The organism is Streptomyces sp. NPDC030893 (assembly GCF_055571535.1).
Genome location: NZ_JBVIFC010000018.1, coordinates 1 through 52,232 on the forward strand (window position 1 = coordinate 1; position 52,232 = coordinate 52,232).

Below are 52,232 nucleotides of genomic sequence, written 5' to 3' on the forward strand. Positions count from 1 at the left end.
CCGGAGTGCTTGGAGGCCCACATGCCGCCGTTCGCGGCGTAGCTCGCGGACAGCTTGTAGGACTTCACCGGGGAGACCCAGGACGCCTGCTTCTTCGCGGCGGCGGCCTTGGCGGCCTTCTTCGCCTTCGCGGCCTTCTCGGCCGCGGCCTTCTTCGCCTCGGCGGCCTTCTCGGCCTGGGCGGCCTGGGCCTTCGCGGCCTCGGCCTGGGCGGCGGCCTGCGCCTGCACCGCGTCGGCGGCACTCGATGCGGCCGTGGTGTCGGCGGCGACCGCGACCCCGGCTCCCAGTGCGACCGAGGCCCCCAGGCCGGCGGCCAGCACGGCCGCGCGGGTGCGGATCAGGGACGTACGGGAGGAACGGGACGTGACGCGCTGGGACATCTCAACCTCATCAGGAAGGGAACAGTGGAAAACCACCCGACGCACAGGGCCGCGCCGCGGTGGCCATTCAGTGGTAACCCTTCCGCCAGAAAAGCCGCAATAGTGTGATCTACGACGGAACGTCGTACTTCTGGCGTGAGATGCACGTCTCTTGACAGAGATCTTTTAACGGACAAAAGCCCCATTTCAAGCCGATCGATCAGCCGGCGATCCTGAATACCTGATGTGACTTCTGCCCGCTTCGCACTATTCCGGGTAGTACCGGACATTGCGCCTGTGCAGCATGTCACCGGGGTGCGGCATGTGCCGCTTCAGAAATGTGGCGCAGGCCTCTAGGCGCCTACCGTCCGGTAACCCTACGGTTCACCTCGCGTCACCCTCGCACACGAGCATGCTCACGACATGTTGGCCCGCGTCACGGACGTGAGAGGACCCCCACGACATGAGAAGCCGACGCTCCTGGTTGCGCCGCGTATCGGTGACCGCCGTCTCCGCGACCGCACTGGTGACCCTGGCCGCCCCCGCCGGGGCCGCGACCCCCGCCTCACCCGCCCCTGCCGCCGTGGCGGCGTCCGCCGCGGCGGACGTGGACTACGAGACCTGGCAGCGGGACTGCCGAGCGGTCATGGACCGGGCCCTGCCCTACCTGAAGCAGCGGATCGGGGACACGGAGCCGGGCGAGAAGCCGGCCATCGTGCTCGACATCGACAACACCGCACTGGAGACCGACTTCGGATTCAGCTTCCCGCAGCCCGCGAACGAGCCGGTCCTGGAGGTCGCCGAATACGCCCAGGAGCACGGGGTCGCGGTGTTCTTCGTGACCGCCCGCCCGAGCATCGTCCACTGGCCCACCGAGTACAACCTCGAGCAGGCCGGCTACGAGTCCGCCGGCCTCTACGTGCGCGGCTTCGTCGACCTGTTCCGGGACGTGGCCGAGTACAAGACGGCCCAGCGCGTCGACATCGAGTCGCGGGGCTACACGATCGTCGCCAACGTCGGCAACAGCCCCACCGACCTGTCCGGCGGTCACGCCGAGAAGACCTTCAAGCTGCCGGACTACGGGGGTCAGCTGTCCTGAACCGTCCGCGGGCAGGGGAAAGGGGTCTGCCCCGGGACGTGTGTCCCGGGGCAGACCCCTTTCCCGTACAGGCCGGGCGCCGCGGCTAGGCGTCCTTGCTCAGGTTCGGACCGGCTCCGCCGGCCGCCTGCTCGATCGGCGGGACGTCGGGCAGGGCCGACTTCTCCTCACCGCGGAAGGTGAAGGTCGCGGACTCGCCCTCGCCCTCGGTGTCCACCACCACGATGTGACCGGGACGCAGCTCGCCGAAGAGGATCTTCTCCGACAGCGAGTCCTCGATCTCCCGCTGGATGGTCCGGCGCAGCGGCCGGGCGCCCAGGACGGGGTCGTAGCCCCTCTTGGAGAGCAGCTCCTTGGCGGGCTGGGAGAGCTCGATGCCCATGTCCCGGTCCTTCAGGCGCTCGTCCACCTTGTCGATCATCAGGTCGACGATCTTCAGGATGTCGTCCTGGCTGAGCTGCGGGAAGACCACCACGTCGTCGACACGGTTGAGGAACTCGGGCCGGAAGTGCTGCTTGAGCTCGTCCTGGACCTTGTTCTTCATCCGGTCGTAGTTGGTCTTCGTGTCACCCGCGGCGGCGAAGCCCAGGTTGAAGCCCTTGGAGATGTCCCGGGTGCCGAGGTTGGTCGTCATGATGATGACCGTGTTCTTGAAGTCCACGACCCGGCCCTGGGAGTCGGTCAGGCGACCGTCCTCCAGGATCTGCAGCAGCGAGTTGAAGATGTCCGGGTGGGCCTTCTCGACCTCGTCGAAGAGGACGACCGAGAACGGCTTGCGGCGCACCTTCTCCGTCAGCTGGCCGCCCTCCTCGTAGCCCACGTAGCCGGGGGGCGAACCGAAGAGACGCGACACCGTGTGCTTCTCGCTGAACTCCGACATGTCGAGGGAGATCAGCGCGTCCTCGTCTCCGAAGAGGAACTCCGCGAGCGCCTTGGACAGCTCCGTCTTACCGACGCCGGACGGGCCGGCGAAGATGAACGAGCCACCCGGACGCTTCGGGTCCTTCAGACCCGCACGGGTACGGCGGATCGCCTTCGACAGCGCCTTCACGGCGTCGTTCTGGCCGATGACCCGCTTGTGCAGCTCGTCCTCCATGCGGAGCAGACGGCTGGACTCCTCCTCCGTGAGCTTGAAGACCGGGATGCCGGTGGCGGTCGCGAGGACCTCGGCGATCAGCTCGCCGTCGACCTCCGCGACGACGTCCATGTCGCCGGCCTTCCACTCCTTCTCCCGCTTCGCCTTGGCGGCCAGGAGCTGCTTCTCCTTGTCGCGCAGGGAGGCGGCCTTCTCGAAGTCCTGCGAGTCGATCGCGGACTCCTTGTCCCGGCGGACGCCGGCGATCTTCTCGTCGAACTCGCGCAGGTCCGGCGGCGCGGTCATCCGGCGGATGCGCATCCGGGAGCCGGCCTCGTCGATCAGGTCGATCGCCTTGTCCGGCAGGAAGCGGTCCGAGATGTAGCGGTCGGCCAGGGTGGCGGCCTGGACCAGGGCCTCGTCCGTGATGGAGACGCGGTGGTGCGCCTCGTAGCGGTCGCGCAGGCCCTTGAGGATCTCGATCGTGTGCGGCAGGGACGGCTCGGCGACCTGGATCGGCTGGAAGCGGCGCTCGAGGGCCGCGTCCTTCTCCAGGTGCTTGCGGTACTCGTCCAGCGTGGTCGCACCGATGGTCTGGAGCTCACCGCGGGCCAGCATCGGCTTCAGGATGGAGGCCGCGTCGATGGCGCCCTCGGCGGCACCCGCACCGACCAGCGTGTGCAGCTCGTCGATGAACAGGATGATGTCGCCGCGAGTGCGGATCTCCTTGAGCACCTTCTTCAGGCGCTCCTCGAAGTCACCGCGGTAGCGGGAGCCGGCGACCAGGGCACCGAGGTCCAGGGTGTAGAGGTGCTTGTCCTTGAGGGTCTCGGGCACCTCGCCCTTGACGATGGCCTGGGCGAGGCCCTCGACGACGGCGGTCTTGCCGACGCCGGGCTCACCGATCAGCACCGGGTTGTTCTTGGTACGGCGGGACAGCACCTGCATGACCCGCTCGATCTCCTTCTCGCGCCCGATGACCGGGTCGAGCTTGGACTCACGAGCGGCCTGGGTGAGGTTCCGGCCGAACTGGTCGAGGACCAGGGACGTGGAGGGGGTGCCCTCGGCAGGACCGCCGGCGGTGGCGGTCTCCTTGCCCTGGTAGCCGGAGAGCAGCTGGATGACCTGCTGCCGCACCCGGTTGAGATCGGCGCCCAGCTTGACCAGGACCTGGGCGGCGACGCCCTCGCCCTCACGGATCAGGCCGAGCAGGATGTGCTCCGTGCCGATGTAGTTGTGACCCAGCTGAAGGGCCTCGCGGAGCGACAGCTCCAGGACCTTCTTGGCACGGGGGGTGAAGGGGATGTGACCCGACGGGGCCTGCTGGCCCTGCCCGATGATCTCCTCCACCTGCTGGCGGACCGCCTCGAGCGAAATCCCGAGGCTCTCAAGGGCCTTGGCGGCGACACCCTCACCCTCGTGGATCAGGCCCAGGAGGATGTGCTCGGTGCCGATGTAGTTGTGGTTGAGCATCCGGGCTTCTTCCTGAGCCAGGACGACAACCCGCCGCGCGCGGTCGGTGAACCTCTCGAACATCGTTAATCGCTCCTCAGAGCGGTCAGGCAGTGGGGGGAACTTCCCCTCCCTGTCCTTCCGCAGCTTAGTCCCGCAAGCGGGGACCGCTCATTCCAACTGCCGACACCGTCGATGGCCTCCTGACCCCGCTCACGCCGACATCTGCTCCAACCCGATGGTGCGAGACGATGTTCCCGCAGGCCAGGCAGTTACCCCCATCGCCAGTACGCCCATGGCGAACGGCAGAGGTGCCGCCCTGCGTGTCGCCCCCTCTCACTAGGGATGTCTTACCCGCTGCTACCGACAGTCCATGCCGGGTGCACGGGTTCCCTCCGCTACGGGCGAACAACCTTGCGCCCCTCCGCACCCCCGCACGCCCCCTTGTTCGACACTCTGTGCACACGACACCGCACCCACCGTAACCCGGAGGGCTTTCGGCTGGTTGCGCGGGGCATGGCCGGCATCCCCTCGGCCGGCGTGCCCCCGCCCCGCCGGCCGCTCACACCGAGTGACGACGAGATCGGGCTCTGGTACGAGAACGTGCTGGGCTGGCCCACGGTGCCCGGGGCTCCGCCGCGGCTGGCGGTGGGGGTGCGCTTCGACGTCCTCGACGTGCCCGCCGAGGCCGGGAGCGCGGCGCTGGGGCGCCTGGGACGCCACGGACGGGGTTTCCCGGTGGCGCTGGCCGGCGACCGGATGCGGCTGCTGGTGGCCGCGGGCAGCGCGGAGGAGCTGCCGGGGCTGCTGGAGTGGCTGGACTGGGGCCCGCCGCTGGAACTGGACCTGGTGGCGATCGGGGCGGGGGGACTCATGGAGGCGCCCCGGCCCTTCGGCCGCGGCACGGACGACGCCGTGGGCGGGCCGTGGCCCGGCGGTACCCGCGCGGCTGCGACCGCGGGGGACGGTTCGCAGGGGGCCGCCGTATGGCTGCGGCCCCCCGGGCCGGAACTCGAGGCCGAGGCCTCGCTGCCGACGCTGTCGGCGATGGGCACGAGGGACGCCGGGGCGACCGGAGTCGGCCCCCCGGATCTCGTACGGCTGGTGAATACCGTGGCAACACAGATCCACCGGGTTCGGCTGCGGCGCGCGTGTGCGGCCACCGCCGTAAAGACCGACGGTCAGCCGTTGGCCTTTTCGTAGGCCTCGCGGATGGACGCGGGAACACGGCCGCGGTCGTTGACCTCGTATCCGTTCTCCTTCGCCCAGGCGCGGATGGCCGCGGTGTCCTGGCCGCCACCGGAAGCAGCACGCGCCTTTCCACGCCCGCCCGAAGCACGGCCTCCGGTACGACGACCGCCCTTGACGTAAGGCTCGAGAAGGCCACGGAGCTTGTCCGCATTGGCGGTGGTGAGATCGATCTCGTACGTCTTGCCGTCCAACGCGAACGTCACGGTCTCGTCCGCCTCGCCGCCGTCGAGGTCGTCGACAAGAAGGACCTGAACCTTCTGTGCCACCGGATTTCCTTTCATCGATAACTTGAGGGCCCGGAGTGTGTCGGCGTCCGCCGTATCGCCGTCCCTTGTTATATGCAGTACTGCAGTACTCCGGAAAGCAAACCGCTTTTGCCGTAAAAACACAAACCCCTGACGGCGCCCCACTGCCCGCAGCGGGTCCGGAAACATGCGCGTTTCGGACATAGGGGCACCCCGCCAAGGGGTGCTGTGCGGAATCGCCCGGCGATCACAGATGCAGAAGCATCCGGCTGTTGCCCAAGGTGTTCGGTTTCACGCGTTCGAGACCGAGGAACTCCGCGACGCCCTCGTCATAGGAACGCAGCAGCTCCGCGTACACATCGGTGTCGACCGGTGTCTCCCCGATCTCCACGAAGCCGTGCTTGCCGAAGAAGTCCACTTCGAAGGTCAGGCAGAATACGCGTCGAACACCGAGCCAGCGGGCCGTCTCCAGCAACTTCTCCAGCACCCGGTGTCCGACGCCGGCGCCCTTCAGACCGGGCTTCACGGCGAGAGTACGGACTTCCGCGAGGTCTTCCCACATCACGTGCAGGGCGCCGCAGCCGACCACCTCCGCGTTGTCGTCCCGTTCCGCGACCCAGAACTCCTGGATGTCCTCGTAAAGCGTCACGGTCGCTTTGTCGAGCAGGATGCCCCCGCGGACGTAGGCGTCAAGGAGACGGCGTACGGCCTGTACGTCGCCGGTGCGGGCCCGCCGGACCGTGACGGCATTTGCGGTGACTTCGGGGCTGTCTGCTGACATGAGCGGACGCTATCGTCCGCCGCGGTCCTCGGCCGAGCCGGGGTTCTCGCCGGCGGTTTCCGGGACCTGCACGATCCGTACCGCGTCGGTGAGAGCCTGCCGCTGTTCCTCGCTCATCATGCCGAAGAAGGCGACGAGAGCGGCCGCGGCGTTGTCGCTCTGCGACCACGCCTCGTTCATCAGCGCCGCGGCGTAGGCGGCGCGAGTGGAGACCGCCTCATATCGATAGGCCCGGCCTTCGGCTTCCCGGCGCACCCAGCCCTTCTGATGGAGATTGTCCAGGACGGTCATCACCGTGGTGTACGCGATGGACCGCTCCTGCTGGAGGTCTTCCAGGACTTCCCGAACGGTCACCGGGCGGTTCCACTTCCACACCCGCGTCATGACCGCGTCTTCGAGTTCTCCCAAGGGGCGAGGCACAACTCAGACAATAGTGGGAGATACGTTCCATGGCGTGCCGGACGGGCACCACTCTCGGCGAACGCGTACAAAAAGGGCGTACGAGTGGAAGTCGTACGCCCTGGGGGTGGTGTGGGGGGCGGCGGCGGGGGTCGGGGGTGTTCAGGCCTCGGTCCTGGGGGAAGGGGCCGCGCCCTCCACCTTCGCGAGGGCCGCGTCGACGGCGGCGTCCTCCTTCGCCTTGTTGGCGCCGCCCTGAGTCTTCACGATCACTCGGATGACCGCGATGAAGAGGATGGCCATGACCGTCGGGGGGAGGAGCGCGGAGACGTAGTCCATGACTCAAGGGTAGCCAGGGGAAGCCGTCAGCCCGCGGCCAGGTGCCGGCCGCCCTGCGCGGGCGGGGCGGGCTTGCGGCGGGGGAAGACCTCGCCGGGGGTGGGGACGGGGCGGCGCGTGGGCTTGGGGGTGCCGGGGGTCGGGGCCGGCGTGGGAGCGGGTGCGGGGTTCGGGGCGGGATGGGGCGTGGACGGCCTCTCCTCGGGCTCGCTCCGCTCCTGGTCCTCGGCGGCCCCGGCGGCGCTCGCCCGGCCTCCGGGGAGGGCCGTGAGGCGGGTGCGGTCGCAGTGGCGCAGGAGGGCGGCGGCGGTGGGGTTGCCGCGCAGGGCGCGCAGGGCGGCCAGGTCGTCGGGCCGGGGGCGGTATCCGGCGCCCAGCGCCTCCTCCAGGAGCGTGAGGTATCCGGCGGCGGTGCCGGGGAGGGCGGCGCGGTAGCGGCCGAGGTCGGCCAGCAGGAAGGCGCGCAGCCGGGCACTCTCCCGCGCGGCCTCGTCGAGGGAGTCGGCGAGGTGGAGGCAGTCCTGGACGTCGTCGGCCGAGGCGGGGCTGGGGTGCAGGGCGAGGGCGAGGGCGCGGCGGAGCACGCGCAGCTCCTCCGCGCCGAACGCCATGCCGCCGCGGGATCCGTAGGGCGTGGGCATGCTGCGACGATACGCGCTAATCAGACAAACAGCGCGTATGGGGCCGTGGTGTGGCGCCGGTGCCACCCGCGTGGGCGGAACGGACCGCGCGGCTACATGCGCGACACGTTCCGCTCGTACACCAGGCGGAGCCCGATCAGCGTCAGCCACGGCTCGTGCTCGTCGATCACCGCGCTCTCCCCCAGCACCATCGGCGCCAGCCCGCCCGTGGCGATCACCGTCACGTCGTCGGGGTCGTCGGCCAGCTCGCGCGCCATGCGGTTGGCGACCCCGTCCACCTGCCCGGCGAAGCCGTACACGATGCCCGACTGCATCGCCGCGACGGTGTTCTTGCCGATCACGTTCCGGGGCCGGGCCACCTCGATCTTCCGCAGCTGAGCCGCCTTGACCCCGAGTGCCTCCACCGAGATCTCGATCCCGGGGGCGATGACCCCGCCGACGTACTCCCCCCGCGCGGAGACCGCGTCGAACGTCGTCGCCGTGCCGAAGTCGACGACGATCGCCGGGCCGCCGTACAGCTCGTTGGCCGCGACGGCGTTGATGATCCGGTCGGCGCCGACCTCCTTCGGGTTGTCGAACTGGATCGGGACGCCGGTCTTCACGCCCGGTTCGACGAGGATCGCCGGCACGTCCCCGTAGTAGCGGCGGGTGACCTCGCGCAGTTCGTGCAGGACGGACGGGACCGTCGCGCAGATCGCGATGCCGTCGATGCCGTCGCCCAGCTCGTCGCCGAGGAGCGGGTGCATGCCCATGAGGCCCTGGAGGAGGACCGCGAGCTCGTCCGCCGTGCGGCGCGCGTCCGTGGAGATGCGCCAGTGTTCGACGATGTCCTCGCCGTCGAACAGACCCAGGACGGTGTGTGTGTTGCCCACGTCGATCGTCAGCAGCATGACCGTTCCTACTCCGCCGCGCGCAGGTCGAGGCCGATGTCGAGGATGGGCGAGGAGTGGGTGAGGGCGCCCACGGCCAGGTAGTCGACGCCGGTGTCGGCGTAGGCCTTGGCGTTGGTGAGCGTGAGGCGGCCGGAGGCCTCCAGGGCGGCGCGGCCGTCGACGAGGGCGACCGCCTCCTCGCACTCGCCCGGCGTGAAGTTGTCCAGCAGGATCAGGTCGGCACCGGCGTCCAGGACCTCGCGGAGCTGGTGCAGGGTGTCGACCTCCACCTCGATCGGGACGTCGGGGAAGCGCTCGCGGACCGCGTCGAAGGCCTCGGTGACGCCGCCGGCCGCGACCACGTGGTTGTCCTTCACCAGGGCCGCGTCCGACAGGGACATGCGGTGGTTGACCCCGCCGCCGCAGCGCACGGCGAACTTCTCCAGGCTGCGCAGGCCCGGAGTGGTCTTGCGGGTGTCGCGGACCTTCGCGCGGGTGCCCTCCAGGGTGTCCGCCCACGCGCGCGTGGCGGTGGCGACGCCCGACAGGCGGCACAGGAGGTTCAGTGCGCTGCGCTCCCCGGTGAGGATGTCGCGCGTGCGGGTGGTGATCGACAGGAGCACCTGGCCCGCCTCCACCCGGTCGCCGTCCTCCACGTGGCGTTCGACCTCGAACTCCTCCGTGCAGACGATCGACATGACCGCCTCGGCGACCCTCAGGCCCGCCACGGTGCCCGCCTCCCGCGCGGTGAAGTCCGCGGTGGCGACGGCGTCCTCCGGGATGGTCGCGACCGTCGTCACGTCCACTCCGTGGGCCAGGTCCTCCTGGAGGGCCACGTTGGCGATGTCCTCGACCTCGACGGGGTCGAGGCCCGCGGCGGCGAGGAGCTCGGCGAGTGCGGGGTCGAGGCCGCACTCCAGGTAGGTCTCCTCGTCGGCGCCGCAGCCACAGCCGTCGCCACAGCCGCCGGAGGAAACGAGGGGAAGGTCGGGAGTGGTCACTGCTGTCACTGCTCCTGGTGCCGGGGGAGGGTCGGGGGGAAGTCTGTGGTGTCGGTGGTGCGCACCGCCAGCGAGCGGTCCGGATTCAGCCGTACGACGATGTGGCGGCGCCACGCCGTGTCGTCCCGCTCGGGGCGGTCCTCGCGCCAGTGGCAGCCGCGGGTCTCCTCGCGCCGCTGCGCGGCGGCCACCAGGACGCGGGCCACGCACAGGAGGTTGGTGGCCTCCCACGTGTCGACGCCGGGCTCGGCCGTCTTGCCGTTCTCGTCGAGGGCCTCGCGCGCCTCGGCGTGCAGGCGGTGGAGGCGGTCGGCGGCCTCGGCGAGGGACGCCCCCGAGCGCAGTACGCCGGCTCCCCGGGTCATGGCCCGCTGGATCGTGAAGCGGGCCTCCGGGGCGAGGAGGGGGTGGGCGGGGCGCTCGGTGGTGGGGAGCGGCTGCGGCACGCGCGGGTGGAGGGCTCCGGTGCGGGCGATGTCGGCGGCGATGCGCTCGGCGTAGACCAGGCCTTCGAGGAGGGAGTTGGAGGCCAGACGGTTGGCGCCGTGCACGCCGGTGCAGGCGACCTCGCCGCACGCGTACAGGCCGGGCACGGTGGTGCGGCCGTGGGAGTCGGTGCGGACGCCGCCGGACGCGTAGTGGGCGGCCGGGGCGACGGGGACGGGCTCGGTGACCGGGTCGATGCCGTGGGCGCGGCAGGCGGCCAGGATCGTGGGGAACCGGTGCTCCCACATCCCGGCGCCGAAGTGGCGGGCGTCGAGGTACATGTGCTCGGCGTCCTGCTCCCGCATGCGGCGCATGATGCCCTTGGCGACGATGTCGCGCGGGGCGAGTTCGGCGAGCTCGTGCCGCCCCTGCATGAAGCGCACGCCGTCGGCGTCCACCAGGTGGGCGCCCTCCCCGCGCACCGCCTCGGAGACCAGGGGCTGCTGGCCTTCCGCGTCCGCGCCGAGGAAGAGCACCGTGGGGTGGAACTGGACGAACTCCAGGTCGCTGACCTCGGCGCCCGCGCGGAGGGCGAGGGCCACGCCGTCGCCCGTGGAGACGGAGGGGTTCGTGGTCGCCGAGAAGACCTGGCCCATGCCGCCGGTGGCGAGGACCACGGCGGGGGCGTGGACGGCCCCCACGCCGTCGTGCTGGCCCTCGCCCATGACGTGCAGGGTCACGCCGGCGGTGCGGCCCTCGGCGTCGGTGAGGAGGTCGAGGACGAGCGCGTTCTCGATGGTGCGCATCCCGCGCGCGCGGACCGCCTCGACGAGGGCGCGGGAGATCTCCGCGCCGGTGGCGTCGCCGCCCGCGTGGGCGATGCGGCGGCGGTGGTGACCGCCCTCGCGGGTGAGTTCCAGACCACCGTCGGTCGACTCGTCGAAGTGCGCGCCGGTCGCGATGAGGCGGCGTACGGCGTCGGGGCCCTCGGTGACCAGGATGCGCACCGCTTCCTCGTCGCACAGACCGGCGCCGGCGACCAGGGTGTCGTCCAGGTGCTGTTGCGGGGTGTCGCCCTCGCCGAGGGCCGCGGCGATACCGCCCTGGGCCCAGCGGGTGGAGCCGTCGTCGAGGCGGGCCTTGGTGACGACCACCGTGGTCAGGCCCGCGGCCTCGCAGCGCAGGGCGGCGGTGAGGCCGGCGACGCCGGAGCCGACGACCACGACGTCCGCGTCGATGGACCAACCGGGGGCAGGCGCATGCAGACGGAGGCGAGCGCGAAGCGCTCTCGATTGAGGGTGGTGGGCGACGGGCGGGCGTATGCCTGTGCTGGTCACGAGGCGGCTCCGAAGGTTCCGAAGGTCAGGGGGAGGTTGTCGATCAGGCGGGTGCGGCCCACCCGGGCGGCCACGGCGAGGACGGCCTCGCCGGTGAAGTCGTCGCCGATCTCGGTGAAGTCGGACGGGTCGACCAGGGCCAGGTAGTCCAGGGCGAGGGGCGGGTCGAGGCGGGCGGCCTCGTCGAGGACCAGCCGCGCGGCGGCGCGGATGGCCGCGGGGCCGCCGGCGGTGGTGGCCACCGCGTGCGCGTCGGCCGCCGCGCGGGACTCGCCGATGGCGCTGAGCGCCTCGGCACGCGCGCGCGTGGCGGGCACTTCCCGGGCCCGCGCGCGCAGCGCCTGCTGGGCCGCGTGCCGGTCGCGGCCGGCGAACAGGGCCTGGGACAGGGCGAGGGCGGTGCGCCGCTCGGCGGCCGACAGGTAGCGGTTGCGGCTGGACAGGGCGAGCCCGTCCTCCTCGCGGACGGTGGGGACGGCGGCGATCTCCACGCCGAAGTTCAGGTCCCGCACCATGCGGCGGATCAGGGCGAGCTGCTGGGCGTCCTTCTGGCCGTACAGGGCGACGTCCGGGCGGGTGAGGTGGAGCAGCTTGGCGACGACGGTGAGCATGCCGTCGAAGTGGCCGGGGCGGGCGGCACCCTCCAGGCGCTCGCCCATGGGGCCGGCGGCGACGCGGACCTGTGGTGCGCCGCCCGGGTAGACCTCGTCCACGGCGGGGGCGAACACGGCGTCGGCGCCCGCCCGGCCGGCGAGTTCGAGGTCGGCGTCCAGGGTGCGCGGGTAGCGGTCCAGGTCCTCGCCCGCGCCGAACTGCAGCGGGTTGACGAACACGGTCACCACGACCTCGCCGTCGGCGCCGGCGGCCTTCCGCGCGGTGCGGATCAGTGTGGCGTGGCCCTCGTGCAGCGCGCCCATGGTCATCACGACGGCCCGGCGGCCGGTGCGCGCGCGTGCGTGCAGTTCGGCGGCGGTGCGCAGCAGGGTGGCGGTCATCGGGCGGCTCCGTTCCGGGACGCGCGCGTCGTCGTACGGCTGGGGCGGGCGGTGGGGCGGGGCGTGCCGCTCATCGGGGGTCCCCCGGGGTGTTTCCGGTGCCGTCGGGTCCGCCGGTGCCGCTCGGCCCGCCGGGTCCGTCCGCTCCGCCGGATCGGCCTGCGCCGCCTGTGCCGCCTGCGCCGCCTGCTTCGTCGGCGAGTACCCCGAGGAGGTCCTCGGCGAGTTCCGGCTTCAGCAGACCGTGGGCGAGGGCTCGGTCGGCGGTCGCGCGGGCCATCGCGAGGTAGCCGGCGACGGTCCCCGGGGCGTGCCGGCGCAGCTCGGTGACATGCGCGGCGACCGTACCCGCGTCGCCCCGCGCGACCGGGCCGGTGAGCGCCGCGTCGCCGGAGCGCAGGGCGTTGTCCAGGGCGGCGCCGAGCAGCGGGCCGAGCATCCTGTCGGGCGCTCCGACGCCGGCGGCGCGCAGCAGTTCCAGGGACTGGGCGACGAGGGTGACCAGGTGGTTGGCGCCCAGGGCGAGCGCCGCGTGGTAGAGCGGGCGGTTCTCCTCGGCGATCCACTCCGGTTCGCCGCCCATCTCGATGACGAGGGCCTCGGCGGCCAGCCGCAGCTCCTCGGGGGCGGTGACGCCGAAGGAGCAGCCGGCGAGGCGCTGCACGTCGACGGGGGTGCCGGTGAAGGTCATCGCCGGGTGCAGGGCGAGCGGCAGCGCGCCCGCGCGCAGGGCGGGGTCGAGGACCCTGGCGCCGTACCGGCCCGAGGTGTGCACCAGCAGCTGGCCCGGCCGGACGGCGCCGGTGTCGGCGAGTCCGGCGACCAGTTCGGGCAGGGCGTCGTCCGGGACGGTCAGCAGCACCAGTTCGGACCGCTGCAGTACGTCGGCGGGCGGTACCACCGGCACGTCCGGGAGCATCTGCTCGGCGCGCCTGCGCGAGGCGTCGGAGACGGCGGAGACGGCCACCGGGCGGTGCCCGGCGAGCTGGAGGGACGCGGCCAGGGCGGGGCCCACGCGTCCGGCGCCTACGACGCCGACGGTGAGCCGCGCCGGGCGGTCCCGGGGATCGGGCTGTGGGGGTGTGTTCACGCGGCGGGGCCTTCCCGTTCCAGTCCGCTCGGGGTACCGGACGATTTCTCGTCATGTTAACGCGATCGGTTCCGGGGACGGTCGGTTGTCCACAGGCTGTGGGTTTCCGTGCGTCGCCGTGGCACACGCGCGTGCGGAAATGGGGGTGCCCGCGCGGGTCGGCGCCCGGCATGATCGCGGGCATGAGTGATGCGGCGGACGACAGGAACGGTACGGCGGCGGCCGGCGAACACGGGACCCGCCCCGGGGAGGACGAGACACCACGGCCGACGCTGCGCGAACGGCGGATCGCCGCCTGGCGCGGTGCTCCGCGCGTGCTCGCGCGCCTCGGCTTCCTGGCCCCTCTCTCGGAGCGGCTGGCCCTGCTGGAAGCGGCGGGGAGCGTGTACGACCTCGGCGAGACGTCCGACATCTACGGCAACGGTGTCGTCGAAGCGCTGGAGAAGCGGGTCGCCGGACTGCTCGGCACCGAGGCCGCCGCGTTCTTCCCGACCGGCACCATGGCCCAGCAGGTGGCCCTGCGCTGCTGGGCCGGCCGCACCGGCGACCCGGCGGTCGCCCTGCATCCGCTCAGCCACCCCGAGGTGTATGAGCGCAACGCGTTCAGCCAGGTCAGCGGGTTGCGGCCGGTGCGCATGAGCAACGAGCCCCGGTTGCCCACCGCCGAGGAGGTACGCGACTTCGAGGAGCCCTTCGGGGCGCTGATGCTGGAGCTGCCGCTCCGGGACGCCGGTTTCGTGCTGCCCACGTGGGAGGAGCTCACCGAGGTGGTGGACGCCGCGCGGGAACGCGAGGCGGTCGTGCACTTCGACGGGGCACGGCTGTGGGAGTGCACCGAGCACTTCGGGCGGCCGCTGGAGGAGATCGCGGGCCTCGCGGACAGCGTCTACGTGTCGTTCTACAAGTCCCTCGACGCCTACGGCGGCGCCGCCCTCGCCGGTCCCGCGAGCCTGATCGAGGAGGCGCGGGCCTGGCGGCACCGGTACGGGGGCAATGTCTTCCAGCAGTTCCCGACCGCGCTGTCGGCGTTGATCGGTCTGGAGCGGGAGCTGCCGCGGCTGCCGGAGTACGCCCGGCACGCGCGCGTGGTGGCCGCCGCGTTGCGGGAGGGGCTGGAAGCAGGGGGGCTGCCCTGGTTCCGCGTCCACCCCGAGGTGCCGCACACCCATGACTTCCAGGTGTGGCTGCCGTACGACGCGGATGTGGTCGCCGAGGTGGCGATCCGGGTGGCCGAGGAGACGGGAACCGTGCTTTTCGCCAACCACTGGGATCCGAAGGGGCCGGGGTTGTCCTTCACGGAGGTGTACGTGCGTTCCGCGGGCCTGGAGTGGAGCGCCGGGGACGTGCGGGAGGCGGCGGAGGGGTTCGCGCGGCGGCTGCTTCGGGCCTGAGGGTTTCTTCGCCCCCTGCATCATGTGGGCATGAGCGTGGACATAGACATCGCGGGGCTGCGGCCGGAGAGGGTCGCCGTCGTGCCCTCGCCCCTGGCCGAACTCGGCATGGCACTGCACGCGCTGTCCGAGCCGGGACACCACCCGGGACTCCAGGGCTGGGTGACGGGCGTGACCGCACGGCTGGACCCGCATCTCGCGGACCGGATGTGCGAGGCCGACTTCCTGTGGCGCACCACGTTCTCGGACCTGTTCCTGCCGAGCGCCGGCATACCGGGCCGCGCGACGCTCCCGGGCGGGACCCTCGCCGAGGAACTGGACCTGCTGGACAAGCTGTCCGACGAGCAGTTCGTTGGCGCCGCCCTGGAGTTCACCTGCGCGCTCCCCTACGGCGCTCCGGGCGCGGGCCCGCTCACCGACGGAGACCTGCGGCGCCGCTCGCTGGAGCTGGCCGCCGCGCGGGGGCCGCGCCAGACGGAGTTCACCGAGCGGCTGCTCGCCGACCCGCCGCGGATCAGGGACTGGCTGCGGCAGTTTCTGCGGGACTGCGACGAGGCGTTCTTCGCCGAGACGTGGTCCCGGCTGCGGCATCAGCTCGCCGCGGACACCCGTCACAAGACCGACCTGCTCCGGCACAAGGGACTGGCCGAGGCGCTGGCGGCGGTGTCGCCCGCGGTGACGCTCGACGAGACCGCCGGGCGGATCAGCGTCGACAAGCTGGGCGAGGGGCGTACGGCCACGGGCGACGGCGGGCTGCTGCTGATCCCGACCAGTCTCGGCCGGCCGCACCTGATGGTGCTGCACCGGTACGGCTGGCAGCCGGTGCTGCACTACCCGGTCGGCTCCGCCGAGCCGGCCGCCCCGCCGACGGTCGAGCAGCTCGCCCTGCGGATGACCGCACTGTCCCACCCGGTCCGCATGCGCATGTGCCGCCACCTCGCCCGCAGCGCGTACACCACCGGCGAGCTGGTCCAGGTGCACCGCATGACGGCGCCGGAGATATCCCGGCACCTGAGCGTGCTGAAGAAGGCCGGCCTGGTCACCACCCGCCGCCGTGGGCGGTACGTGCTGCACCAGCTGGACGTGGCGGTGGTGGCCCGGCTCGGCAGCGACTTCCTGGAGGGGATCCTGCGCTGACGGCGCGTACGGCGTATGGCGTATGGCGCCCGTCAGTCGAAGCGGATGTGGCGGATGCCCACGCCCGCCTGCCGCAGCCGGGTCCGTAGCCGGCCCTCGTGGTTGGGGAGCAGGGTCAGCCCGGCCAGGACGGCGACGCGGTCCGCCGTCTTCGGCACCGTGGTGTGGTCCGTCCACAGGTGCTCGGCGAACTCCGGCTCGCTCAGCCGCTCCAGGCAGTGGTCGAGCCGCCGCACCGCCCAGCTCTCCCCGCGCGGCCCGTCCTTCGCCCTCAGCGCGCGGGCGTCCGTTCAGCCGTGTCCGCCGGCCCGTACCAGGCCCGTTTCGTAGGCGAGGACGACGACCTGCACCCGGTCCCGCAGGCCCAGCTTGGTGAGGATGCGGCCCACGTGTGTCTTCACGGTCGCCTCGGAGAGCACCAGCCGGGCCGCGATCTCGCCGTTGGACAGGCCCTGGGCGACGAGCACCATGACCTCCCGTTCGCGCTCGGTGAGCCGTTCCAGCTCCTTGTGCTGGGGCCGGCTGCCGCCACTGGGCAGCATCGGCGCGAAGCGGTCCAGCAGCCGGCGGGTGGTGGACGGGGCGACCACGGCGTCGCCGCTGTGCACCGCGCGGATCGCGGCGAGCAGTTCGCCCGGCGGCACGTCCTTGAGCATGAAGCCGGAGGCGCCCGCCTTCAGCCCGGAGAAGGCGTACTCGTCGAGGTCGAAGGTGGTGAGGATGAGCACCTTGGGCGGGTCGGTGTCCGCGCAGATCCTGCGGGTGGTCTCCACGCCGTCGAGCTTGGGCATGCGGACGTCCATCAGCACCACGTCGACGGCGGTGGAGCGCAGCACCTGGAGGGCCTCGACGCCGTCGCCCGCCTCCGCCACGACCTCCATGTCCGGCTGGGCGGCGAGCACCATCCGGAACCCGGTGCGCAGCAGCACCTGGTCGTCGACGAGCATCACGCGGATCGTCATCGGGCCTCTTCCGTTCGTTCGTGGGGTCGTCGGTCTTCAGGTCGTCACAGGGGGCGTGACAGGTGTCAACAGGGGGCGTGCGCGGACGTCAATGCGCGGGTTTGAGCGGCAGCAGCACACTGATGCGGAATCCTCCGCCCGGACGCGGTCCCGCGTCCAGGGTCCCGCCGACCATGCCGACCCGTTCACGCATGCCGATCAGGCCGTGGCCCTGGCCGTCGAAGCCGCCCTCCTCGTACAGCTCGTGCGGAGCGCCCTTGCCGTCGTCCTCCACGAGCAGGCCCAGCCCGTCGTCGAAGTACACCAGGCGGACGCTGGCGCCCGCGTGGGGGCCGCCGTGCTTGCGGGTGTTGGTGAGCGCCTCCTGCACGATGCGGTAGGCGGTGAGTTCGACACCGCTCGGGAGGGGGCGCGGGGTGCCCTCGACCTTGAAGTCCACGGGCAGTCCGGACTCGCGGCACTGCTCCACGAGGTCCTCGATCTGCCGCACGTCGGGCTGCGGCACGTACTCCCCGGCCTCCTGGTGCTCGCCGGTGCGCAGCACGCCCAGCAGGCGGCGCATCTCGGCGAGGGCCTGGCGGCCGGTGGAGGAGATCGTCTCCAGCGCCTTCTTCGCCTGGTCGGGGGCGGCGTCGAGGACGTAGGCGGCACCGTCGGCCTGCACCACCATCACCGACACGTTGTGGGCGACGACGTCGTGCAGTTCGCGGGCTATCCGGGCGCGTTCGGCGGCGACGGCGACCTTGGCCTGCGCGGCGCGCTCCTTCTCCAGGCGGGCGGCCCGCTCCTCCAGCTGCGCGAAGTACGCGCGGCGGGTGCGGATGGAGTCGCCGAGCACCCACGCGAGGGCGAAGGGAACGGTCTGGAAGATCATGACGGCGAGGTTGGTCGCCATGCCCGCGTCCTCGGTGGGCCAGCGCAGCTGCGCGAGCGGGGCCGCGCACAGGCCGGCGGTGAGCGCGAGGCGGGACGCCCAGCGCGCGCCGACCGCCGCGACGGTGTAGACGATCACCAGCAGGGCGAAGTCGGCGGGCACCGTCGCCACGTCCGCGATCAGCTGCCCCACGCCCACGACGAGGGCGAGGATCAGCATCCGCTCCGGCATGAGGCGGCGCAGCGCGACGACCAGGGAGAGCAGCAGCACGACCGGCACGGTGAGGGCCGGCAGCTCCGTCCCCCGGGACTGCTCCACGGTCGCCCCACCGACGACCGAAAGCCCGAACAGGACCACGGCCCAGAAGCCGTCGACCCAGGTCGGGTGTCTGCGGAGGAAGTCGTAGAGGCGCTGCACGTAACCCAGCGTAGGGAAGCGAAATGCGTGCAGGGGTCAACCGGAGGGCCGATCCCCGGTCGGTACGTGTACTCCGCAAGGTGGAGGCCGCACACGTCCGCGCGCTTAACCTGGGCCGGTGACGACGGCGAGGGCGGGTGCGTGGAACCGGTGACGGCAGAGGCCGGCGAGGGCGGTGAGCGGGGCTGGCGGGCGGCCACCGAGGACGCCCTGTACGGGCCCGGGGGCTTCTACCGCCGCCCCGGCGCGGGGCCGGCCGGGCACTTCCGTACGTCGGTGCACGCCTCGCCGTTGTTCGCCGGGGCCGTGGCGCGGCTGCTGTGCCGGGTCGACGAGGCGCTGGGGCGTCCGGCGGAGCTCGGCTTCGTGGACATGGCGGCCGGGCGGGGCGAACTGGTCACCGGGGTGCTGGCCGCGCTGCCCGCCGATGTGGCGGCACGCACGCGTGCGTACGCGGTGGAGCTGGCCGGGCGGCCCGACGGGCTCGATCAGCGCGTCAAGTGGCGGGCGCGGCCCCCGGAGGAGGTCACGGGGCTGCTCTTCGCCAACGAGTGGCTGGACAACGTACCCGTGGACGTCGCCGAGGTGGACGCGGCGGGCACAGCGCGGCTGGTGCTGGTGCAGGAGGACGGGACCGAGCGGCTCGGGGAGCCGGTCGCCGGTGCGCAGGCCGCGTGGCTGGCGCGCTGGTGGCCCCTGGGGAGCGAACGGGGGCTCCGCGCGGAGATCGGACTGCCCCGGGACCTGGCCTGGGCCGCGGCGGTCCGTGCGGTCGCGCGGGGGCTCGCCGTCGCGGTGGACTACGCGCACACCGCCGCCGCGCGGCCGCCGTTCGGCACGCTGACGGCCTTCCGGGAGGGGCGCGGGACGGCGCCCGTGCCGGACGGGTCGTGCGACATCACCGCCCATGTCGCCCTGGACGCGTGCGCCGCGGCCTGCGCGCTCCCCGGTGCCCGCCTGCTGTCGCAGCGGGACGCCCTGCACGCCCTGGGGGTGAGCGGCGCACGCCCCCCGCTGGCGCTGGCGTCCACCGATCCGGCCGGGTACGTACGCGCCCTCGCGCGCGCCGGTGAGGCGGCCGAGCTCACCGCGCCGGGCGGGCTCGGGGACTTCGGGTGGCTGGTGCAGCCGGCCGGTATCGCGGACGTGCTCGGCGGCTGACGCCCGCCCGGGTCACTTGTCGATGTCGCCCACCACGAAGAACATCGACCCGAGGATCGCCACCATGTCCGCGACCAGCGTCCCCGGCAGCAGCTCGGTGAGCGCCTGGATGTTGTTGTACGACGCCGAGCGCAGCTTCAGCCGGTACGGCGTCTTCTCGCCCTTGCTGACCAGGTAGTAGCCGTTGATGCCGAGCGGGTTCTCGGTCCACGCGTACGTGTGTCCCTCGGGGGCCTTGAGGACCTTCGGGAGCCGCTGGTTGACGGGGCCCGGCGGCAGCTCGGCGAGCCGGTCGAGGCAGGCGTCGGCGAGGTCGAGGGCGTTGTGGGTCTGGGCCAGCAGACACTCGAAGCGGGCCAGGCAGTCGCCCTCCTCGCGGGTCACCACCTTCAGCACGTCACCCAGCTCGCCGTAGGCGAGGTACGGCTCGTCGCGGCGCAGGTCGAAGTCGACGCCCGAGGCGCGTCCGATCGGCCCGCTCACCCCGTACGCGTGCACCGCCTCCGGGGACAGCACGCCGACACCGCGCGTGCGGCCCCGGAAGATCTCGTTGCCCAGCACCAGGTCGTCGAAGCGGTCCATGCGGGAGCGCACGTCGGCGACGGCGCCGCGCGCGCGTGCGGTCCATCCGGCGGGCAGGTCCTCCTTGAGGCCGCCCACGCGGTTGAACATGTAGTGCATGCGCCCACCGGAGACCTCCTCCATGACGTGCTGGAGTTCCTCGCGCTCGGTGAAGGCGTAGAAGATCGGGGTGATGCCGCCGAGTTCCAGCGGATAGGAGCCGAGGAACATCAGGTGGTTGAGCACCCGGTTCAGCTCCGCGAGGAGCGTGCGCAGCCACACGGCGCGCTCGGGGACCTCCATGCCGAGCATCCGCTCCACGGCGAGGACCACACCCAGCTCGTTGGAGAAGGCCGACAGCCAGTCGTGGCGGTTGGCCAGCACGATGATCTGACGGTAGTCGCGGGCCTCGAACAGTTTCTCCGCGCCCCGGTGCATGTAGCCGATCACGGGCTCCGCGCGGACGATGCGTTCGCCGTCCAGGACGAGCTTCAGCCGAAGCACCCCGTGCGTGGACGGATGCTGCGGTCCGATGTTGAGCACCATGTCGGTGCTCTCCGCCGCGCCGCCGATGCCGACCATGGTCTCCGTCGTGGGAGTCATGAACACAGTCTCCCCTACGTACGCTTGCCCCATGGAGACGGGGAGCCCGCGGGACACGGGGCAGGCGGCGACGGGCGGCACGGCGGCGGAGCCGGCGGGCGCGGGGGACGAGCCGGTGTGGATCGCGCTGCCGCCCGGACTGCTGAGGATGCGACGGCTGCTGCTGGTGGTGTGGCTGGGGCTGCTGACCCTGGCCACCGGACTGGTGCCGGGGCTGCTGGCCGGACCGGGCTGGGCCGTCTTCGCCGCACTGCCGCTGGCCGTACTGGTCTGGGGGTGGGTGATGCTGGAGCGGAACTGGCGTTCCTGGCGGTACGCGGAGCGCGCCGACGACCTCCTGATCAGCCGGGGCGTCCTGTGGCGCGAGGAGACGGTCGTGCCGTACGGGCGGATGCAGCTGGTCGAGGTCACCTCCGGACCCGCCGAACGGCACTTCGGGCTGGCCAGCGTGCAGCTGCACACGGCGGCCGCGGCGACCGACGCGACCATCCCGGGTCTCGAGCCGGCCGAGGCGGAACGGCTGCGCGACCGGCTCACGGAGCTCGGCGAGGCCCGATCGGCGGGGCTGTGACGGCCCCTGACGTCCACGAGGACGTACGCGACCGGCCGCCCCTGACCGAGAGGCGGCTGCACCCGGTCACGCCCTTCAGGCGGGCGTGGGCGCCCGTCGCCGTGCTGATCGGGTGGGCCGTGCACGACCCCGACCAGGCGCAGCGCCAGCTGACCCGGCTGACGACCACCACCCTGCTGATCGGCCTCGCCGTCCTCATCCCGGCCGCCGCCCTCTACGGCTTCCTGAGCTGGTGGTTCACCCGCTTCGCGGTGACCGAGAGCGAGCTGCGCATCCGCACCGGGCTGCTGTTCCGGCGCACCGCGCACATCCGGCTGGAGCGGATCCAGGCCATCGACGTCACCCAGCCGCTGCTCGCACGGGTGGCGGGCGTGGCGAAACTCAAACTCGACGTCATAGGCACCGACAAGAAGGACGAACTGGCCTTCCTCGGCGCCGGCGAGGCACGTGCGCTGCGCGCCGAACTCCTCGCGCGGGCGGCGGGTTTCGCCCCGGAGACGGCGCACGAGGTCGGCGAGGCGCCGTCCCGGCAGATGCTGCGGGTGCCGCCGGGTGTGCTCGCCGTCTCGCTGCTGCTGACCGGCGCGACCTGGGGGTGGTTCATCGTCGCGGCCGTCGCGCTGCCGCTGCTGTGGGCGGCCACCCACAGCCTGTGGACCGTGCTCGCCGCGGCCGTGCCGATGCTGGGCGCGGCGGGCGCGAGCAGCGTGGGACGGTTCGTCACCGAGTACGACTGGACGCTGGGCGAGTCGCCCGACGGGCTGCGCATCGACCACGGGCTGCTGGACCGGGCGCACGAGACGGTGCCGCCGGGGCGGGTGCAGACCGTACGGGTCGTCGAGCCGCTGCTGTGGCGGCGGCGCGGCTGGGTGCGCGTGGAGCTGGACGTGGCGGGGTCCTCGAACTCCCTGCTGCTGCCGGTCGCCCCGCGCGAGCTGGCCGAGTCGGTCGTCGCGCGGGTGCTGCCCGGGGTGAGCGTGCCCCCGCGCGAGGCGCTCGTCCGGCCGCCGCGCCGCGCGCGGTGGTGCGTGCCGCTGTGGTGGCGCGGTTACGGGCTGACCGTCACCGACGCGGTGTTCGCCGCGCGGCACGGGCTGCTGCGCCGCAGCCTGGCCCTGGTGCCGCACGCCAAGGTGCAGAGCGTGCGGCTGGTCCAGGGGCCCTGGCAGCGGGCGCGCGGAGTGGCCGACGTCGTGGTGGACACCGGCGCCAACAAGTCGGTCACGGCGCACCTGCGCGACGCCGCGGAGGCGGCGGCCCTGCTGCGGTCCCAGGCGGAACGATCCCGCACCGGCCGCAGGGACGCCCGCCCGGACCGCTGGATGGCCTGACCACCCCACACCGTGCGCCCTTCCGGACCCGATGACCCGACAGACCCACGGCACCGAGGCACGCGCCCCTACGCCCCCTGGACGGCCGCCCGCCTGCCGACCGGGGTGGGCGGGCTGCCCACCCCCGCCCCGTGGCAGGACATACGCCGCCCGCGCGCGGCGAAACGGAGAGCCGCCGTGCCCCGGCGACGGCTGACACGACGGCCGCGGACGACGCGCCCGCACCCGCCCACCCCCCGACCCGGGCAGGAGCGGCCCACCCGCCCCGTGGGAGGACGTACGCCGCCCGCGCGTGGCGGGACGGAGAGCCGCCGTGCCCCGACGACGAGGGCGCGTCGGTCGAGGGCGCGGTACGGGCGCAGGAGGGCCGGAACGGCGACGGGGCCCCGCGCGTGGTGTGCGGGGCCCCGTCGGTGGTCGGTGGTTCAGGATGCGGCGCTGCGCAGGCCCTGGACGTCGATGTGTTCCGTCTCGTCGTGCTCGGTCAGGTCGATGACCTGGCCGGCCCGGCGGGCGTCCTCGTCGGCCGGCTTGTACCCCGACTCGGCCTCGGCCTTGTGCAGCGCGAGTGCCTCCTGGCCGACGACATCGGCGAGGTCCTCGTTCTGCACGGCGTCCAGGGCGGAGCCGTCCGTCTCCTTCTTCGTGCCGAAGAAGTCGAAACCGTCCCCGGACACGGGACGTCGTACCGGCGCCGTCGGCGGGACGACCGCCACCGCGGTCGGCACGGTGAAGTGTCCGGAGGGCTGCCGTGCGGGCCGGTCGGGAGAGGCGGCCGGGGTGGTGGAGGCGGCGGCGTGCTCATGGTCGCCGGCCGCCTCGGGCCGACCCTCGGCGTCGTCCTCCTGCGCCTGCTCGGGCCCGGGGTTCCGGGTGGGCTCGGGGCCGTCGTCCTCGGGGGTCCGGTCACCCTTCGGGGAATCGTCCCTGCGCTCCGGGGCCGCTTCGTCCTGCGGCGTGTCACCGGCGGGGCTGCCGGTGACGTCAGGGGCGTCCGCGCGGTTCGCTGCGGAGTCGGCCTCCCCGGCGGCGTCGGCGTCGGCGTCGGCCTCGCCCTCGGCCTGGTCGGTGTCCTCACCGTCGGCGTCCGCGGCGAACCGTCGCAGGGCCGCGTCGGCGCGCAGGAAGAGCTTGGAGCCCTCGGGCGAGAAGACCGCGGGAGTCCTCGTCTCCTCCCCGGTGTCCGTCCCGTCCTCCGCCGGCGTCTCGGCCACCGCCTCCGTGGACGTCTCGGCGGGCTCCGGTCCGGCGGATGCCGCCGACGGACCGGCCGGCAGCGCGCGGGCCGGGACCGTGGCCTCTATCTCGAGCACCCGGCGCTCCTCCAGGACGCTCGCCCGGTCGACCTCCGCCGCCGCGTACCGCCGCAGCAGCGACGCGTGCTCGTTGCGCAGCCCGGCCAGTTCCGCACGCTTGGCGCGCAGCCGCTGATCGAGTTTCATACGCAGCTCACGCGACTCCTCGAGGTCCGACTCGAGTTCGGCGACCCGTTCCTCGAAACGCCACTCGTCGCTCGCACGCGCGCGCGTGAGATCGGCGACGCGTTTACCCGCCTGGGCGTCCCAGTGCCGCATCACGACGGCGCCGACAACCGCGGTGACCGCGGCGACCGCGGCCAGGACACGCAGCACCATCGGTTGCGTGAACACCCAGGGCCCCAGGGCGCAGACGACGGAGACGCCTGCGATCGCCGACGGGGGCAGCATCCTGTGCAGGGGCGGGGAATGACGGTGACGTCCACGTGGCATGGCCAGAAACTTACCGCGCGTAGGCGAATCATGGTGCCCCGGCCCGCAAAAACAAAGCCACGCCGAGGGTTTCACAGGGCATCAGGGAACTCGACGTGAACGTGAATAGACACATCACCCGAATTAATCAAGATCATTTATTGCCCGGAGGCTCACCGGAAGGCGGTGAAGTCACCCCCGTCGCATCGCACTTCACACAGGACCGCACCGCCGCCCACACCCCGGGCCCCGTCCGAACATCCGCTCGCGCGGAGTGAACCTCTCCCTCCGACCCGCCGTCCTAGAGGGCGCAATGTCGCCGGATGCCCGAATCGGCACCGGATCCACGGTCTCTCGCAGAACTACGGGACGCGATGTCTGTCAGGACAGGTGAGGAAATGTCGGGCGGGACGCCGGAACCCACGGGCGGACGACAACCCGAGGGCGGGCACCAACCCGGGGACGGACAGCGGAACTCCGGGGCCGCACGGGGCGTACGCCGACTGCTGCGCGGCCCGCGGCCCGAAGCAGTCCCCGTCCTCGCCGGACGCGCGTGTGCCCTGGTGGGGCTCCTGGACATCGCCGCGGGCGTCTTCCCCCGCTTCCGGCACAGCCGTATGCACGCGCTCGCCGAGGTGCTGCCCGGCGCCCTCGGCCCCTTCGCGGCCGCCCTCTCGCTCAGCGTCGGCGTGCTGTTGCTGCTGCTCGCGCACGGGCTCAAGCGGGGCAAGCGGCGGGCCTGGCGGGCCGCCGTCACCCTGCTGCCGGCCGGCGCCGTCGCCCAGTTCACCTACCGCCACTCCCTCCTCGGCGTGCTGCTCACCCTCGCGCTGCTCGCGCCCCTGCTGCGCCACCGCGACCAGTTCACCGCGCTGCCCGACCCGCGCAGCCGGTGGCGGGCGCTGGCCAACTTCGTTCTGATGGGCGCCGGTTCGCTGCTCCTGGGCCTGGTCGTCGTCAACGCCCACCCCGGACCGCTGGTCGACGACCCGAGCCTCGCCGACCGCCTCACCCACGTGCTGTACGGCCTCTTCGGCTTCGAGGGCCCGGTCGACTACCGGGGCGACGCCTCCTGGACGGTCGCCTTCTGCCTCGGCGCACTCGGTCTGCTCACCGCCGTCACCACCATCTACCTGGCCTTCCGCCCCGAACACCCGGCCGCGCGGCTCACCGAGGACGACGAGGCGCGGCTGCGCGACCTGCTCGCCCGGCACGGTTCCCGTGACTCCCTCGGCCACTTCGCGCTGCGCCGCGACAAGGCCGTCGTCTTCTCCCCCAGCGGCAAGGCAGCGGTGACCTACCGCGTGGTCTCCGGGGTGATGCTCGCCAGCGGTGACCCGATCGGTGACGTCGAGGCCTGGCCCGGTGCCATCGAGCGCTTCATGGACGAGGCCAGAGCCCACTCCTGGACCCCCGCCGTCATGGGCTGCTCGGAGACCGGCGGTGAGGTGTGGACCCGCGAGACCGGGCTCGACGCCCTCGAGCTGGGCGACGAGGCGGTGGTGGACGTCGCGGATTTCTCCCTCGCCGGCCGCGCGATGCGCAACGTGCGCCAGATGGTCAAGCGCATCGAGCGGGCCGGTTACGAGACCCGGGTACGACGGGTGAGTGACCTCGGGGAGGCCGAGCTGGAGCGGATCCGGCGCGCCGCCGCCGACTGGCGCGGCACGGACACCGAGCGCGGCTTCTCCATGGCACTGGGCCGGGTCGGCGACCCCGCCGACGGCGACTGCCTGGTCGCCACGGCGCACAAGAACGGCGCCCGGACGGAGGAGTACGGGGATCTCAAGGCGATCCTGCACTTCGTCCCGTGGGGCACGGAGGGCGTCTCACTGGACCTGATGCGCCGTGACCGCTCGGCCGACCCGGGGATGAACGAACTGCTGATCGTGGCCGCGCTCCAGTCCGCCCCGCGGTTCGGCATCGCGCGGGTCTCCCTCAACTTCGCCATGTTCCGCTCGGCGCTGGCGCGCGGCGAGAAGCTCGGCGCGGGACCGGTGCTGCGGGCCTGGCGCGGGCTGCTGCTCTTTCTCTCCCGCTGGTTCCAGATCGAATCCCTGTACAAGTTCAACGCCAAGTTCCGGCCGCGATGGGAACCGCGCTTCGTCGTCTACCGCGCGTCGGCCGATCTGCCGCGCATCGGCTTCGCGGCCATGCAGGCGGAAGGTTTCCTCGATCTCGCCCTCCCCCTGCCCCGGTTCCTGCGCCGCCGCCCCTCCCCACCACGCCCCTGCGCCCACCGGCCGGCGGCGGACCCCGCCCGCCCCCGAACGGAAAACACCGCCCGCGCGGCGTGACCCGTGCCCGGCGGAACGTACATCCCCCGCGATGCGACTCACCCTCCGCCGGTCCCTCCGCCGGTCCCTCCGCCGGTCCCTCCGTCGGTGAAACGCGCCCTCCGCGCGGCGTGACCCCTCCCGGGCCGCGGCACACCCCGGCCGCCCCCTGGGCCTACGCTGAACATATGAGCAATCACAGCGGACGCCACCAGGTCGCGGGCCTTCCTCACTGGGACCGGTGCGCGGTCATGGGAGTCGTGAACGTCACCCCCGACTCCTTCTCCGACGGCGGCCGCTGGTTCGACACGACGACCGCCGTCAAGCACGGCCTCGACCTGGTCGCCCAGGGCGCCGACCTGATCGACGTCGGCGGCGAGTCCACCCGGCCAGGCGCCACCCGGGTCGACGAGGCCGAGGAGCTCAGGCGCGTCATACCGGTGGTGCGCGGTCTCGCCGCCGAAGGGGTGACCGTCTCCGTCGACACCATGCGCGCGTCCGTCGCCGAACAGTCCCTCGCGGCCGGCGCCGCCCTCGTCAACGACGTCAGCGGCGGCCTCGCCGACCCGGCCATGATCCCCGTCGTGGCCGACGCCGGAGCCCCCTTCGTCGTCATGCACTGGCGCGGCTTCCTGGAAGGCGTCAACGTCAAAGGCGTGTACGCCGACGTCGTCACCGAGGTCACGGACGAGCTGCACGCGCGCGTGGCGGCCGTCCTGGAGGGCGGCATCGCCGCCGACCGTGTGATCGTCGACCCTGGCCTCGGTTTCTCCAAGGACGCCGGCCACGACCTGGCCCTGCTCGCCCACCTCGACCGCCTCCTGGGCCTGGGCCACCCCGTCCTCGTCGCCGCCTCCCGCAAACGGTTCCTCGGCCGCGTCCTGGCCGGCCCGGACGCCCCGCCCCCGCCCGCCCGCGAACGCGACGCGGCCACCGCCGCCGTCTCCGCCCTCGCCGCGCACGCCGGCGCCTGGGCGGTCCGCGTGCACGAGGTCCGCGCGACCGCGGACGCCGTACGGGTCTCCCGCGCGATGGAGCAGGCGCGTACGGCCCATCCCACACCCTCCGATTCCGGCGCGCACGGCGCAGAAGGAGCCCGGTGACCGCACCCCACACCGATGTCGAGCAGGTGGAAGCCGCCAACACCGCCTTCTACGAGGCAGTGGAGCGCGGCGACTTCGAAGAGGTCGCCGCACACTGGCTCAGCCCGGCCGACCTCGGCGTCGACGAGACGTACCACGACCCCGCGGACAGCGGGGTGGTCTCCTGCGTCCACCCCGGCTGGCCGGTGCTCACCGGCCGCGGGGAGGTCCTCAGGTCGTACGCCCTGATCATGGCGAACACCGACTACATCCAGTTCTTCCTCACCGATGTGCACGTCTCCGTCACCGGCGACACGGCCCTGGTGGCCTGCACCGAGAACATCCTCAGCGGAGGTCCCGCCCCCGAGGCCGGGGAGGAGCTGGGGCCGCTGGTCGGGCAGCTCGTCGTCGCCACCAACGTGTTCCGGCGCACCCCGTCCGGCTGGAAGCTCTGGTCGCACCACGCCTCCCCGGTGCTCGCCGAGGAGGACGAGACCGACGACGACGACACACCCGGCCCGGGCCTCCCGGACTGAGCCCCGGACCCGGAACGTGGCCGGGATCACGGCACGGGGCCCGAAGACCGCCGACAGCCGGTGAGCACCCGCCCTCCGCAGGGCAAACGGATGGTGAAGCCTCCGGACACCGGCCCGCGGCGGCACCCCGGGGCACCGGCGCCGTCGGTGCCCGCGGGTAGATTCGAGGCAGGCCGGTGTGCCCTCCGCACAGGGCACCGGCCGGCCGGACCGACGACTGCAGGAGTGATTCGCGTGGATCGTGTCGCGCTGCGCGGCCTGAAGGCCCGCGGGCACCACGGTGTGTTCCCGAAGGAACGCGAGGAGGGCCAGACCTTCATCGTGGACCTCGTTCTCGGCCTGGACATCCGGCCGGCCGCGGCCGACGACGACCTGACGAAGACGGTGCACTACGGCATCGTGGCGGAGGAGGTCGTGGCCGTCGTCCAGGGCGAGCCCGTCAATCTGATCGAGACGCTCGCCGAGCACATCGCCCAGGTCTGTCTGAAGCACGACGTGGTGCGAGAGGTCGAGGTGTGCGTCCACAAACCGGACGCGCCGATCACCGTGCCCTTCGACGACGTGACCGTCACCATCACCCGGAGCCGCGTATGACCAGGCCGTCCACCACGGGCCACACCGACCCGACCGTCCAGCCCGTCCCCGCCTCCGTGGTCGAGCGGGTCGACGCCGCGGACAGCACCCTGCAGAACCCGAAGCGGGCCGTGGTCTCCCTCGGCGCCAACCTGGGCAACCGTCTGGAGACCCTCCAGGGGGCCGTGGACGCGCTGGAGGACACTCCGGGCGTCCGGGTCAAGGCCGTCTCTCCCGTCTACGAGACGGAGCCGTGGGGCGTCGAGCCGGGCAGCCAGCCCTCGTACTTCAACGCGGTCGCGGTGCTGAAGACCACCCTGCCCCCGTCCTCCCTGCTGGAGCGGGCACAGGCCGTGGAGGAGGCCTTCCACCGGGTCCGGGACGAGCGCTGGGGCCCGCGCACCCTGGACGTGGACATCGTCGCCTACGCCGACCTCCACTCCGACGACCCCCTGCTCACCCTCCCCCACCCGCGCGCCCACGAGCGGGCCTTCGTGCTCGCTCCCTGGTACGACGTCGACCCCGAGGCGGAGCTCCCCGGCCGCGGCCCGGTCGCCGATCTCCTCGGATCGGTCACCCGGGAGGGCGTGACGCCCCGCGCGGACCTGGAACTCCGGCTGCCCGAGTAGCCGTTAAGGTCGAGACGACCACTTTCCGGGGCACCGGTCCGGGGGAACGCGAAGGGACACCGTGAAAGAGCTGCGCATCAGGGTCCTGGCCGGCGTCTTCGCCGTCGCCGGGATCCTGTCCTGGGCCGGCGCCCGCCTGTGGAACTCCTTCGGGACCCTGCCGAGCGTGCCCGTGGCCGCGCCCATCGTCCTCGCCCTGATCGCGGTGGTCCTCGCGGCCACCGCGCTGTCCCTGCGGGCCCGCCTCAGGGCACAGCGCGAGCGGCAGCACGACGCCAAGGGGGTCGACCCGCTGATGGCGGCCCGCGCGGTCGTGTTCGGGCAGGCCAGCGCCCTGGTCGCGGCCCTGGTCGCCGGCATGTACGGCGGCACGGGGGTCTTCCTGCTGGAATCCCTGGACATCCCCGCCCGCCGCGACCAGGCCATCTACGCCGGCTTCTCGGTCCTCGCGGGCATCGGCGTCATAGCGGCGGCCATCTTCCTGGAGCGCGTCTGCAAACTCCCGGAGGACGACGACGACAACGGCGGCCCGGGCGCGGCACCGGCGGCCTGAAGCGACGCCCGAGCCCAGGCGAGAGCCGCGGCGAGCGGCGCGCGGTCGTCCGGACGGCGCCCCGCGGTGTGCCGCGCGTCAGCGCGCCATGATCAGGCTCATCGCCTCGTTGCGCGTCGTGGCGTCCCGCAGCTGACCGCGCACGGCCGAGGTGAGGGTCTTCGCACCGGGCTTGCGGATGCCCCGCATCGACATGCACATGTGCTCGCACTCCACGACCACGATCACCCCGCGCGGCTCCAGGATGTCCATCAGCGAGTCCGCGATCTGCGTGGTGAGCCGCTCCTGCACCTGCGGGCGCCGGGCGTACACGTCGACGAGCCGGGCCAGCTTGGACAGTCCCGTGATCTTCCCGCTGGTGGCCGGGATGTACCCGACGTGCGCCACGCCCCGGAACGGCACCAGGTGGTGCTCACAGGTCGAGTACACCTCGATGTCCTTGACGAGCACCATCTCGTCGTGACCGAGGTCGAACGTGGTCGTCAGCACGTCCTCCGGCTTCTGCCACAGTCCGGCGAAGATCTCCCGGTACGCCCGCGCCACCCGTGCCGGAGTCTCCAGCAGGCCCTCCCGGTCCGGGTCCTCGCCGACCGCGATCAGGAGTTCCCGTACGGCGTTCTGCGCCCGCTTCTCGTCGAACTCGCCGATGGGGGCTATGCCGTCCAGCGTCACGGGGTCGGTCATGAGATGCCTCGTTCCTGTGCCTTCACGCGTGCCGGGCACGCGTCTCAACTGCGGGTACGCAAAAACGCCGCGTCCCCCAGGCTAGAACCAGGGGGACACGGCATCCATTCCGGGCCCGACGGGCGCCGATGAGCCTCGGATCAGCTCTCGGGGCGCTCCTCCGGGGTCCGCTCCGGCGCCGGGGCGGGCTCCGCCGCGGTGCTCTTGGCGGTGGTGATGGCCGGCGTCGCGCCGTTCGCCCCGTTCGTCAGGGCCAGCTCCTTGGGGGAGAGGACCGGCGGACGGGTGGACGGCGTACGGCGCGAGGAACCGGTCCAGGCGGGCCTGGGCGGGCGCTTGACGATCGGCGCGAAGATCTCGGCGATCTCCTCCTTGCCCAGCGTCTCCCGCTCCAGGAGGGCCAGGACCAGGTTGTCGAGGACGTCGCGGTTCTCGACCAGGATCTCCCACGCCTCGTTGTGCGCGGTCTCGATGAGCTTCTTGACCTCTTCGTCGACCAGCGCGGCGACCTCTTCCGAGTAGTCCCGCTGGTGAGCCATCTCACGGCCGAGGAACGGCTCGGTGTTGTCACCGCCGAACTTGATCGCGCCGAGCCGCTCGGTCATGCCGTACTGCGTGACCATCGCGCGGGCCAGGCCGGTGGCCTTCTCGATGTCGTTGGCAGCACCGGTGGTCGGGTCGTGGAAGACGAGCTCCTCCGCCGCGCGGCCGCCCAGCATGTACGCCAGCTGGTCCAGCATCTCGTTGCGCGTGGTGGAGTACTTGTCCTCGTCCGGCAGGACCATGGTGTAGCCGAGGGCGCGGCCTCTGGACAGGATGGTGATCTTGTGGACCGGGTCGGAGTTCGGTGAGGCCGCCGCGACCAGGGCGTGACCGCCCTCGTGGTACGCGGTGATCTTCTTCTCCTTGTCCGACATGATCCGGGTCCGCTTCTGCGGCCCCGCCACCACACGGTCGATCGCCTCGTCCAGCATGTGGTTGTCGATCAGCTTCTGATCGCTGCGCGCGGTCAGCAGCGCGGCCTCGTTCAGCACGTTGGCCAGGTCGGCACCGGTCATGCCGGGGGTGCGGCGGGCGACGGCCGACAGGTCGACGTCCGGGGCGACCGGCTTGCCCTTCTGGTGCACCTTGAGGATCTCCAGCCGGCCCTGCATGTCCGGGCGGTCGACCGCGATCTGGCGGTCGAAGCGGCCGGGCCGCAGAAGGGCCGGGTCGAGGATGTCGGGCCGGTTCGTCGCGGCGATGAGGATCACGCCGCCCTTGACGTCGAAGCCGTCCATCTCGACGAGGAGCTGGTTCAGGGTCTGCTCACGCTCGTCGTGGCCACCGCCGAGGCCGGCGCCGCGGTGACGGCCGACCGCGTCGATCTCGTCGACGAAGACGATCGCGGGAGCGTTGGCCTTGGCCTGCTCGAACAGGTCACGGACCCGGGAGGCGCCGACGCCGACGAACATCTCGACGAAGTCGGAACCGGAGATCGAGTAGAACGGCACACCGGCCTCGCCCGCGACGGCACGCGCGAGCAGGGTCTTACCGGTTCCGGGCGGGCCGTAGAGCAGCACACCCTTGGGGATCTTGGCGCCGACGGCCTGGAACTTCGCCGGCTCCTGCAGGAACTCCTTGATCTCGTGGAGTTCCTCCACAGCCTCCTCGGAGCCCGCGACGTCGGCGAACGTCGTCTTCGGGGTGTCCTTGGTGATGAGTTTCGCCTTGGACTTGCCGAAGTTCATGACGCGGGAGCCGCCGCCCTGCATCTGATTCATCAGGAACAGGAAGACGACCACGATCAGGACGAACGGCAGCAGCGACAGCAGAATGCTCACGAACGGGTTCTGCTTCGACGGCGAGACCGTGTAGCCGTCCGGGATCTGCTCGTTCTGGAACTTGTCCTGCAGCGTATTGGCGATGGTGACGCCCTGGTCACCGATGTAGCTCGCCTGAATCTTCGAGCTGCCCTCGATCTTCTGATCGTCCTTGAGCTGGACCTTGATGATCTGCTCGTCGCCGGTGGTCAGCTTGGCCTGTTCGACCTTGTTCTCATTGATCGCCTGGACGACCTGGCCCGTGTCCACCGTCTTGTAGCCGCCGGACGAGCCGACGACCTGCATCAACACGACCACGGCAAGGACGGCCAGCACGATCCACATGACCGGCCCACGGAAGTATCGCTTCACGTCCATCCATACGGAGCGGTGCCGCCCCGTCCCTCCTGCCATAGTGAGTTTGATAAAGACTGTTCTTCGGACGGTACCCCAGCATTGCCCCCCGAAGCTGCGGGGGACAGCCGGCATTCGCGTCCACGCATGCTCCAACGCCGCGGAGCCCGCCGGGGTTCCCGATCACCGTACGGCGGGCAGGACCCCGGCGTTCAGCCGCCGTAGACGTGAGGGGCGAGCGTACCGACGAACGGAAGGTTGCGGTACTTCTCGGCGTAATCGAGGCCGTAACCCACGACGAACTCGTTGGGAATGTCGAAGCCCGCCCATTCCACGTCGATGGCGACCTTGGCCGCCTCCGGCTTGCGCAGCAGCGTGCACACCTTGAGGGAGGCGGGCTCGCGCGAGCCGAGGTTGGAGATCAGCCAGGACAGGGTCAGCCCGGAGTCGATGATGTCCTCGACGATCAGGACGTGCCGGCCCTTGATGTCGGTGTCGAGGTCCTTGAGGATCCGCACCACACCGGAGGACTGGGTGCCCGCCCCGTACGACGAGACGGCCATCCAGTCCATGGTGACGGGGGTGGACAGCGCCCGCGCGAGGTCGGCCATGACCATCACCGCGCCCTTGAGCACGCCGACGATCAGCAGGTCCTTGCCCGCGTACTCCGCGTCGATCTTCGCGGCCAGCTCCGCCAGCTTCGCGTCGATCTCTTCCTTCGTGATGAGCACCTTCTCGAGGTCGGCACCCATGTCTTTCGCGTCCACCCGCATCACTTTCGTCGTCCCAGCGGCCGGTCCGGTCCGCCCCGCGACTGGTACGGGTCGGTGGGGTCCGGATTCAGCCCTGCCGAATCACCAGTCTGCCACCCTGCCGGCGGACGACGACCCGGCCGGGGAGATTGATGGCCCCCTGGCCGCGCCAGCCGGTGATCAGCCGGTCGACCTCCTCGATGTGGCGGGCGAACAGCGAACCGGCCGGGGCGCCGGCCTCGATGGCGGCGCGGCGCAGCACACGGCGGCGCACGGCGGGCGGCAGGGCGTGCAGCGCGGCGCACTCCAGGCGGCCGTCGGCGTCCCGCACGCCGGCCTCGGCCCGGCCGGCCCACGCGTCCAGGGCGTCGGCGTCGTCGCGGGAGAGCTGGGCCGTACGGGCGAGGGCCTCGACGACGCCCTTGCCGAGGGCCTTCTCCAGGGCGGGCAGGCCCTCGTGGCGGAGCCGGGAGCGGGTGTAGGCGGGGTCGGCGTTGTGCGGGTCGTCCCAGACCGGGAGGGACTGCACCATGCAGGCCGTGCGGGCGGTCTGCCGGTCGAGCTGGAGGAAGGGGCGCCGGTAACGGCCGCCGGCCCCCGAGACCGCGGCCATTCCGGACAGGGAGCGGATGCCGGAGCCGCGGGCGAGGCCGAGCAGGACGGTCTCGGCCTGGTCGTCGCGGGTGTGGCCGAGCAGGACGGCGGCGGCGCCGTGCCGGTCGGCGACCGTGTCCAGGGCGGCGTAGCGGGCGTCCCGGGCGGCTGCCTCCGGCCCGCCCGCCCGTCTCCCTCCACCGCCCCGGTACGAGGCGCCGTGCGCCACCCTCGTCTCGCTGCCGACGGTGACGGCGACGGACTCGACGGGGTCCAGGCCGAGTTCGCGCAGGCGCGCGGCGACTTCGGCGGCGCGCAGGTCGGAGCCGGCCTGGAGGCCGTGGTCGACGGTGACGCCGCCGGCGCGCAGGCCGGCACGGGGGGCTTCGAAGGCGAGGGCGGAGGCGAGCGCCATGGAGTCGGCGCCGCCGGAGCAGGCCACGAGCACGAGTGGGGAGGAGGACCGCTCGTGCGAGAGCCGGCCGGGCGTTCGGCCGTGGTCGTCGAGGATGTCGGTCAGGACGCGGCGGACCGCCAGGCGTATCGCCGCGACCGCAGGATGGGGACCCATGTCCGGTTCCCTTCATGAAGTTTTCGGGGGGTGAGCCCGAGGTTCGGTCACTCAGAGTGTGTAGATGGTGACAGAACCGGGCCGTTCCCCGAGCATTGCACGCCTGCCCGGGACCCACGGTCCCTCGGACGGGTGATTGGAGGGGCGCCCGTCTGCCATCGGCCGGATACGTCGCATGACCGGGGGCGCGGGGCTCATGCTTCCGGTTTGCGGTGCACCCGGGTGACCCAGTCCGCCGGTTTGGCGATCTCCGCCTTGGTGGGGAGCGTGTTGGGCGAGGTCCACACCCGGTTGAAACCGTCCATGCCCACCTCGTCGACGACGGCGCGCACGAAGCGTTCGCCATCGCGGTACTGCCGGAGCTTGGCGTCCAGTCCGAGCAGTTTGCGCAGGGCCATGTCCAGGCGGGAGGCGCCCTTGGCGCGGCGCTGCTGGAACTTCTCGCGGATCTCGGCGACGCTCGGCACGACCTCCGGTCCGACGCCGTCCATCACGAAGTCGGCGTGGCCCTCCAGCAGCGACATCACGGCGGTGAGCCGGCCGAGGATCTCGCGCTGCGCGGGCGTCTGCACGACCTCGACGAGGGAGCGCCCGTCGTCGCCCTCCTCGCCCTCGGGCCGCCCGCCGACGAGCGACTGCGCGGCCTCGCGGACGCGTTCGAGGAGGGTCATGGGATCGACGTCGGTCTCCTCCAGGAACGACTGGATCTCGCCCTCCAGGTGGTCCCGCAGCCAGGGCACGGCGGTGAACTGGGTGCGGTGGGTCTCCTCGTGGAGGGTCACCCACAGGCGGAAGTCGTGGGGATCGACGTCGAGTTCGCGTTCGACGTGGACGATGTTGGGGGCGACGAGGAGCAGCCTGCCGCCGCCGTTCGCACCGGCCGGGAGGTCGCGGGTGGCGGGGGCGAAGGTCTCGTACTGGCCGAGGACGCGGGAGGCGAGGAACGACAGCAGCATGCCCAGTTCCACGCCGGTGACCTTGCCGCCGACGGCGCCGAGGACCGCGGTGCCGCGGCGTTCCTGCATCTTGTCGAGGAGCGGTTTGAGCAGTTCGCGGAAGCCGGCGACGTTGGCCCGGACCCAGCCGGGGCGGTCGACGACGAGGAGCGGGGTGTCGTGGGTCTCCTCGGTGCCCAGGCCGGTGTAGCCGCGGACGTGTTCCTCCGAGGCCTTCGCGTGCCGGCGCAGTTCCGCGACGACGGCCCGGGCCTCGTCGCGGCTCACGTCGGGGCCCGGCCGCATGAGCCGGGTCGCGGTCGCGACCGCGAGATTCCAGTCGACCATCCCGGAAGAGGCAGCACCACCGATGCTCGTCATGGGTCAACGGTACGTGAGCGCTGCCGCTGGGGGCAGGGCGGCGAGGTGGCGGGGGTGAGGCGGGGGCGGGGAGCGGGGGTGGCGCGCCTTCGGGTTTCGCCCCCGCCGCCCCTTCCCGTCCCGTCTCCGGGGGCTTCGCCCCGGACCCCTTGCGCAGTTCCCCGCGCCCCTTCTCAGCGGCAGCCGCAGGTCGCCAAGGCTGTTGCCGCCTTGTCCAGGGCTGTCTGGGCTGCTTGGGGGGCCGGTGTGTCGTTGGCCAGGAAGGCGAAGGCCAGCAGGCGGCCGTCCTGGTCGACGACGGTGCCCGCAAGGGTGTTCACACCGGTGAGCGTGCCGGTCTTGGCGCGGACGACGCCGGCCGCGCCGTCGCCGTAGCGGCCGGCGAGGGTGCCGGTGAAGCCGGCGACGGGCAGGCCGGTGAGGGCGGGGCGCAGCTCGGGGTGGGCGGGGTCGCCGGCCTTGACGAGCAGGGCGGTGAGCAGGTCGGCGGTGAGCCTGTCGCGCCGGTCGAGGCCGCTGCCGTCCTTGACGTCGGCGCCCTTCACGGGGATGCCGAGCTGCCGCAGACGGGCGGTGATCGCCGCCCCGCCGCCGGCGAAGTCGGCGGGTTTGCCGGTGGCGAGGGCGGTGTGCCGCGCGAGGGCCTCGGCGAGGTCGTTGTCGCTGTGGGTCAGCATCCGCTCGACGAGGGAGGCGAGCGGGGGCGAGGAGACCGTGGCGAGGGTGGTGGCCCGGGTGGTGGACTTCGACGGGCCGGGCGGCGTCGCCTTGATGCCGTGCCCCTTCAGGAGGTCGCCGAACTTCCGCGCGGCGTCGGCGGCCGGGTCCGGGACCCTCGGCGCGGGGCCGCTGGTGGAGTCGTCGGTGCGGGCCTCGTCGACCATCAGGGGGGTGACGGCGGCGAGGTTCGGGTTGACGCCGATCGGGTGCACCGTGGTGCCCGTGTAGAGGGTGGTGTCGTACGACAGGGTCACCTCGCGCACACCCCGTTTGGCCAGGGCCGCCGCGCTCCGTTCGGCGAGCTCGCGGAGGCTGGCGAGTCCCCGGGCGTCCTTCCGCGCGGTGAGCGTGGGGTCGCCGCCGCCGACCAGGACGACCTCCTTGGTGTCGGGTTCGTACACCGCGCGGGTGGTGAGGCGGTGGTCGGCGCCCATGGCGGAGAGCGCGGCGACAGCGGTGGCGATCTTCGTGGTGGAGGCGGGGGTCACCGCGTCCCCCGAACCGGTGCCGTACAGCCGTTCGCCGGTGGCCACGTCGACCACGGCGGCGGAGCGGCGGCCGAGCGCCGGGGACGTCAGCAGCGGGTCGAGGATGCCGGTGAGGGTCTTGGCGGCGGGCGCCGACCGCGCGGCGGTGGCGGTGCCGCCGAGGCCGGTGAGCACGGAGGCGGCCGGCGGGGCGGCTCCCGGCCCGCGGGGCGGCGTCCCGGCGTGGGCGCGGCCGCCGCCGTGATCTGTGCCACGCGAGGCTTCGAGGGCCACGGCGCGGTCGCGCTCGGCCGTACGCTGACCCGAGGAGTCCCAGGGACCGGCGGCGGTCACCACACCCGCGGCCAGCGCCAGACCGGCGGTGGCGGCGGTCGCGGTGAACTGCCAGGTCTTCGGCCGCGCGACCCGCGGGGCCTGCGGTGATCCCGGCCGCTCCGGCCGCGCGAACCGCGGCCCGGCGGCCGCGGCGACGCGCGCCAGGCGTGGCCGTACGGTCTCCGCGGCCCGGGCGAGACGCGGCCGTACGGCGCCCGCGATCCGCGCGACATGCGGTCTCGCGGCCCGCCACGGCCTCAGCTCTGGCACGACCACCAGCCCCTTTCGCGATCACACACCTGCGTGAGGGACACTTAATCACCAGAACTATGTGCTGATCATGGAGGAGCGTCCGGTGGAGTTCGACGTCACGATCGAGATCCCGAAGGGTTCGCGGAACAAGTACGAGGTGGACCACGAGACGGGTCGGATCCGCTTGGACCGTCGGCTCTTCACTTCGACCGCCTACCCGACCGACTACGGCTTCGTCGAGAACACCCTCGGCGAGGACGGCGACCCGCTGGACGCGCTGGTCATCCTGGACGAGCCGACGTTCCCGGGCTGCCTGATCCGCTGCCGCGCGATCGGCATGTTCCGCATGACGGACGAGGCGGGCGGCGACGACAAGCTGCTGTGCGTCCCGTCGACGGACCCGCGCGTGGAGCACCTGCGCGACATCCACCACGTGTCGGAGTTCGACCGCCTGGAGATCCAGCACTTCTTCGAGGTCTACAAGGACCTGGAGCCGGGCAAGTCGGTCGAGGGCGCCAACTGGGTGGGCCGGGTGGACGCCGAGGCCGAGATCGAGCGGTCCTACAAGCGTTTCAAGGAGACCGGCGGCCACTGAGCCCCTTCTCCGCCGCACACACAGCAGAACGGGCCGCACTCACGTGTGCGGCCCGTTCTGCTGTGTGTGCGCATACTGAGGCCGTACGGGGCAGGCTTAGGAACGATCTCTCGGACGGTGTCGTACAAGGAGCGCAGGGCACGTGACGGACGCGGAGGACCGCAAGCCGCAGTCGGACGAGGCGAGGAGCGCCTTCCTTCCTCCCACCGGTCTCGCGGCGACCGCGGAGGCCGACTCGTCGACGACGTCCGAGTTCGCCGTCCCCGAGGGGCTGGCCGTCTCCAGGACCGGTACGGAGTCGGAGACGACCTCCGAGTTCGCCGTGCCGGACGGCCTGGACGTGACGCCGCCGCATCCGGCCGAGGCGGAGGGTTCGGCGTTCAACCGGCCCAGCACCTACAGCGCGAAGCAGCCGCCGCCGGCGTTCACCCCGCCGAGCGGCGTACCGGCCGTCAGCCTCACCCGGGACGTGCCGTGGCAGGACCGGATGCGCACGATGCTGCGGATGCCGGTGACCGAGCGGCCGGCGCCGGAGCCGGTGCACCGGCACGACGAGTCGGGGCCCGCCGTGCCGCGCGTGCTCGACCTGACCCTGCGCATCGGGGAGCTGCTGCTGGCCGGCGGTGAGGGCGCCGAGGACGTGGAGGCGGCGATGTTCGCCGTGTGCCGCTCCTACGGCCTGGACCGCTGCGAGCCCAACGTCACCTTCACCCTGCTGGCGATCTCCTACCAGCCGTCGCTGGTCGACGACCCCGTGACCGCGTCCCGTACCGTGCGCCGCCGCAGCCCCGACTACACCCGGCTGGCGGCCGTCTACCAGCTGGTGGACGACCTCAGCGACGACGAGACCCATGTCTCCCTGGAGGAGTCCTACCGGCGGCTGGCGGAGATCCGCCGCAACCGGCATCCGTACTCCGGCTGGACGCTGACCGCGGCGAGCGGGCTGCTCGCGGGCGCGGCCTCGGTGCTGGTCGGCGGTGGCCTCCTGGTGTTCGTGGCCGCCGCGATCGGCGCGATGCTCGGCGACCGGCTGGCCTGGCTCTGCGCGGGGCGCGGGCTGCCGGAGTTCTACCAGTTCACGGTGGCCGCCACACCGCCGGCCGCGATCGGGGTGGCGCTCACCGTGGCGCACGTGGACGTGAAGGCGTCGGCGGTGATCACCGGTGGGCTGTTCGCGCTGCTGCCCGGGCGGGCGCTGGTGGCGGGCGTGCAGGACGGCCTGACCGGCTTCTACATCACGGCGTCCGCGCGCCTGCTGGAGGTCCTGTACTTCTTCGTGGGCATCGTGGCCGGGGTGCTGACGGTGCTGTACTTCGGCGTGCAGCTGGGCGCCAAACTGAACCCGGACGCGGCGCTGGGCGGCGATCCGCGGCCGGCGCTGCAGATCGCCGCGTCGATGGCGCTGTCCCTGGCCTTCGCGGTGCTGCTCCAGCAGGAACGGTCCACCGTGCTGATGGCGACCCTGAACGGCGGGGTCGCCTGGGTGGTGTACGGGGCGATGCACGTCACGGGCGGCATCTCACCGGTGGCGTCCACGGCCGTGGCGGCCGGTGTGGTGGGCCTGTTCGGGCAGCTGCTGGCCCGCTACCGGTTCGCGTCCGCGCTGCCGTACACCACGGCGGCAATCGGGCCGCTGCTGCCCGGTTCCGCGACGTACTTCGGTCTGCTGAACATCGCCCAGAACGAGGTCACCTCGGGTCTCGCGTCCCTCACCAAGGCCGTGGCCCTGGCCATGGCCATCGCGATCGGGGTGAACTTCGGTTCGGAGATCTCCCGCATCTTCCTGCGGATCGGCTCCCCGGAGAAGCGCCGGGCGGCGAAGCGGACGCGCGGGTTCTGAGCCGTGCGGACGCCGTCCGGCGGTGGGACGGACGGCGTCCGGCTCGCGGAGCCCCGGACGCCGTGTGCCGACACGGGCCCCGAGCCCCTCGGGGTGCCTCAGTAGCCGCCGTTGTAGGGCTGCTGCTGGTCGTTCCCGTACGGCTGCGGGTGCTGCTGCGGGTAGCCGCCCTGGTTGCCGTACGGCTGCTGCGGGTGCTGCTGCGGGTAACCGCCCTGGTTCCCGTACGGCTGCTGCGGGTAGCCCTGCTGGGGGTGGCCCTGGTTGCCGTAGTGCTGCTGCCGGGGCTGCTGCGGGGCGGCCGGGGGGATGCGGCGCAGCTGGGTCGTGGCGTCGTCCATGACCGGGACCACCGGGGCCTGCGGGTACTCGGGAGCGGCGGCGGCCGGGGCCTCGGCGGCGGCGCGCTTCTTCTTCCCGCGCTCGCGCACGTACTCGATGATGATCGGCACCACGGAGAGGATGACGATCAGTACGATGATCGCCTCGATGTTGGTCTTGATGAACGCGATCTGACCGAGCCAGTAACCCGCCACGGTGACACCGCAGCCCCAGGCGACACCGCCGATGATGTTGTACGTGAGGAACGTGCGGTACTTCATGCGGCCGGCGCCGGCCGTGATGGGGGCGAACGTACGCACGATCGGGACGAAGCGGGCCAGGACGATCGCCTTGGGGCCGTACTTCTCCATGAACTCGTGGGCCTTCTCCAGGTTCTCCTGTTTGAAGAGCTTGGAGTTGGGCCGGCTGAACAGCTTCGGTCCGAGGAACTTGCCGATCATGTAACCGACTTGGTCGCCGATCACGGCAGCTATCACGATCAGGGTGCACACCAGCCACAGTGGCTGACTGATGTAGTTGCCCTCGGCCACGAAGAGACCCGCCGTGAACAGCAGGGAGTCACCGGGCAGGAACGCGAAGAGTCCGGACTCCGCGAAGACGATCAGCAGGATGCCGGGAAGGCTGAAGGTCTCGATCAGGTAGTCCGGGCTCAGCCACTCAGGGCCGAGCGCAAGCGTGGTCACGGTGATGTGGCTCCTGCAGCTGGGGGGTACGGGCTGGGATGGCTGCCTGAATTATGAACGCAGCCGTCGGGACCCAGGTTCCGCGGGGGTACCCAGAATGCCCTGTGCCCGGCCCCTGAGAAAGCCGTGATCCGCCACCGGGGGCGATCACCGCTGGTCGTGGCCCGGAAGTGACCCGGGCCACGACGCTCAGGAGGTGTGCCGCGCGGCGTTCGCGACGATCGCGTCGCGCATGTAGGCGGCGAGACCGGGCTTGGCCTGGTCGATGTTCCGCGTGAAACGTTCGTCGCTGACGTACATCTCACCCAGGCAGGTGTGCATCTCGTGTCCGCAGTCGTAGTGATTGCGGGAGATCCCCTGGCGGTGGGCCTCGGCGGCGTCCATCGCGGCCTCGGAGCCCGCCGGCTCCCCCGCCTCCATCAGCCCGACGAAACGCCGGGTGAGCTCGTCGGCCTCGTCCTGGATCCGCTGCCAGTCCTCCTTGGTGTAGGACGCCGTCCGCTGCCGCGACTGACGGTAGGCGTCGGTGCCGCCCCAGCGTTCCCGGGCCTCCTCCTCGTACTGGTCCGGGTCGAAGTCCCCGAACACCTCGAACTTCTCCTCGGGCGTCAGATCGATCCCCATCTTGCGTGCCTCCATCGCCTGTTCCACGGCCGCCGCCATCTTCCGCAGCTTCTCGATCCGGGCGGTCAGCAGTTCGTGCTGCCGGCGCAGATGCGCGCGCGGGTCCGCGTCCGGGTCGTCGAGCAGTACGGCGACCTCCTCGAGCGGGAAGCCGAGCTCGCGGTAGAACAGGATCTGCTGCAGCCGGTCGAGGTCGGCGTCGCTGTAGCGCCGGTGCCCGGCGTGGCTGCGCTCGCCGGGTGCGAGCAGGCCGATGTCGTCGTAGTGGTGCAGGGTGCGCACCGTGACTCCGGCGAAGCCGGCCACCTGTCCCACGGAGTAGCTCACTTCCGCTCCTTTCCGGTTCGCGTCCCAGCCTGGGTCCTCACGTCACGTGAGGTGCAAGCCGCTTCCGGGTTTATCCCTTTTGCCCCCTTATCGTGTGCGCGTGGCCCAGGACAGTACGCAGCAGGCGGAGGCGGCCTCCACGACGCCGGCGACCGCGGCACGCACCCTGCTGCCGACCATCGTGCCCGCGCTGCTCGTGGGCGTGGTGACGAGCCTGGTCCTGCTGGGGGTCAGCACGGCGGCGGAGGAGTTGCAGCACGTCCTCTGGCAGGACCTGCCGGACGCCCTCGGCGTCGGCCGCTACTCCGTGCTGTGGATGTTCGTGATGCTCCTCGCCACCGGTGTCGCGGTCGGGCTGGTGGTGTGGAAGGCCCCGGGCCACGCGGGCCCCGATCCGGCGACCACCGGACTCGACGCGCCGGTGCTGCCGCTCGCGGTGCTGCCCGGGCTGCTGCTGGCGACCGCGTTGGTGCTGGCCGGCGGGCCCAGCCTGGGGCCGGAGAACCCGATCATCGCCGTGAACGTCTCCCTGGCCGTCCGGGCGGGCCTCCGGGCCTTCCCGCGGACCGAGGAGCGCGGCTGGGTGGCGCTTGCGGAGGCCGGGACCATCGGCGCGCTGTTCGGTACGCCGGTCGCGGCCGCCCTCGTCATCTCGGAGGCGCTGGCCGGACAGCGGATCAAGGGGCAGCTGTGGGACAGCCTCTTCGCGCCGCTGGCGGCCGCCGGAGCGGGTGCGCTCACCACCACGCTGGTGTCCGAGCCGAGCTTCGACCTCCATCTGCCGCCGTTCGGGCGACCCGGCCTCGGCGACCTGCTGGCCGCGCTCGTGGTCGCCTCGGCGGGGGCGGTGCTCGGCATGTGCGCCGTGTACGCCTTCCCCTACGTCCACGGGGCCTTCGCGCGGCTGCGGCACCCGATGCTGATGCTCCCGGCCGGCGGACTGGTGCTGGGCGCTCTGGCGGCCCTGGGCGGGCATCTGACCCTGTTCAAGGGGCTCGAGGAGATCGCGGAGCTGGCACACGATCCCGGCGGATGGACGGCGGGCGAGTTCGCCGCGATGACGGTGGTGAAGCTGGCCGCGCTGCTCGTCGCCGCCTCCTGCGGCTTCCGGGGCGGGCGGATCTTCCCGGCGGTGTTCGTCGGCACGGCGCTCGGGCTGTGCGCGCACGCGCTGGTGCCCGCCGTGCATCCGGCGGTGGGGGTGTCGGCGGCCGTGCTGGGGATCCTGCTGGCCATCACCCGGCAGGGCTGGGTGAGCCTGTTCGTCGCCGCCGTCCTGGTCGCCTCCCCCGGGATCCTCACCCTGCTCTGCATCGCCTCCCTGCCCGCCTGGCTGCTGGTCACGGGCCGCCCGCACATGCAGCTGCGGCAGGACGGGACGGCGATCCGGTGACACAGGACGTCCCACAAGACCCCGCCCCTCCCCGGCCCCTCCGGGCCGACCGACACCTCACGGAGGCACCATGCCGCTCCACAACGGCCCGCAGCACGAAGAGCGCCCCCTGTCCGTCAATCCGTTCCTCGGACCGGCCAACCCGGTCGGGGACATGACCGAGGCGCCGCCCAAGCACCGGCTGCCGGACGGCCCCATGGCGCCCTCGACGGCGTATCAGCTCGTGCACGACGAGCTGATGCTGGACGGCAACGCGCGGCTGAACCTGGCCACCTTCGTCACCACCTGGATGGAGCCGGAGGCCGGCCTCCTGATGGCCGAGTGCCGGGACAAGAACATGATCGACAAGGACGAGTACCCGCGCACGGCCGAGCTGGAGCGGCGCTGTGTGGCGATGCTCGCCGACCTGTGGAACGCGCCCGATCCCGCGGCGGCCGTCGGGTGTTCGACGACGGGTTCGAGCGAGGCGTGCATGCTCGCCGGCATGGCGATGAAACGCCGCTGGAGCCGGCGCGCTCCCGCGCGGGACGCCCGCCCGAACCTCGTCATGGGCGTCAACGTCCAGGTCTGCTGGGAGAAGTTCTGCACCTTCTGGGAGGTGGAGCCCCGTCAGGTGCCCATGCAGGGCGACCGGTTCCACCTCGACCCGGAGGCCGCGGCGGCCCTGTGCGACGAGAACACCATCGGGGTGGTCGGCATCCTGGGGTCCACCTTCGACGGCTCCTACGAGCCGATCGCGGACCTGTGCGCCGCGCTGGACGGGCTCCAGGAGCGGACCGGCCTGGACATCCCGGTGCACGTCGACGGGGCGTCCGGCGCGATGGTGGCGCCCTTCCTCGACGAGGAGTTGGTGTGGGACTTCCGCCTCCCGCGCGTGGCGTCGGTCAACACCTCCGGGCACAAGTACGGGCTGGTGTACCCGGGTGTCGGCTGGGCGCTGTGGCGGGACGCGGACGCGCTGCCGGAGGAGCTGGTCTTCCGGGTGAACTACCTGGGCGGCGACATGCCGACCTTCGCGCTGAACTTCTCCCGGCCGGGCGCGCAGGTCGTGGCGCAGTACTACACGTTCCTGCGGCTGGGCCGCGACGGCTACCGCGCGGTGCAGCAGGCCGCGCGGAACGTGGCCACGGGGCTCGCCGCGCGGATCGAGTCACTCGGCGACTTCCGGCTGCTCACGCGCGGCGACCAGCTCCCGGTGTTCGCGTTCACGACCTCCCCGGAGGTGACGGCGTACGACGTCTTCGACGTGTCCCGGCGGATGCGGGAGAGCGGCTGGCTGGTGCCCGCGTACACCTTCCCCGCCAACCGCCAGGACCTCTCCGTCCTCCGCGTGGTGTGCCGCAACGGCTTCTCGGAGGACCTCGCCGACGTCTTCGCCGAGGACCTGGCCCGGTTGCTGCCGGACCTGCGCCGGCAGCCGCGCCCCCTCACCGAGGACAGGGACGCGGCCACCGGGTTCCACCACTGACGCCCGTCACCGGCTGAGCCGCGCGAACCTCCGTACCGCCAGCGGGAAGAACACCACCAGCAGCGCCAGGGGCCACAGGACGGCCGCCCACACGTGTCCCGGTTCCCCGCCGGGGCTGCCGAACAGGTCGCGTACGGCGGTGGCGGTGTGGGACATGGGGTTCCACTGGACGACGGTGCCCAGCCAGTCGGGCATGGTCCCGGGGTCGGCGAAGGCGTTGGACAGGAAGCCGACCGGCCAGACCAGGATCTGCACGGCCTGCACCATTTCGGGTCTGCCCGCCACCAGCGCCAGGTGGATGCCGATCCACAGCATGGCGAACCGGAACAGCAGGAGCAGGCCCACGGCGCCCAGGAAACCCGCCGGGCTGCCGTGGGCGCGCCAGCCGAGCGCGGCGGCGACGGCGAGCAGCACCGCCAGGCCGAGCACCGACTGGAGCATGTCGGCGGCGGAACGGCCCACCAGGACCGCGCCGTTCGCCATCGGCATGGAGCGGAAGCGGTCGATGACACCCTTGTCCAGGTCCTGGGTGACGGCGACCATCGTGCCCTCCAGGCCGAAGGCCATGGTGAGCGCGAGCATGCCCGGCACCAGGAAGTCGAGGTACTCGCCGCTCACCCCCCGGCCGCCGCCGACCAGGTAGCCGAACATCAGCAGCATCATCACCGGGAAGACCAGGTTGACCACCACCGCCACCGGCTGCCGTCCCCAGCGGGCGAGTTCACGGCGGGTCATGGTCCAGGAGTCGGTCAGGGCGTACGTCGCGGTGGTCACGCGGCCTCCTTCACTCGGTCGTCGCGCCCGGTCAGGCGCAGGAACACCTCGTCGAGGGTGGGCCTGCGCAGGGCGATGTCCTCGGCCTCGATGCCGGCCTCCTCCAGCCCGCGGACGACCCCGGCCAGGGCCGCCATGCGGTCGGTGACCGGGGCGCTCAGCAGCCGCCGCGCGGTGTCCACGGTGACCGCGTCCTCCGGCACGGGCAGCAGGGCGACGGCCGCGCCCAGTTGCCCGGCGTCGCGCAGGACGACGTCGATGCGGTCGCCGCCGATGGCCGCCTTGAGCTCGTCCGCCGTGCCGTCGGCGATGACCCGGCCGGCGTCCACCACGGAGATGCGGTCGGCGAGCTGGTCGGCCTCCTCCAGGTACTGGGTGGTGAGCAGGACCGTCGTACCGCCGCCGACCAGGGAGCGGACGGAGTCCCACACCTCCGCGCGGCCGCGCGGGTCGAGGCCCGTGGTCGGTTCGTCCAGGAAGAGCACCTCCGGTTCGGTGATGAGGGATGCGGCGAGGTCGAGACGGCGCCGCATGCCGCCGCTGTACTGCTTGACCGGCTTGTGTCCGGTGCCGGAGAGGTCGAAGCGCTCCAGCAGTTCGCCGGCACGCGCGCGTGCGCGCCGCGCGCCCAGGTGGTACAGGCGGCCGAACAGCTCCAGGTTCTGCCGGCCGCCGAGTTCCTCGTCGAGCGCCGCGTGCTGGCCGAGCAGGCCGATGCGCAGCCGTACGGCGTAGGCCTCGCGCACCACGTCGCATCCCGCCACCTCCACCCGGCCCGCGTCGGGGCGCAGCAGGGTGGCGAGAATCCTCACCAGGGTGGTCTTGCCGGCGCCGTTCGGCCCGAGCACTCCGTGCACCGTGCCGCGCGCGACCGTGAGGTCGAGCCCGTCCAGTGCGGGGCCGCTGCCGCCCCGGTATGTCTTGCGTACTTCCTCGACGGTGATCGCCGTGTCGGACACTGACACTCCCTTGCTAGTCAAAGTTGACTACCGCCCCGGATCGTAGTACCCGCGACGCAGGTGGTCAAACTTGATTACCGGATGTCTCCGGGATGCCGCTCCCCGGTGGCGTACGGGTTCTCCTCGCCCTCGGCCAGGACACCGACGAACGGCTCGCCCTCACCGGCGAAGGTGTAGGCACCGCCCCGGACACGCTCGATGAGGCCCCGGGTCCACTCGGCACCGGTGTCCGCGGAGTGCACCCACAGGTGCATGATCTCCCCGATGTGACCCAGCTGGCCGGGCCCGTCCTCGGGCGTGTAGTACTCGGTGACGGCCTTGCGCCACTCCTCGATGGAACGCAGCCGCCGCTCGAGGAGCGCGAGCGCCTCCGCGCGCTCCAGGTCGACCATCAGGCCCAGCCCGGCCGAGAACACGTCCGGCTTCTGGTCGTACGAGGTCAGCGCCTCCCGCAGCAGCCGGAAGTACTCCTCGGTGCCCTGCTCGGTGACCTCGTACTCCGTGCGCGGCGGGCCGCCGGCCGTGGACGGGGCGATCTCGTGCGCGAGCAGCAGTCCCTGCTTGGCCATCTGCTTCAGCGCGTGGTAGATCGAGCCGGGCTTGGCGTTGGACCACTCGTGCGCGCCCCAGTACTCCAGGTCGTTGCGCACCTGGTAGCCATGGGCCCGCCCGTGCTGGCGCACCGCGCCGAGCACCAGGAGACGGATCACTGACATGCGGTCCAGGGTAGGCCGCTCCGGTGAGGGCCGGGCACGCCCCGTGCTCCTCGCGTCCCACGTGAGCGACCACGACCGTCCGCCTTTCGCCGATCCGCCGTTTCGCCGTTTCGCCGCAAGGTGCCCCCTGCTGCCTGACACCGACGACGCTACGGGCCGTTCAGGTCAATCACCGTCCTCAACGGCCCGGGGCGGAAAAAACCGGATCCGGAGATCCGGACACGGAAGGCTTAGAACGGGAAGCCGCTGCGTCCGTGCTGGACCGAGATCCACTTCATCGTGGTGAAGGCGTCCAGCATCGTCTCGCCGTTGAGCCGGCCGATGCCCGAGTGCTTCTCGCCGCCGAAGGGGACGATCGGCTCGTCGTGCACGGTGCCGTCGTTCACGTGGAACATGCCGGTGTCGATCTGCCTGGCGAAGTTCACGCCCCGCTCGATGTCACCGGTGTGCACGGCGCCGCTCAGCCCGTACGGGGTGTCGTTGACGATGCGTACGGCCTCCTCCTCGCCGTCGAACGGGACGAGGAAGGCGACGGGTCCGAAGACCTCCTGCCGCAGCAGGGCCGAGTCCGCCGGCAGTCCGGTCAGCACGGACGGCTCGACCAGGTTGTCGGTGCGCTCGCCGCGCACGAGAGCGGTGGCGCCCTCGGCGAGTGCCTGCTCGACGACCGCCGACAGGGCGTCCGCCTGCCGGGAGTTGATCACCGGGCCGATGACGGTCTGCGGGTCGCGCGGGTCACCGGCCTTGAGGGACCTCACCTTGGCGACGAACTTCTCGGTGAACTCCTCGGCCACCGCGCGGTCGACGAGGACGCGGTTGGCGGCCATGCAGACCTGGCCCTGGTGGACGAACCGGCTGAAGACGGCCGCGTCCACGGCGTAGTCGAGGTCGGCGTCGTCGAGGACCACCAGGGCGCTGTTGCCGCCGAGTTCGAGGACGGAGCGCTTGAAGAGGGAGGCGCAGACGGTCGCCACATGGCGGCCGACCTGGTCGGAGCCGGTGAAGGAGATGACCTTCGGGACCGGATGCTCGATGAAGGCGTCGCCTATCTCGGCGATGTCGGTGATCAGCACGTTCAGCAGGCCGCCGGGCAGGCCCGCGTCCTCGAAGAGCTTCGCGACCAGGGCGCCGCCGACGATCGGGGTGTTCTGGTGCGGCTTGAGCACCACACCGTTGCCGAGCGCCAGCGCGGGGGCGACGGACTTCAGCGACAGCAGGAACGGGAAGTTGAAGGGGCTGATCACCCCCACGACGCCCACGGGCACGCGGTAGACGCGGTTCTCCTTGCCGTCCACCGGCGAGGGGATGATGCGGCCCTCGGGGCGCAGCGCCAGGTGCACCGCCTCGCGCAGGAACTCCTTGGCGAGGTGCAGTTCGAAGGCGGCCTTCAGGCGCGTGCCGCCGAGCTCGGCGACGATCGCCTCGGCGATCTCCTCCTCGCGCTCCTCGACCAGCCTGAGCGCCTTCTCGAACACCGCGCGGCGGGCGTACGGGTTGGTCCGCGCCCACTCCTTCTGCGCGCGGGCCGCCGCCCGGTAGGCCTGATCGACCTCGTCGACCGTGGCTATGGTGATCGACGCGAGCTTCTCGTCGTCGTACGGATTGAAGTCGATGATGTCCCAGGAGCCGGTGCCCGGGCGCCACTCACCGTCGATGTACTGCTGAGCCAGGTCGGTGAAGTACGACGACATGTGATCCCTCGATCCCTTGCTGCACCAGCAGAGCACTGATCAACTTCACGGTCTGATCGCACGTCATCGTACTTGTGTTTCAAGGGAGTTGGGGGCGTCCTCAGGAGAGTTGCAGCAGCCCCCGCAGCAGATCCCGGCTCTCCGACGGGCCCGGGCTGTCGTGCTGGAGCTCCTTGAGGGCCTTCTCGTACTGGCCCACGTCCTCGGCCTTGTCGAGGTAGAGCGCGCTGGTGAGCTGCTCCATGTACACGACGTCCGACAGGTCCGACTCGGGGAAGCTGAGGATGGTGAACGAGCCCGACTCGCCGGAGTGGCCGCCGAGGCTGAACGGCATGACCTGGAGCCGGACGTTGGGCCGCTCGGAGATGTCGATGAGGTGCTCGAGCTGGCCGCGCATCACCGCGCGGTCGCCGTACGGCCGGCGCAGGGCGGCCTCGTCGAGGACGACATGGAACTCGGGGGCGTTCTCGGCGACCAGGTACTTCTGCCGCTCCAGCCGCAGCGCCACCCGGCGCTCGACATCGGCGTCGCTCGCGCTCTTCATGCCCCGCCGCACCACCGCGCGGGCGTACTCCTCGGTCTGCAGCAGGCCGTGCACGAACTGCACCTCGTACGCGCGCAGCAGCGAGGCGGCGCCCTCCAGGCCCACATAGGTGGGGAACCAGCTGGGCAGCACGTCCGAGTAGCTGTGCCACCAGCCCGCGACATTGGCCTCCTTGGCGAGGGAGACCAGCGAGGTGCGCTCCTGCTCGTCCGTGATGCCGTACAGCGTCAGCAGGTCCTCGACATCCCTGGTCTTGAAGCTCACCCGGCCCAGCTCCATCCGGCTGATCTTCGATTCGGAGGCGCGGATCGAGTAGCCCGCCGCCTCGCGCGTGATCCCCCGCGCCTCACGCAGTCGCCTGAGTTGTGATCCGAGCAGCATGCGCCGCACCACCGATCCCGGCTCTCCCGCGCTCACGTTCGCCAGCCTCCCCAACGTCTTCAGGGCCCGCAGTCTGCCACTAAAACACTTCGAGCAGTACTCGTCCGGTTACGGAAACGGAATCCGGCCGAGGAATCCGGTCGGGAAGCAGCACCGAACGGGCAGGCGCGGAGCAACGCGTAGGCAAGAGAACAGCCAGGAGGAGACAGGAAGATGACGGAAAAATTGGCCAACAAACCAGTACGGGCAGGACCAATTCGGTCAGCTGCACGTGCATCTGCCCTTGCATCTGCTGTGCGCATCCGAAACCATGGTCCCCGCACCACCGCCGCTCGCTACGACCGCGAATTCCCGGGAGTGCCTCGCATGGGGACGAATGGATCGACCATGCTCGAGCCGTTACGGCAGGGCCTTCCGCCGCTGAACCTCTCGGCCGCCTCCGACGCCGCCTCCTGCGCCCTCCCCGCCCGCTACGAAGCGGTCCGCGAGGCACGGCAGTTCACCCGCAAGACGCTCGACCAGTGGGACCTCGGCGACGGTTTCGACGACGTGTGCCTGTGCGTCTCCGAACTGGTCACCAACGCCCTGCGGCACGCGCTGCCGGCCGGTGCTCCGCGGCTGACGCCGCAGGAACCCCCGGTACGGCTGCATCTGATGCGGTGGACCGAGCGGCTGGTGTGCGCGGTGCGCGACCCCAGTGACGACAGCCCTGTCGCCCGCGACTCCGGGGACTTCTCCGCCGAGTCGGGCCGCGGACTGTTCCTGGTCGACTCCTTCAGCGACAGCTGGGGCTGGCACCCGCTGGCGGGGGCGCTCAGCGGCAAGGTCGTGTGGGCCCTGTTCCGGCTCCCCCGGCCCGACGCGGGCACGGGCCCCGGCGCGTGACGAACCGCCGCGCACACGGGCGCCGCGGTTCTACGCGCGTCGCCGCCTCCTGAGTACCCCGTTGCCCCTCGGACCCCTCGGGGCACGCGGTGGCGTGTCAGCCGGCGACCAGGTGGTCGAACTCGCCGTCCTTCACACCCAGCAGCATCGCCTCGATCTCCGCGCGGGTGTACACGAGCGCGGGACCGTCGGGGAAGCGGGAGTTGCGCACGGCCACCTCCCCGCCGGGCAGCCGGGCGAACTCCACGCAGGAACCCTGCGAGTTGCTGTGCCGGCTCTTCTGCCAGGCCACGCCGTCCAGCCCGGTGGCCGCCATGCCGTTGTACACGCCGGGCGCGCCGGCACCGTCGTACACGTCACCGTCGAACACGTCGTGGTCCACAGGTCGCTCCCCGCTGGTGCACTGGCTGGTGTGGCCATTGATGCAGTGGTCAACTGACCGGGATCATAGCTTTGTTCAAGTGCAGATGCATGGGCAGATGCACGTGCACGCGGGGTGTTCCCGCGGTTACAGCGTCGACGGTCGCCTGGTGCCCGCTTTGACGGACGCTTTACCGAATCCCCGCTGCCCAATCAGACGCATCCGAGGGCATTTCTGTTCCCTCATGTGCCGTTCTGGTGAAGTGGGTCGACACCAGTCGGCAAGGGTGCGAGGTGTGTCACGAGGGGCTGGCCCGGGAGCGGGCGGTTCCTGTTAGCTGACTGCGGTCGTCCGGCCGACGGGGCCGGCAACAGCTAGGGGGCTCGCAGTGACTTCGGAGGCTTCGCACGCTTCGGTGGGTCCGGTGACGCGGTCACCCGCGTCACGGCCGTACGCACGGCACACGCGGGTGGCCGCCGTGGCCGTGGCACTGGCCGGCGCGCTCACCCTGACGGCGTGCGGTGGGGGCGGCTCCGACGACTCGGACGCCCCGGCGAGCCCCACCCCCTCCGCCACGGCGACCGCGGACTCCGGGGCGAGCGGGGCCCCGGCGGGCGAGCTGGAGGGCAGCTGGCTCACCACGAGCAAGGGGAACGCCGTGGTCCTGATGGTCGACGGCGAGAAGGCGGCGCTCTTCGCCACGGGCGGCACCATGTGCACCGGCACCGCGCGGGAGGACGGCGCGAGCCGGTCGATCAGCCTGAAGTGCGACGACGGGAGCGACGACCGCGCAAGCGGCACGGTCGACTCCGTCGAGGGAACCTCGCTGAAGGTCACGTGGGAGGGCGCCCTCGGCACCGAGACGTACACCAAGGCCGAGGGCGGCAGCCTCCCGCCGGGCCTGCCGACCCCCGGACTGAGCACCTGACCGACGGGGGCGGCCCCGAGGCACGGCACCTGCCCGGCGGGGCGCCCCCGGGGCACGGCTCGTGACCGGCGAAGCAGCCCCGGGGCTCCGCTCCCGACCGGCAGGGCAGCCTCGGACCACGGCT

General features: G+C 71.9%; 48 protein-coding genes and 2 pseudogenes. 19 read left to right on the plus strand and 31 right to left on the minus strand.

All coding sequences use genetic code 11. The features are described 5' to 3' along the window. A pseudogene (locus ACZ434_RS27510) lies at nt 1-383 on the minus strand (M23 family metallopeptidase); the annotation flags it as partial. Nucleotides 384-825: 442 nt separating this feature from the next. On the opposite strand from ACZ434_RS27510, the gene ACZ434_RS27515 reads away from it, so the two are divergent. Further along, nucleotides 826-1,461 (plus strand): HAD family acid phosphatase, encoded by a 636-nt coding sequence (locus tag ACZ434_RS27515; protein WP_468460433.1) that lies wholly within the window; start codon nt 826-828, stop codon nt 1,459-1,461. Between the two features lie 85 nt (nt 1,462-1,546). Here ACZ434_RS27515 and ACZ434_RS27520 read toward each other — a convergent pair whose 3' ends face one another. Next, nucleotides 1,547-4,072 (minus strand): ATP-dependent Clp protease ATP-binding subunit, encoded by a 2,526-nt coding sequence (locus tag ACZ434_RS27520; RefSeq protein WP_468460435.1) that lies wholly within the window; start codon nt 4,070-4,072, stop codon nt 1,547-1,549. Nucleotides 4,073-4,504: 432 nt separating this feature from the next. Between ACZ434_RS27520 and ACZ434_RS27525 the strand changes: the two genes are divergently transcribed. Then, a complete protein-coding gene (locus tag ACZ434_RS27525) occupies nt 4,505-5,191 on the plus strand; it encodes an SCO3374 family protein (protein ID WP_468460437.1) in 687 nt (228 codons plus the stop codon). Here the strand turns inward: ACZ434_RS27525 and ACZ434_RS27530 are convergent. From ACZ434_RS27530 to ACZ434_RS27575, 10 genes are all read right to left on the minus strand, one after another. Beyond that, nucleotides 5,170-5,505, minus strand: coding sequence for a histone-like nucleoid-structuring protein Lsr2 (locus tag ACZ434_RS27530; RefSeq protein ID WP_468460439.1), 336 nt, complete (start codon nt 5,503-5,505; stop codon nt 5,170-5,172). The genes ACZ434_RS27525 and ACZ434_RS27530 overlap by 22 nt on opposite strands. Nucleotides 5,506-5,731: 226 nt before the next feature. Next, nucleotides 5,732-6,265, minus strand: a complete 534-nt coding sequence (locus ACZ434_RS27535; protein ID WP_468460441.1) for an amino-acid N-acetyltransferase — start codon at nt 6,263-6,265, stop codon at nt 5,732-5,734. Between the two features lie 9 nt (nt 6,266-6,274). Continuing rightward, on the minus strand, nt 6,275-6,673 hold the full coding sequence (locus ACZ434_RS27540) for a BlaI/MecI/CopY family transcriptional regulator (protein WP_468460443.1): 399 nt from the start codon (nt 6,671-6,673) through the stop codon (nt 6,275-6,277). A 153-nt stretch (nt 6,674-6,826) separates the two neighbouring features. Beyond that, entirely contained in the window at nt 6,827-7,003 is a 177-nt protein-coding gene (locus ACZ434_RS27545) for a hypothetical protein (protein ID WP_468460445.1), read from the minus strand. Nucleotides 7,004-7,029: 26 nt separating this feature from the next. Further along, nucleotides 7,030-7,644 (minus strand): hypothetical protein, encoded by a 615-nt coding sequence (locus ACZ434_RS27550; RefSeq protein WP_468460447.1) that lies wholly within the window; start codon nt 7,642-7,644, stop codon nt 7,030-7,032. Between the two features lie 92 nt (nt 7,645-7,736). Then, on the minus strand, nt 7,737-8,534 hold the full coding sequence (locus ACZ434_RS27555; RefSeq protein ID WP_468460449.1) for a type III pantothenate kinase: 798 nt from the start codon (nt 8,532-8,534) through the stop codon (nt 7,737-7,739). Between the two features lie 8 nt (nt 8,535-8,542). Continuing rightward, nucleotides 8,543-9,517, minus strand: coding sequence for a carboxylating nicotinate-nucleotide diphosphorylase (gene nadC, locus ACZ434_RS27560; RefSeq protein WP_468460451.1), 975 nt, complete (start codon nt 9,515-9,517; stop codon nt 8,543-8,545). Nucleotides 9,518-9,522: 5 nt separating this feature from the next. Further along, entirely contained in the window at nt 9,523-11,265 is a 1,743-nt protein-coding gene (locus ACZ434_RS27565; RefSeq protein ID WP_468460629.1) for an L-aspartate oxidase, read from the minus strand. A gap of 11 nt (nt 11,266-11,276) precedes the next feature. Beyond that, nucleotides 11,277-12,275: a pantoate--beta-alanine ligase gene (gene panC, locus ACZ434_RS27570; RefSeq protein WP_468460453.1), complete on the minus strand. Its 999-nt coding sequence runs from the start codon at nt 12,273-12,275 to the stop codon at nt 11,277-11,279. 70 nt (nt 12,276-12,345) lie between these two features. Next, nucleotides 12,346-13,365, minus strand: coding sequence for a Rossmann-like and DUF2520 domain-containing protein (locus ACZ434_RS27575; RefSeq protein WP_468460455.1), 1,020 nt, complete (start codon nt 13,363-13,365; stop codon nt 12,346-12,348). Nucleotides 13,366-13,547: 182 nt separating this feature from the next. On the opposite strand from ACZ434_RS27575, the gene ACZ434_RS27580 reads away from it, so the two are divergent. Further along, nucleotides 13,548-14,756: a threonine aldolase family protein gene (locus tag ACZ434_RS27580; protein WP_468460457.1), complete on the plus strand. Its 1,209-nt coding sequence runs from the start codon at nt 13,548-13,550 to the stop codon at nt 14,754-14,756. A 30-nt stretch (nt 14,757-14,786) separates the two neighbouring features. Then, nucleotides 14,787-15,893, plus strand: coding sequence for a DUF5937 family protein (locus ACZ434_RS27585; RefSeq protein ID WP_468460459.1), 1,107 nt, complete (start codon nt 14,787-14,789; stop codon nt 15,891-15,893). A 32-nt stretch (nt 15,894-15,925) separates the two neighbouring features. On the opposite strand, the pseudogene ACZ434_RS27590 reads toward ACZ434_RS27585, so the two are convergent. The 3 genes and pseudogenes from ACZ434_RS27590 to ACZ434_RS27600 all read right to left on the minus strand — a co-directional run. Next, nucleotides 15,926-16,153, minus strand: a pseudogene (locus ACZ434_RS27590) (ATP-binding protein); the annotation flags it as partial. 30 nt (nt 16,154-16,183) lie between these two features. Then, entirely contained in the window at nt 16,184-16,855 is a 672-nt protein-coding gene (locus ACZ434_RS27595) for a response regulator (RefSeq protein WP_468460461.1), read from the minus strand. Nucleotides 16,856-16,943: 88 nt separating this feature from the next. Next, nucleotides 16,944-18,146, minus strand: coding sequence for a sensor histidine kinase (locus ACZ434_RS27600; protein ID WP_468460463.1), 1,203 nt, complete (start codon nt 18,144-18,146; stop codon nt 16,944-16,946). A gap of 150 nt (nt 18,147-18,296) precedes the next feature. Here ACZ434_RS27600 and ACZ434_RS27605 point away from each other — a divergent pair, with 150 nt between their 5' ends. After that, entirely contained in the window at nt 18,297-19,307 is a 1,011-nt protein-coding gene (locus ACZ434_RS27605) for an SAM-dependent methyltransferase (RefSeq protein WP_468460465.1), read from the plus strand. Nucleotides 19,308-19,319: 12 nt separating this feature from the next. Here ACZ434_RS27605 and ACZ434_RS27610 read toward each other — a convergent pair whose 3' ends face one another. Further along, nucleotides 19,320-20,471 carry an NADH-quinone oxidoreductase subunit D gene (locus tag ACZ434_RS27610; RefSeq protein ID WP_468460467.1) on the minus strand — a complete coding sequence of 384 codons (1,152 nt, stop codon included), beginning with the start codon at nt 20,469-20,471 and terminating at the stop codon, nt 19,320-19,322. Between the two features lie 31 nt (nt 20,472-20,502). Here ACZ434_RS27610 and ACZ434_RS27615 point away from each other — a divergent pair, with 31 nt between their 5' ends. Next, nucleotides 20,503-21,042: a PH domain-containing protein gene (locus ACZ434_RS27615; protein ID WP_468460469.1), complete on the plus strand. Its 540-nt coding sequence runs from the start codon at nt 20,503-20,505 to the stop codon at nt 21,040-21,042. Further along, nucleotides 21,039-22,373 (plus strand): PH domain-containing protein, encoded by a 1,335-nt coding sequence (locus ACZ434_RS27620; RefSeq protein WP_468460471.1) that lies wholly within the window; start codon nt 21,039-21,041, stop codon nt 22,371-22,373. The genes ACZ434_RS27615 and ACZ434_RS27620 overlap by 4 nt, the downstream gene beginning before the upstream one ends. Before the next feature lie 425 nt (nt 22,374-22,798). On the opposite strand, the gene ACZ434_RS27625 is transcribed toward ACZ434_RS27620, so the two are convergent. Then, a complete protein-coding gene (locus ACZ434_RS27625; protein ID WP_468460473.1) occupies nt 22,799-24,121 on the minus strand; it encodes a hypothetical protein in 1,323 nt (440 codons plus the stop codon). A gap of 302 nt (nt 24,122-24,423) precedes the next feature. On the opposite strand from ACZ434_RS27625, the gene ACZ434_RS27630 reads away from it, so the two are divergent. From ACZ434_RS27630 to ACZ434_RS27655, 6 genes are all read left to right on the plus strand, one after another. Then, nucleotides 24,424-26,397 (plus strand): phosphatidylglycerol lysyltransferase domain-containing protein, encoded by a 1,974-nt coding sequence (locus ACZ434_RS27630; protein WP_468460475.1) that lies wholly within the window; start codon nt 24,424-24,426, stop codon nt 26,395-26,397. A gap of 167 nt (nt 26,398-26,564) precedes the next feature. Next, a complete protein-coding gene (gene folP, locus ACZ434_RS27635; protein WP_468460477.1) occupies nt 26,565-27,479 on the plus strand; it encodes a dihydropteroate synthase in 915 nt (304 codons plus the stop codon). Next, entirely contained in the window at nt 27,476-27,994 is a 519-nt protein-coding gene (locus ACZ434_RS27640; protein ID WP_468460479.1) for a nuclear transport factor 2 family protein, read from the plus strand. Before folP ends, ACZ434_RS27640 begins: the two co-directional genes overlap by 4 nt. Nucleotides 27,995-28,228: 234 nt before the next feature. Beyond that, the gene (folB, locus tag ACZ434_RS27645) at nt 28,229-28,588 is read left to right on the plus strand and encodes a dihydroneopterin aldolase (protein WP_215207680.1); all 360 of its coding nucleotides are present in this window, start codon (nt 28,229-28,231) and stop codon (nt 28,586-28,588) included. Next, nucleotides 28,585-29,196, plus strand: coding sequence for a 2-amino-4-hydroxy-6-hydroxymethyldihydropteridine diphosphokinase (gene folK, locus ACZ434_RS27650; RefSeq protein ID WP_468460482.1), 612 nt, complete (start codon nt 28,585-28,587; stop codon nt 29,194-29,196). The genes folB and folK overlap by 4 nt, the downstream gene beginning before the upstream one ends. 61 nt (nt 29,197-29,257) lie before the next feature. Continuing rightward, nucleotides 29,258-29,749, plus strand: a complete 492-nt coding sequence (locus ACZ434_RS27655) for a DUF3180 domain-containing protein (protein WP_468460484.1) — start codon at nt 29,258-29,260, stop codon at nt 29,747-29,749. A 78-nt stretch (nt 29,750-29,827) separates the two neighbouring features. On the opposite strand, the gene folE is transcribed toward ACZ434_RS27655, so the two are convergent. The 6 genes from folE to dacB all read right to left on the minus strand — a co-directional run bounded on the left by folE (nt 29,828) and on the right by dacB (nt 37,621). After that, nucleotides 29,828-30,433, minus strand: coding sequence for a GTP cyclohydrolase I FolE (folE, locus tag ACZ434_RS27660; protein WP_468460486.1), 606 nt, complete (start codon nt 30,431-30,433; stop codon nt 29,828-29,830). 140 nt (nt 30,434-30,573) lie between these two features. After that, nucleotides 30,574-32,613 carry an ATP-dependent zinc metalloprotease FtsH gene (gene ftsH / locus ACZ434_RS27665; protein WP_468460631.1) on the minus strand — a complete coding sequence of 680 codons (2,040 nt, stop codon included), beginning with the start codon at nt 32,611-32,613 and terminating at the stop codon, nt 30,574-30,576. Nucleotides 32,614-32,801: 188 nt separating this feature from the next. After that, nucleotides 32,802-33,362, minus strand: coding sequence for a hypoxanthine phosphoribosyltransferase (gene hpt / locus ACZ434_RS27670; protein WP_468460488.1), 561 nt, complete (start codon nt 33,360-33,362; stop codon nt 32,802-32,804). A 67-nt stretch (nt 33,363-33,429) separates the two neighbouring features. Continuing rightward, nucleotides 33,430-34,506: a tRNA lysidine(34) synthetase TilS gene (gene tilS, locus ACZ434_RS27675; protein ID WP_468460491.1), complete on the minus strand. Its 1,077-nt coding sequence runs from the start codon at nt 34,504-34,506 to the stop codon at nt 33,430-33,432. Nucleotides 34,507-34,700: 194 nt separating this feature from the next. Beyond that, nucleotides 34,701-35,822: a zinc-dependent metalloprotease gene (locus ACZ434_RS27680; protein WP_468460493.1), complete on the minus strand. Its 1,122-nt coding sequence runs from the start codon at nt 35,820-35,822 to the stop codon at nt 34,701-34,703. A 173-nt stretch (nt 35,823-35,995) separates the two neighbouring features. Beyond that, the gene (dacB, locus tag ACZ434_RS27685) at nt 35,996-37,621 is read right to left on the minus strand and encodes a D-alanyl-D-alanine carboxypeptidase/D-alanyl-D-alanine endopeptidase (RefSeq protein ID WP_468460495.1); all 1,626 of its coding nucleotides are present in this window, start codon (nt 37,619-37,621) and stop codon (nt 35,996-35,998) included. 79 nt (nt 37,622-37,700) lie between these two features. Between dacB and ACZ434_RS27690 the strand changes: the two genes are divergently transcribed. Then, entirely contained in the window at nt 37,701-38,192 is a 492-nt protein-coding gene (locus ACZ434_RS27690; protein WP_030828087.1) for an inorganic diphosphatase, read from the plus strand. 142 nt (nt 38,193-38,334) lie between these two features. Beyond that, nucleotides 38,335-40,032, plus strand: coding sequence for a threonine/serine exporter family protein (locus ACZ434_RS27695; RefSeq protein WP_468460497.1), 1,698 nt, complete (start codon nt 38,335-38,337; stop codon nt 40,030-40,032). Nucleotides 40,033-40,130: 98 nt separating this feature from the next. Here the strand turns inward: ACZ434_RS27695 and ACZ434_RS27700 are convergent, their stop codons facing one another. Together ACZ434_RS27700 and ACZ434_RS27705 are read right to left on the minus strand one after the other, a co-directional pair. Next, entirely contained in the window at nt 40,131-41,057 is a 927-nt protein-coding gene (locus tag ACZ434_RS27700) for a VTT domain-containing protein (protein ID WP_468460499.1), read from the minus strand. Between the two features lie 189 nt (nt 41,058-41,246). Further along, nucleotides 41,247-42,008, minus strand: a complete 762-nt coding sequence (locus tag ACZ434_RS27705; RefSeq protein ID WP_468460501.1) for a MerR family transcriptional regulator — start codon at nt 42,006-42,008, stop codon at nt 41,247-41,249. A 100-nt stretch (nt 42,009-42,108) separates the two neighbouring features. Between ACZ434_RS27705 and ACZ434_RS27710 the strand changes: the two genes are divergently transcribed. Next, nucleotides 42,109-43,401: an ion channel protein gene (locus ACZ434_RS27710; protein ID WP_468460503.1), complete on the plus strand. Its 1,293-nt coding sequence runs from the start codon at nt 42,109-42,111 to the stop codon at nt 43,399-43,401. A gap of 70 nt (nt 43,402-43,471) precedes the next feature. Further along, entirely contained in the window at nt 43,472-44,869 is a 1,398-nt protein-coding gene (locus ACZ434_RS27715) for a glutamate decarboxylase (protein ID WP_468460505.1), read from the plus strand. Nucleotides 44,870-44,875: 6 nt separating this feature from the next. Here ACZ434_RS27715 and ACZ434_RS27720 read toward each other — a convergent pair whose 3' ends face one another. The 5 genes from ACZ434_RS27720 to ACZ434_RS27740 form a co-directional block, all read right to left on the minus strand. After that, on the minus strand, nt 44,876-45,604 hold the full coding sequence (locus ACZ434_RS27720; RefSeq protein ID WP_468460634.1) for an ABC transporter permease: 729 nt from the start codon (nt 45,602-45,604) through the stop codon (nt 44,876-44,878). Between the two features lie 35 nt (nt 45,605-45,639). Continuing rightward, the gene (locus ACZ434_RS27725; RefSeq protein WP_468460507.1) at nt 45,640-46,602 is read right to left on the minus strand and encodes an ATP-binding cassette domain-containing protein; all 963 of its coding nucleotides are present in this window, start codon (nt 46,600-46,602) and stop codon (nt 45,640-45,642) included. A gap of 74 nt (nt 46,603-46,676) precedes the next feature. Continuing rightward, a complete protein-coding gene (locus ACZ434_RS27730; protein ID WP_468460509.1) occupies nt 46,677-47,318 on the minus strand; it encodes a PadR family transcriptional regulator in 642 nt (213 codons plus the stop codon). Nucleotides 47,319-47,548: 230 nt separating this feature from the next. Next, on the minus strand, nt 47,549-49,009 hold the full coding sequence (locus ACZ434_RS27735; RefSeq protein WP_468460511.1) for an aldehyde dehydrogenase family protein: 1,461 nt from the start codon (nt 49,007-49,009) through the stop codon (nt 47,549-47,551). Between the two features lie 100 nt (nt 49,010-49,109). Next, nucleotides 49,110-49,934, minus strand: a complete 825-nt coding sequence (locus ACZ434_RS27740) for a helix-turn-helix domain-containing protein (protein WP_468460636.1) — start codon at nt 49,932-49,934, stop codon at nt 49,110-49,112. 387 nt (nt 49,935-50,321) lie between these two features. Here ACZ434_RS27740 and ACZ434_RS27745 point away from each other — a divergent pair, with 387 nt between their 5' ends. After that, nucleotides 50,322-50,819 (plus strand): ATP-binding protein, encoded by a 498-nt coding sequence (locus tag ACZ434_RS27745; protein ID WP_468460513.1) that lies wholly within the window; start codon nt 50,322-50,324, stop codon nt 50,817-50,819. 97 nt (nt 50,820-50,916) lie between these two features. On the opposite strand, the gene ACZ434_RS27750 is transcribed toward ACZ434_RS27745, so the two are convergent. Next, entirely contained in the window at nt 50,917-51,201 is a 285-nt protein-coding gene (locus tag ACZ434_RS27750) for a DUF397 domain-containing protein (RefSeq protein WP_468460515.1), read from the minus strand. 403 nt (nt 51,202-51,604) lie between these two features. Between ACZ434_RS27750 and ACZ434_RS27755 the strand changes: the two genes are divergently transcribed. Beyond that, nucleotides 51,605-52,108 carry a hypothetical protein gene (locus ACZ434_RS27755; RefSeq protein ID WP_468460517.1) on the plus strand — a complete coding sequence of 168 codons (504 nt, stop codon included), beginning with the start codon at nt 51,605-51,607 and terminating at the stop codon, nt 52,106-52,108. The last annotated feature ends 124 nt before the right edge of the window (nt 52,109-52,232 follow it).

Excerpts from the sequence above, each read along its gene's own strand:
- ACZ434_RS27595 (WP_468460461.1), bottom strand. The coding sequence starts at position 16,855 with ATGACGATCCGCGTGATGCTCGTCGACGACCAGGTGCTGCTGCGCACC.
- tilS (WP_468460491.1), bottom strand. The coding sequence starts at position 34,506 with ATGGGTCCCCATCCTGCGGTCGCGGCGATACGCCTGGCGGTCCGCCGC.
- panC (WP_468460453.1), bottom strand. The coding sequence starts at position 12,275 with ATGACCGCCACCCTGCTGCGCACCGCCGCCGAACTGCACGCACGCGCG.
- ACZ434_RS27610 (WP_468460467.1), bottom strand. The coding sequence starts at position 20,471 with ATGACTCCCACGACGGAGACCATGGTCGGCATCGGCGGCGCGGCGGAG.
- ACZ434_RS27680 (WP_468460493.1), bottom strand. The coding sequence starts at position 35,822 with ATGACGAGCATCGGTGGTGCTGCCTCTTCCGGGATGGTCGACTGGAAT.
- ACZ434_RS27625 (WP_468460473.1), bottom strand. The coding sequence starts at position 24,121 with ATGCCACGTGGACGTCACCGTCATTCCCCGCCCCTGCACAGGATGCTG.
- ACZ434_RS27555 (WP_468460449.1), bottom strand. The coding sequence starts at position 8,534 with ATGCTGCTGACGATCGACGTGGGCAACACACACACCGTCCTGGGTCTG.
- ACZ434_RS27520 (WP_468460435.1), bottom strand. The coding sequence starts at position 4,072 with ATGTTCGAGAGGTTCACCGACCGCGCGCGGCGGGTTGTCGTCCTGGCT.
- hpt (WP_468460488.1), bottom strand. The coding sequence starts at position 33,362 with ATGCGGGTGGACGCGAAAGACATGGGTGCCGACCTCGAGAAGGTGCTC.
- ACZ434_RS27545 (WP_468460445.1), bottom strand. The coding sequence starts at position 7,003 with ATGGACTACGTCTCCGCGCTCCTCCCCCCGACGGTCATGGCCATCCTC.
- ACZ434_RS27730 (WP_468460509.1), bottom strand. The coding sequence starts at position 47,318 with ATGTCAGTGATCCGTCTCCTGGTGCTCGGCGCGGTGCGCCAGCACGGG.
- ACZ434_RS27580 (WP_468460457.1), top strand. The coding sequence starts at position 13,548 with ATGAGTGATGCGGCGGACGACAGGAACGGTACGGCGGCGGCCGGCGAA.
- ACZ434_RS27515 (WP_468460433.1), top strand. The coding sequence starts at position 826 with ATGAGAAGCCGACGCTCCTGGTTGCGCCGCGTATCGGTGACCGCCGTC.
- ACZ434_RS27720 (WP_468460634.1), bottom strand. The coding sequence starts at position 45,604 with ATGACCCGCCGTGAACTCGCCCGCTGGGGACGGCAGCCGGTGGCGGTG.
- ACZ434_RS27550 (WP_468460447.1), bottom strand. The coding sequence starts at position 7,644 with ATGCCCACGCCCTACGGATCCCGCGGCGGCATGGCGTTCGGCGCGGAG.
- folP (WP_468460477.1), top strand. The coding sequence starts at position 26,565 with ATGAGCAATCACAGCGGACGCCACCAGGTCGCGGGCCTTCCTCACTGG.
- ACZ434_RS27525 (WP_468460437.1), top strand. The coding sequence starts at position 4,505 with ATGGCCGGCATCCCCTCGGCCGGCGTGCCCCCGCCCCGCCGGCCGCTC.
- ACZ434_RS27535 (WP_468460441.1), bottom strand. The coding sequence starts at position 6,265 with ATGTCAGCAGACAGCCCCGAAGTCACCGCAAATGCCGTCACGGTCCGG.
- ACZ434_RS27740 (WP_468460636.1), bottom strand. The coding sequence starts at position 49,934 with ATGCTGCTCGGATCACAACTCAGGCGACTGCGTGAGGCGCGGGGGATC.
- folE (WP_468460486.1), bottom strand. The coding sequence starts at position 30,433 with ATGACCGACCCCGTGACGCTGGACGGCATAGCCCCCATCGGCGAGTTC.
- ACZ434_RS27745 (WP_468460513.1), top strand. The coding sequence starts at position 50,322 with ATGCTCGAGCCGTTACGGCAGGGCCTTCCGCCGCTGAACCTCTCGGCC.
- ACZ434_RS27615 (WP_468460469.1), top strand. The coding sequence starts at position 20,503 with ATGGAGACGGGGAGCCCGCGGGACACGGGGCAGGCGGCGACGGGCGGC.
- ftsH (WP_468460631.1), bottom strand. The coding sequence starts at position 32,613 with ATGGACGTGAAGCGATACTTCCGTGGGCCGGTCATGTGGATCGTGCTG.
- folK (WP_468460482.1), top strand. The coding sequence starts at position 28,585 with ATGACCAGGCCGTCCACCACGGGCCACACCGACCCGACCGTCCAGCCC.
- ACZ434_RS27630 (WP_468460475.1), top strand. The coding sequence starts at position 24,424 with ATGCCCGAATCGGCACCGGATCCACGGTCTCTCGCAGAACTACGGGAC.
- ACZ434_RS27585 (WP_468460459.1), top strand. The coding sequence starts at position 14,787 with ATGAGCGTGGACATAGACATCGCGGGGCTGCGGCCGGAGAGGGTCGCC.
- ACZ434_RS27735 (WP_468460511.1), bottom strand. The coding sequence starts at position 49,009 with ATGTCGTCGTACTTCACCGACCTGGCTCAGCAGTACATCGACGGTGAG.
- ACZ434_RS27715 (WP_468460505.1), top strand. The coding sequence starts at position 43,472 with ATGCCGCTCCACAACGGCCCGCAGCACGAAGAGCGCCCCCTGTCCGTC.